The organism is Synechococcus sp. RS9902, from assembly GCF_014279635.1.
In the GTDB taxonomy this organism is placed as follows: Bacteria; Cyanobacteriota; Cyanobacteriia; order PCC-6307; family Cyanobiaceae; genus Parasynechococcus.
Genome location: NZ_CP047949.1, coordinates 1,210,841 through 1,263,525 on the forward strand (window position 1 = coordinate 1,210,841; position 52,685 = coordinate 1,263,525).

The 52,685-nt window shown below is 58.9% G+C and carries 68 protein-coding genes and 1 other RNA gene (2 of these 69 running past the window's edge); 34 read left to right on the forward strand and 35 right to left on the reverse strand.

Annotated features, from left to right (window positions below; all coding sequences use genetic code 11):
* From SynRS9902_RS06625 to SynRS9902_RS06640, 4 genes are all read left to right on the forward strand, one after another.
* Positions 1-588, forward strand: partial view of a methyltransferase domain-containing protein gene (locus SynRS9902_RS06625; RefSeq protein WP_186510428.1) — the 3' portion only. It extends 69 nt beyond the left edge of the window; the window shows 588 of its 657 coding nt (coding positions 70-657); its start codon lies off the left edge, out of view; the stop codon is at positions 586-588.
* 78 nt (positions 589-666) lie between these two features.
* Positions 667-849: a hypothetical protein gene (locus tag SynRS9902_RS06630; protein WP_255446247.1), complete on the forward strand. Its 183-nt coding sequence runs from the start codon at positions 667-669 to the stop codon at positions 847-849.
* The gene (locus SynRS9902_RS06635) at positions 831-1,553 is read left to right on the forward strand and encodes an esterase (protein WP_186510429.1); all 723 of its coding nucleotides are present in this window, start codon (positions 831-833) and stop codon (positions 1,551-1,553) included. The genes SynRS9902_RS06630 and SynRS9902_RS06635 overlap by 19 nt, the downstream gene beginning before the upstream one ends.
* An 18-nt stretch (positions 1,554-1,571) precedes the next feature.
* On the forward strand, positions 1,572-1,916 hold the full coding sequence (locus SynRS9902_RS06640; RefSeq protein WP_186510430.1) for a molecular chaperone DnaJ: 345 nt from the start codon (positions 1,572-1,574) through the stop codon (positions 1,914-1,916).
* A gap of 16 nt (positions 1,917-1,932) precedes the next feature.
* On the opposite strand, the gene SynRS9902_RS06645 is transcribed toward SynRS9902_RS06640, so the two are convergent.
* On the reverse strand, positions 1,933-2,055 hold the full coding sequence (locus SynRS9902_RS06645; protein ID WP_255446248.1) for a hypothetical protein: 123 nt from the start codon (positions 2,053-2,055) through the stop codon (positions 1,933-1,935).
* Entirely contained in the window at positions 2,052-2,246 is a 195-nt protein-coding gene (locus tag SynRS9902_RS06650) for a hypothetical protein (RefSeq protein WP_186510431.1), read from the reverse strand. The genes SynRS9902_RS06645 and SynRS9902_RS06650 overlap by 4 nt, the downstream gene beginning before the upstream one ends.
* A 420-nt stretch (positions 2,247-2,666) precedes the next feature.
* Between SynRS9902_RS06650 and SynRS9902_RS06655 the strand changes: the two genes are divergently transcribed.
* Positions 2,667-2,816 (forward strand): hypothetical protein, encoded by a 150-nt coding sequence (locus SynRS9902_RS06655; protein ID WP_186510432.1) that lies wholly within the window; start codon positions 2,667-2,669, stop codon positions 2,814-2,816.
* Positions 2,817-3,353: 537 nt separating this feature from the next.
* Here the strand turns inward: SynRS9902_RS06655 and SynRS9902_RS06660 are convergent.
* The 7 genes from SynRS9902_RS06660 to SynRS9902_RS06695 all read right to left on the reverse strand — a co-directional run bounded on the left by SynRS9902_RS06660 (position 3,354) and on the right by SynRS9902_RS06695 (position 7,536).
* On the reverse strand, positions 3,354-3,575 hold the full coding sequence (locus SynRS9902_RS06660; protein WP_186510433.1) for a hypothetical protein: 222 nt from the start codon (positions 3,573-3,575) through the stop codon (positions 3,354-3,356).
* A 195-nt stretch (positions 3,576-3,770) separates the two neighbouring features.
* Complete coding sequence (locus SynRS9902_RS06665) at positions 3,771-4,367, reverse strand: hypothetical protein (protein WP_186510434.1); 597 nt, start codon at positions 4,365-4,367, stop codon at positions 3,771-3,773.
* Positions 4,368-4,532: 165 nt separating this feature from the next.
* Positions 4,533-4,850, reverse strand: coding sequence for a hypothetical protein (locus tag SynRS9902_RS06670; protein ID WP_186510435.1), 318 nt, complete (start codon positions 4,848-4,850; stop codon positions 4,533-4,535).
* Between the two features lie 86 nt (positions 4,851-4,936).
* Positions 4,937-5,536, reverse strand: coding sequence for a hypothetical protein (locus SynRS9902_RS06675; RefSeq protein ID WP_186510436.1), 600 nt, complete (start codon positions 5,534-5,536; stop codon positions 4,937-4,939).
* Positions 5,537-5,606: 70 nt separating this feature from the next.
* On the reverse strand, positions 5,607-5,867 hold the full coding sequence (locus SynRS9902_RS06680; RefSeq protein WP_186510437.1) for a DUF3104 domain-containing protein: 261 nt from the start codon (positions 5,865-5,867) through the stop codon (positions 5,607-5,609).
* A 56-nt stretch (positions 5,868-5,923) separates the two neighbouring features.
* A complete protein-coding gene (locus SynRS9902_RS06685) occupies positions 5,924-6,082 on the reverse strand; it encodes a hypothetical protein (protein WP_255446249.1) in 159 nt (52 codons plus the stop codon).
* 1,169 nt (positions 6,083-7,251) lie between these two features.
* Positions 7,252-7,536, reverse strand: a complete 285-nt coding sequence (locus SynRS9902_RS06695) for a DUF1651 domain-containing protein (RefSeq protein ID WP_370586338.1) — start codon at positions 7,534-7,536, stop codon at positions 7,252-7,254.
* A gap of 221 nt (positions 7,537-7,757) precedes the next feature.
* On the opposite strand from SynRS9902_RS06695, the gene SynRS9902_RS06700 reads away from it, so the two are divergent.
* A complete protein-coding gene (locus SynRS9902_RS06700; protein ID WP_186510440.1) occupies positions 7,758-7,907 on the forward strand; it encodes a hypothetical protein in 150 nt (49 codons plus the stop codon).
* 158 nt (positions 7,908-8,065) lie between these two features.
* On the opposite strand, the gene SynRS9902_RS06705 is transcribed toward SynRS9902_RS06700, so the two are convergent.
* Positions 8,066-9,058, reverse strand: a complete 993-nt coding sequence (locus SynRS9902_RS06705; RefSeq protein ID WP_370586339.1) for a cadherin-like domain-containing protein — start codon at positions 9,056-9,058, stop codon at positions 8,066-8,068.
* On the opposite strand from SynRS9902_RS06705, the gene SynRS9902_RS13650 reads away from it, so the two are divergent.
* Positions 9,009-9,233, forward strand: a complete 225-nt coding sequence (locus SynRS9902_RS13650) for a hypothetical protein (protein ID WP_255446250.1) — start codon at positions 9,009-9,011, stop codon at positions 9,231-9,233. The genes SynRS9902_RS06705 and SynRS9902_RS13650 overlap by 50 nt on opposite strands.
* A 600-nt stretch (positions 9,234-9,833) precedes the next feature.
* Here the strand turns inward: SynRS9902_RS13650 and SynRS9902_RS06715 are convergent.
* From SynRS9902_RS06715 to SynRS9902_RS06725, 3 genes are read right to left on the reverse strand one after another with little or no spacing between them, the layout of a single operon-like run.
* Positions 9,834-10,379, reverse strand: a complete 546-nt coding sequence (locus tag SynRS9902_RS06715) for a DUF1543 domain-containing protein (RefSeq protein ID WP_186510442.1) — start codon at positions 10,377-10,379, stop codon at positions 9,834-9,836.
* A complete protein-coding gene (locus SynRS9902_RS06720; RefSeq protein ID WP_255446251.1) occupies positions 10,376-10,759 on the reverse strand; it encodes a hypothetical protein in 384 nt (127 codons plus the stop codon). Before SynRS9902_RS06720 ends, SynRS9902_RS06715 begins: the two co-directional genes overlap by 4 nt.
* Positions 10,760-10,799: 40 nt before the next feature.
* Positions 10,800-11,000, reverse strand: coding sequence for a hypothetical protein (locus SynRS9902_RS06725; protein ID WP_244273128.1), 201 nt, complete (start codon positions 10,998-11,000; stop codon positions 10,800-10,802).
* Positions 11,001-11,158: 158 nt separating this feature from the next.
* On the opposite strand from SynRS9902_RS06725, the gene SynRS9902_RS06730 reads away from it, so the two are divergent.
* Positions 11,159-11,317 carry a hypothetical protein gene (locus SynRS9902_RS06730; RefSeq protein WP_186497711.1) on the forward strand — a complete coding sequence of 53 codons (159 nt, stop codon included), beginning with the start codon at positions 11,159-11,161 and terminating at the stop codon, positions 11,315-11,317.
* A gap of 2 nt (positions 11,318-11,319) precedes the next feature.
* Here SynRS9902_RS06730 and SynRS9902_RS13655 read toward each other — a convergent pair whose 3' ends face one another.
* Positions 11,320-11,763 (reverse strand): hypothetical protein, encoded by a 444-nt coding sequence (locus tag SynRS9902_RS13655; protein ID WP_255446252.1) that lies wholly within the window; start codon positions 11,761-11,763, stop codon positions 11,320-11,322.
* A 558-nt stretch (positions 11,764-12,321) separates the two neighbouring features.
* Between SynRS9902_RS13655 and SynRS9902_RS06740 the strand changes: the two genes are divergently transcribed.
* Together SynRS9902_RS06740 and SynRS9902_RS06745 are read left to right on the forward strand one after the other, a co-directional pair.
* Positions 12,322-13,149: a PfkB family carbohydrate kinase gene (locus SynRS9902_RS06740; protein ID WP_186510444.1), complete on the forward strand. Its 828-nt coding sequence runs from the start codon at positions 12,322-12,324 to the stop codon at positions 13,147-13,149.
* 60 nt (positions 13,150-13,209) lie between these two features.
* A complete protein-coding gene (locus SynRS9902_RS06745) occupies positions 13,210-13,506 on the forward strand; it encodes a hypothetical protein (RefSeq protein ID WP_186510565.1) in 297 nt (98 codons plus the stop codon).
* Positions 13,507-13,583: 77 nt separating this feature from the next.
* On the opposite strand, the gene SynRS9902_RS06750 is transcribed toward SynRS9902_RS06745, so the two are convergent.
* Together SynRS9902_RS06750 and SynRS9902_RS06755 are read right to left on the reverse strand one after the other, a co-directional pair.
* Positions 13,584-16,091, reverse strand: coding sequence for a ligase-associated DNA damage response DEXH box helicase (locus SynRS9902_RS06750; protein WP_186510445.1), 2,508 nt, complete (start codon positions 16,089-16,091; stop codon positions 13,584-13,586).
* A complete protein-coding gene (locus tag SynRS9902_RS06755) occupies positions 16,091-17,746 on the reverse strand; it encodes an ATP-dependent DNA ligase (protein ID WP_186510446.1) in 1,656 nt (551 codons plus the stop codon). Before SynRS9902_RS06755 ends, SynRS9902_RS06750 begins: the two co-directional genes overlap by 1 nt.
* Before the next feature lie 119 nt (positions 17,747-17,865).
* Between SynRS9902_RS06755 and SynRS9902_RS06760 the strand changes: the two genes are divergently transcribed.
* The gene (locus SynRS9902_RS06760; protein WP_186510447.1) at positions 17,866-18,126 is read left to right on the forward strand and encodes a hypothetical protein; all 261 of its coding nucleotides are present in this window, start codon (positions 17,866-17,868) and stop codon (positions 18,124-18,126) included.
* On the opposite strand, the gene SynRS9902_RS06765 is transcribed toward SynRS9902_RS06760, so the two are convergent.
* Positions 18,123-19,109 carry a ligase-associated DNA damage response exonuclease gene (locus SynRS9902_RS06765; RefSeq protein ID WP_186510448.1) on the reverse strand — a complete coding sequence of 329 codons (987 nt, stop codon included), beginning with the start codon at positions 19,107-19,109 and terminating at the stop codon, positions 18,123-18,125. The two genes, SynRS9902_RS06760 and SynRS9902_RS06765, sit on opposite strands and share 4 nt — an antisense overlap.
* Positions 19,110-19,176: 67 nt before the next feature.
* Between SynRS9902_RS06765 and SynRS9902_RS06770 the strand changes: the two genes are divergently transcribed.
* Entirely contained in the window at positions 19,177-19,410 is a 234-nt protein-coding gene (locus SynRS9902_RS06770) for a hypothetical protein (protein WP_186510449.1), read from the forward strand.
* On the opposite strand, the gene SynRS9902_RS06775 is transcribed toward SynRS9902_RS06770, so the two are convergent.
* Both SynRS9902_RS06775 and nadA read right to left on the reverse strand, forming a co-directional pair.
* Positions 19,411-19,842, reverse strand: coding sequence for a hypothetical protein (locus SynRS9902_RS06775; protein ID WP_255446253.1), 432 nt, complete (start codon positions 19,840-19,842; stop codon positions 19,411-19,413). It abuts the gene before it with no gap.
* Between the two features lie 68 nt (positions 19,843-19,910).
* On the reverse strand, positions 19,911-20,843 hold the full coding sequence (gene nadA, locus SynRS9902_RS06780; protein ID WP_186510450.1) for a quinolinate synthase NadA: 933 nt from the start codon (positions 20,841-20,843) through the stop codon (positions 19,911-19,913).
* Positions 20,844-20,896: 53 nt separating this feature from the next.
* Between nadA and SynRS9902_RS06785 the strand changes: the two genes are divergently transcribed.
* From SynRS9902_RS06785 to SynRS9902_RS06795, 3 genes are all read left to right on the forward strand, one after another.
* On the forward strand, positions 20,897-21,745 hold the full coding sequence (locus SynRS9902_RS06785; RefSeq protein ID WP_370586340.1) for a TIGR04168 family protein: 849 nt from the start codon (positions 20,897-20,899) through the stop codon (positions 21,743-21,745).
* Positions 21,739-22,824 (forward strand): hypothetical protein, encoded by a 1,086-nt coding sequence (locus SynRS9902_RS06790; protein WP_186510451.1) that lies wholly within the window; start codon positions 21,739-21,741, stop codon positions 22,822-22,824. The genes SynRS9902_RS06785 and SynRS9902_RS06790 overlap by 7 nt, the downstream gene beginning before the upstream one ends.
* A gap of 208 nt (positions 22,825-23,032) precedes the next feature.
* Positions 23,033-23,752, forward strand: a complete 720-nt coding sequence (locus SynRS9902_RS06795) for a glycoside hydrolase family 104 protein (RefSeq protein WP_186510452.1) — start codon at positions 23,033-23,035, stop codon at positions 23,750-23,752.
* Between the two features lie 25 nt (positions 23,753-23,777).
* Here SynRS9902_RS06795 and SynRS9902_RS06800 read toward each other — a convergent pair whose 3' ends face one another.
* Positions 23,778-24,587, reverse strand: a complete 810-nt coding sequence (locus SynRS9902_RS06800) for a TPM domain-containing protein (RefSeq protein WP_115132697.1) — start codon at positions 24,585-24,587, stop codon at positions 23,778-23,780.
* 40 nt (positions 24,588-24,627) lie between these two features.
* Here SynRS9902_RS06800 and SynRS9902_RS06805 point away from each other — a divergent pair, with 40 nt between their 5' ends.
* The gene (locus SynRS9902_RS06805) at positions 24,628-25,800 is read left to right on the forward strand and encodes a class I SAM-dependent methyltransferase (RefSeq protein ID WP_255446254.1); all 1,173 of its coding nucleotides are present in this window, start codon (positions 24,628-24,630) and stop codon (positions 25,798-25,800) included.
* Here SynRS9902_RS06805 and aroB read toward each other — a convergent pair.
* The gene (gene aroB / locus SynRS9902_RS06810; RefSeq protein WP_186510454.1) at positions 25,772-26,887 is read right to left on the reverse strand and encodes a 3-dehydroquinate synthase; all 1,116 of its coding nucleotides are present in this window, start codon (positions 26,885-26,887) and stop codon (positions 25,772-25,774) included. The two genes, SynRS9902_RS06805 and aroB, sit on opposite strands and share 29 nt — an antisense overlap.
* A 61-nt stretch (positions 26,888-26,948) precedes the next feature.
* Between aroB and SynRS9902_RS06815 the strand changes: the two genes are divergently transcribed.
* The 4 genes from SynRS9902_RS06815 to SynRS9902_RS06830 all read left to right on the forward strand — a co-directional run bounded on the left by SynRS9902_RS06815 (position 26,949) and on the right by SynRS9902_RS06830 (position 29,891).
* The gene (locus tag SynRS9902_RS06815; RefSeq protein WP_186510568.1) at positions 26,949-27,821 is read left to right on the forward strand and encodes a carbohydrate ABC transporter permease; all 873 of its coding nucleotides are present in this window, start codon (positions 26,949-26,951) and stop codon (positions 27,819-27,821) included.
* Positions 27,822-27,873: 52 nt separating this feature from the next.
* Positions 27,874-29,034, forward strand: coding sequence for a 5-(carboxyamino)imidazole ribonucleotide synthase (locus SynRS9902_RS06820; RefSeq protein WP_186510455.1), 1,161 nt, complete (start codon positions 27,874-27,876; stop codon positions 29,032-29,034).
* A 7-nt stretch (positions 29,035-29,041) separates the two neighbouring features.
* Positions 29,042-29,225: non-coding RNA, 6S RNA (gene ssrS / locus SynRS9902_RS06825), on the forward strand.
* Between the two features lie 417 nt (positions 29,226-29,642).
* Positions 29,643-29,891 carry a DUF3104 domain-containing protein gene (locus SynRS9902_RS06830; RefSeq protein WP_186510569.1) on the forward strand — a complete coding sequence of 83 codons (249 nt, stop codon included), beginning with the start codon at positions 29,643-29,645 and terminating at the stop codon, positions 29,889-29,891.
* Between the two features lie 1,120 nt (positions 29,892-31,011).
* Here SynRS9902_RS06830 and SynRS9902_RS06835 read toward each other — a convergent pair.
* Positions 31,012-31,215 carry a hypothetical protein gene (locus SynRS9902_RS06835; protein WP_186508440.1) on the reverse strand — a complete coding sequence of 68 codons (204 nt, stop codon included), beginning with the start codon at positions 31,213-31,215 and terminating at the stop codon, positions 31,012-31,014.
* A 2,753-nt stretch (positions 31,216-33,968) separates the two neighbouring features.
* Here SynRS9902_RS06835 and SynRS9902_RS13660 point away from each other — a divergent pair.
* Positions 33,969-34,100 carry a hypothetical protein gene (locus tag SynRS9902_RS13660; RefSeq protein ID WP_255446059.1) on the forward strand — a complete coding sequence of 44 codons (132 nt, stop codon included), beginning with the start codon at positions 33,969-33,971 and terminating at the stop codon, positions 34,098-34,100.
* Between the two features lie 512 nt (positions 34,101-34,612).
* On the opposite strand, the gene SynRS9902_RS06850 is transcribed toward SynRS9902_RS13660, so the two are convergent.
* Positions 34,613-34,825 (reverse strand): hypothetical protein, encoded by a 213-nt coding sequence (locus SynRS9902_RS06850; RefSeq protein WP_186508444.1) that lies wholly within the window; start codon positions 34,823-34,825, stop codon positions 34,613-34,615.
* A gap of 127 nt (positions 34,826-34,952) precedes the next feature.
* Here SynRS9902_RS06850 and SynRS9902_RS06855 point away from each other — a divergent pair, with 127 nt between their 5' ends.
* A complete protein-coding gene (locus SynRS9902_RS06855) occupies positions 34,953-35,105 on the forward strand; it encodes a hypothetical protein (protein ID WP_170950607.1) in 153 nt (50 codons plus the stop codon).
* Positions 35,106-35,289: 184 nt separating this feature from the next.
* Complete coding sequence (locus SynRS9902_RS06860; protein ID WP_186508446.1) at positions 35,290-35,514, forward strand: hypothetical protein; 225 nt, start codon at positions 35,290-35,292, stop codon at positions 35,512-35,514.
* Here SynRS9902_RS06860 and SynRS9902_RS06865 read toward each other — a convergent pair.
* Positions 35,502-35,777, reverse strand: coding sequence for a DUF2103 domain-containing protein (locus tag SynRS9902_RS06865; RefSeq protein WP_186508448.1), 276 nt, complete (start codon positions 35,775-35,777; stop codon positions 35,502-35,504). The two genes, SynRS9902_RS06860 and SynRS9902_RS06865, sit on opposite strands and share 13 nt — an antisense overlap.
* A gap of 74 nt (positions 35,778-35,851) precedes the next feature.
* Between SynRS9902_RS06865 and SynRS9902_RS06870 the strand changes: the two genes are divergently transcribed.
* Positions 35,852-36,079, forward strand: coding sequence for a hypothetical protein (locus tag SynRS9902_RS06870; RefSeq protein ID WP_114989264.1), 228 nt, complete (start codon positions 35,852-35,854; stop codon positions 36,077-36,079).
* Position 36,080: 1 nt separating this feature from the next.
* Here SynRS9902_RS06870 and clpS read toward each other — a convergent pair whose 3' ends face one another.
* Positions 36,081-36,377, reverse strand: a complete 297-nt coding sequence (gene clpS / locus SynRS9902_RS06875) for an ATP-dependent Clp protease adapter ClpS (RefSeq protein ID WP_114989263.1) — start codon at positions 36,375-36,377, stop codon at positions 36,081-36,083.
* Between the two features lie 72 nt (positions 36,378-36,449).
* On the opposite strand from clpS, the gene petN reads away from it, so the two are divergent.
* Genes petN through SynRS9902_RS06890 form a run of 3 tightly spaced genes read left to right on the forward strand, consistent with a single transcriptional unit; the run spans position 36,450 to position 38,018 of the window.
* On the forward strand, positions 36,450-36,551 hold the full coding sequence (gene petN / locus SynRS9902_RS06880) for a cytochrome b6-f complex subunit PetN (protein ID WP_011364412.1): 102 nt from the start codon (positions 36,450-36,452) through the stop codon (positions 36,549-36,551).
* Between the two features lie 8 nt (positions 36,552-36,559).
* A complete protein-coding gene (locus SynRS9902_RS06885) occupies positions 36,560-36,709 on the forward strand; it encodes a hypothetical protein (RefSeq protein WP_006851420.1) in 150 nt (49 codons plus the stop codon).
* Between the two features lie 58 nt (positions 36,710-36,767).
* Positions 36,768-38,018: a hypothetical protein gene (locus tag SynRS9902_RS06890; RefSeq protein ID WP_186508449.1), complete on the forward strand. Its 1,251-nt coding sequence runs from the start codon at positions 36,768-36,770 to the stop codon at positions 38,016-38,018.
* On the opposite strand, the gene psb29 is transcribed toward SynRS9902_RS06890, so the two are convergent.
* Positions 38,000-38,647 carry a photosystem II biogenesis protein Psp29 gene (gene psb29 / locus SynRS9902_RS06895; RefSeq protein ID WP_186508451.1) on the reverse strand — a complete coding sequence of 216 codons (648 nt, stop codon included), beginning with the start codon at positions 38,645-38,647 and terminating at the stop codon, positions 38,000-38,002. The genes SynRS9902_RS06890 and psb29 overlap by 19 nt on opposite strands.
* A gap of 81 nt (positions 38,648-38,728) precedes the next feature.
* On the opposite strand from psb29, the gene clpP reads away from it, so the two are divergent.
* A complete protein-coding gene (gene clpP, locus SynRS9902_RS06900; protein ID WP_114989260.1) occupies positions 38,729-39,322 on the forward strand; it encodes an ATP-dependent Clp endopeptidase proteolytic subunit ClpP in 594 nt (197 codons plus the stop codon).
* On the forward strand, positions 39,319-39,474 hold the full coding sequence (locus tag SynRS9902_RS06905) for a DUF2256 domain-containing protein (protein WP_186508453.1): 156 nt from the start codon (positions 39,319-39,321) through the stop codon (positions 39,472-39,474). The genes clpP and SynRS9902_RS06905 overlap by 4 nt, the downstream gene beginning before the upstream one ends.
* A gap of 51 nt (positions 39,475-39,525) precedes the next feature.
* On the opposite strand, the gene ftsH is transcribed toward SynRS9902_RS06905, so the two are convergent.
* From ftsH to pyk, 3 genes are read right to left on the reverse strand one after another with little or no spacing between them, the layout of a single operon-like run.
* A complete protein-coding gene (gene ftsH, locus SynRS9902_RS06910; protein WP_186508455.1) occupies positions 39,526-41,445 on the reverse strand; it encodes an ATP-dependent zinc metalloprotease FtsH in 1,920 nt (639 codons plus the stop codon).
* Positions 41,446-41,502: 57 nt separating this feature from the next.
* On the reverse strand, positions 41,503-42,732 hold the full coding sequence (locus SynRS9902_RS06915; protein ID WP_115009117.1) for an ABC transporter permease: 1,230 nt from the start codon (positions 42,730-42,732) through the stop codon (positions 41,503-41,505).
* Positions 42,733-42,746: 14 nt separating this feature from the next.
* Positions 42,747-44,198: a pyruvate kinase gene (gene pyk / locus SynRS9902_RS06920; protein ID WP_186508457.1), complete on the reverse strand. Its 1,452-nt coding sequence runs from the start codon at positions 44,196-44,198 to the stop codon at positions 42,747-42,749.
* A 56-nt stretch (positions 44,199-44,254) separates the two neighbouring features.
* Between pyk and SynRS9902_RS06925 the strand changes: the two genes are divergently transcribed.
* Together SynRS9902_RS06925 and SynRS9902_RS06930 are read left to right on the forward strand one after the other, a co-directional pair.
* A complete protein-coding gene (locus SynRS9902_RS06925; RefSeq protein ID WP_186508459.1) occupies positions 44,255-44,584 on the forward strand; it encodes a nucleoside triphosphate pyrophosphohydrolase family protein in 330 nt (109 codons plus the stop codon).
* 7 nt (positions 44,585-44,591) lie between these two features.
* On the forward strand, positions 44,592-45,065 hold the full coding sequence (locus SynRS9902_RS06930) for a hypothetical protein (RefSeq protein ID WP_186510571.1): 474 nt from the start codon (positions 44,592-44,594) through the stop codon (positions 45,063-45,065).
* On the opposite strand, the gene SynRS9902_RS06935 is transcribed toward SynRS9902_RS06930, so the two are convergent.
* The 3 genes from SynRS9902_RS06935 to ilvA are packed head-to-tail and all read right to left on the reverse strand — an operon-like array spanning position 45,066 to position 47,453.
* On the reverse strand, positions 45,066-45,362 hold the full coding sequence (locus tag SynRS9902_RS06935) for a YggT family protein (protein ID WP_114989255.1): 297 nt from the start codon (positions 45,360-45,362) through the stop codon (positions 45,066-45,068).
* A 24-nt stretch (positions 45,363-45,386) separates the two neighbouring features.
* A complete protein-coding gene (gene scpB, locus SynRS9902_RS06940) occupies positions 45,387-45,884 on the reverse strand; it encodes an SMC-Scp complex subunit ScpB (RefSeq protein ID WP_115009114.1) in 498 nt (165 codons plus the stop codon).
* Positions 45,885-45,923: 39 nt separating this feature from the next.
* Positions 45,924-47,453: a threonine ammonia-lyase, biosynthetic gene (ilvA, locus tag SynRS9902_RS06945; RefSeq protein ID WP_186508461.1), complete on the reverse strand. Its 1,530-nt coding sequence runs from the start codon at positions 47,451-47,453 to the stop codon at positions 45,924-45,926.
* Positions 47,454-47,533: 80 nt separating this feature from the next.
* On the opposite strand from ilvA, the gene dxs reads away from it, so the two are divergent.
* Together dxs and SynRS9902_RS06955 are read left to right on the forward strand one after the other, a co-directional pair.
* The gene (dxs, locus tag SynRS9902_RS06950; RefSeq protein ID WP_115082331.1) at positions 47,534-49,465 is read left to right on the forward strand and encodes a 1-deoxy-D-xylulose-5-phosphate synthase; all 1,932 of its coding nucleotides are present in this window, start codon (positions 47,534-47,536) and stop codon (positions 49,463-49,465) included.
* A 13-nt stretch (positions 49,466-49,478) separates the two neighbouring features.
* Entirely contained in the window at positions 49,479-50,666 is a 1,188-nt protein-coding gene (locus SynRS9902_RS06955) for an NAD(P)/FAD-dependent oxidoreductase (RefSeq protein ID WP_186508463.1), read from the forward strand.
* 51 nt (positions 50,667-50,717) lie between these two features.
* Here SynRS9902_RS06955 and psaK read toward each other — a convergent pair whose 3' ends face one another.
* The 3 genes from psaK to SynRS9902_RS06970 form a co-directional block, all read right to left on the reverse strand.
* Positions 50,718-50,975, reverse strand: a complete 258-nt coding sequence (gene psaK / locus SynRS9902_RS06960; protein WP_041434789.1) for a photosystem I reaction center subunit PsaK — start codon at positions 50,973-50,975, stop codon at positions 50,718-50,720.
* Positions 50,976-51,043: 68 nt separating this feature from the next.
* Positions 51,044-51,331, reverse strand: a complete 288-nt coding sequence (locus SynRS9902_RS06965) for a DUF3593 domain-containing protein (RefSeq protein WP_186508465.1) — start codon at positions 51,329-51,331, stop codon at positions 51,044-51,046.
* On the reverse strand, positions 51,328-51,621 hold the full coding sequence (locus SynRS9902_RS06970) for a DUF2499 domain-containing protein (RefSeq protein ID WP_115082328.1): 294 nt from the start codon (positions 51,619-51,621) through the stop codon (positions 51,328-51,330). Before SynRS9902_RS06970 ends, SynRS9902_RS06965 begins: the two co-directional genes overlap by 4 nt.
* 54 nt (positions 51,622-51,675) lie before the next feature.
* Here SynRS9902_RS06970 and csaB point away from each other — a divergent pair, with 54 nt between their 5' ends.
* Positions 51,676-52,685 carry the 5' portion of a polysaccharide pyruvyl transferase CsaB gene (gene csaB / locus SynRS9902_RS06975; protein ID WP_186508466.1) on the forward strand. 73 nt of this gene lie beyond the right edge of the window, so 1,010 of the gene's 1,083 nt are visible here — the first part of the coding sequence; the start codon lies at positions 51,676-51,678; the stop codon falls past the right edge of the window.

Genomic DNA, 52,685 nt, shown 5'->3' on the forward strand with positions numbered 1-52,685 from the left:
TATAGCGAGCCGCGTTTCGTTCACCACCTGGATGCGGGTTTTCGGGCTCGGCTGACCGCCCTCTACCGCGAGCGCATCCCTCCCTGTGCTCAGGTGCTGGATCTGATGAGCAGTTGGGTGAGCCACCTGCCTGACGACGTCAGTTACGACAACGTCATCGGCCATGGCCTCAATGCTGAGGAGCTGAGTGCCAACCCCCGATTGGACCGGCACTGGGTTCAGAACCTCAACCGCGACCAAACCCTCCCGGTTGAGGATGCCTCGATGGATGCCACCCTGATCGTGGCCGGTTGGCAATACCTGCAACAGCCCGAGCCGATCGCAGCTGAGCTGTGGCGGATCACCCGTCCCCGAGGCCAGGTGATCGTGGCGTTTTCCAATCGAATGTTCTTCACCAAGGCTCCCCAGGTCTGGACCGACGGTGATGACGGTGATCACCTGCGTTATGTCGCTGAGGTGTTGATGGCCCAGGGCTGGCCCCAGCCGGAGATCGTTGCCGAAGACACCCGCGCCGAGGGTGTGATGGGCTTGTTCGGCGGCAAGGGGGATCCTTTCTTCGCCGTTGTGGCCGAGAAACCTCTCCAGTGATTCCTCGGCTTTCCTTTCCCATGAAGGGATGGACGTTGTCCTGAATTGCGGCAGCGTGAGTCGAGAACCAGGATCTCCATGAGCTTCACCCTTCCGGGTCTTCTCCCCTGGCGCTTCAGGATCGTGTTGATCGGACAGCAGGTTGTTTTTGAGGCTTCTTCTGAGGATCAACAGCTGAGTACGGTTCTTGAACCTGGTGGAAGTCGCATTCGGCGTGGTTACGACCTGATCAAGGCTCCGCAATGTGCGTTGATCCGGTGAGCAGCACGTCTCGCCTCACTCAGCCCGTCGTCATCTTCGGTGGTTTTCTGATCACGCAAGAGGCCTACCGGCCCCTGGCTGACTGGATTGATCAGGCCACCGGTGCTGCGGTGCGCATCGTGCCTGCGTCCAAATTGGATTGGCTGGCCACCAGCTGGGGCTTTGGTTGGCGTCGCCTGCTTGATCGCGTTGATGCCGCTGTGCGGGAGCTTCAAAACCAGTCGCCCACCGGTCGCGTCACCTTGATTGGTCACAGTTCCGGCGGGGTGATGTTGCGGCCCTACCTGGCCGATCAGACCTTTCTGGGCCGCCGTTTCAACGGTTCAGCCCGATGCAATCGCCTGATCACGCTCGGCAGTCCCCATCAGGCCCTGCGTGCAACACCGCTGCGGGCTCGCGTGGATCGTGAGTTTCCGGGTTGTCCTGAAGCCGATCGGGTGGACTACGTGGCGGTTGCGGGTCGGCTTGATCCGCTGGGAGCGAATGCATCCAACTTTTCGAGCCGCAGCGCTGCCCGCAGCTATCGCCAGATCATGGGCGACCCGCATCTGCAGGGGGATGGCCTGGTGCCGCTCCCGTCAGCCCTCCTGCGGGATGCCCGTTGGATTGAGCTGGACGATACGGCCCACGGTGGATTGTTCGGTCAAAGCTGGTATGGCTCCACCGATCGCATCGAGCGCTGGTGGTCGCAGCTCGGCGACTGAACCTGGCGATCAGGCATTGTGGCCTGCTTCGGCGATCAGCTTGTGCAGGAATCGAAAGGATTTGGGGGCCAGGCCAGGTCGGCCAAACGCAAAACAAGCAAAAAGCGCAAGCCGGGAACGTCAAACCATCGCCGTGATCAATGCCCGATGGGGCGCGACCCCGGCCTCGAGGCCATTCAGGCCAGGCAGTGCCTTGGCCTGCCGCTCGCTGGACGATTGACCATTGCCCAGGTGAAGCGGGCCCACAAACTTCTGGCTGTTCAACATCACCCCGATAAAGGGGGCGACCCTGAAGTGATGACACGCTTCAACACAGCCCGCGATGTGCTGCTTGAGCCTGAGATGGAGATGCTTGCCGCCTGACGTGCTTTGAAGCGCGTCAGCTGCCGCTGCTGCGACCCAGCACCAGCCAGGTGATCAGGACCAGACCACTCAGGCTGACCACGGTGTAGATCCAATCGGCGTATGGCGTCCAGAACAGTCCCGCAACGGGGGCTGTCATCGGTCCCAGACCAGCAGCAGCACCACAAACAACGCCCCGAAGACGAGGAAGGGCGTGAGCAGCGTCAGCAGAGACTGTGTTTCGATCGTTCCGTTTGCAGCAAGCGGATCATCCGGCGGTCTGTTTTGATCTGTCAAATCTCCGTTATTCACTGAGATTGAGGCCAGAGCTCGCGGCCAATCAACTTTCATCGGGATCGAGCAGTGGGATGAACAACCGTCAGCGTCAAATTCTTGTTGCTTTTTCGGCCTCGATGGGGCTTGGCTTGCTCGGCGGGTTGGCGTTCAACGTCACGTCCCAACTGATCCGGCCCGGCAAGATTGACTTGAGTCCCGCATCGCCGGGAGGGCCTGGCCAATCTCCTGCGTTGCCCGAGCAGAACACAGGCTCATCCGATCCAGGCTGTGTTGTTCCTCCTGGAGGTGGTCCGCCTGTCACGACGAATTTCCAGCCCTGTTGATTGCATCGTGAGGACGGGTTTTATGGCCAGAGTTTCAAAAGAAAAGATAAAAAAGTGCTCTTGCGATACCCAGAATTGTTTCGGCTGTTCGCTCCGATACCGAAATTGAAGGCCAGCTGAGGTGATTGTTTGGTCCTCTTCCAGCCCATGCATGAACAGCGATCAGCGTCTCAGTTATCTGCACTTGATGAACAAAGCTGCTGAATCGGAAGACAGACAGAGCTATTTTTATTACCTCAAGCTTGCTGAACAGACACTCCAACGCCAGGATCCCGAGGTGATCTGGAAGCCTGCAGGTTGATTCAGCGAATCACGTTTCCGGTAGGGCACATCAAGACTGATCTGAGACTCATCTGCTGATCAGGAGTCTGGCCCTTAACATTCAGGTGGGTGCTACCTCGTTGCCTGCATTTAGCACCTACCCAAAACCTGAATTTGACCCGGCAAAACACGGGTTCAACCCCCTGATCACGGCCCTGCCCAGCGTTGTATTGGCCGAATAGCCGCAGATGTTCATAGCGAACACGGCTTTGTTTGATGCCAGCGCTTCTGGCTTAAGCCTGACTTCCCCTCTCCCCCTGGGCTTTGCCCTTATTCCCCTCTGCAACCGCAGAATCTTTGGCTGACAGACGCTATTGCGCCACCGTCAGCTCCAAAATCAAATTGTCTGCACTCAAATTCTTTGTTGAACTATTTGTGTTGTGTCCCAATCACAACTGCGTGCAGGATAATTCTCCATAGCAATCATATAAAAATTCTTCGGAATATTTTTAGATTGCGTTTTTGAATTAGCTCGCTCCCTGACTCATCTTCATTGCAACAAAGGTGGGCGTCCAAATCACCACTGAACCGTGACTCCGCCCTGCTCTTGCTTGGCAATGCTGCTGCGTAACGGTGCAGAAGCCTTGGGCAGGTTCGACCCTGATGCTTCGATCTGCTGCAGACACTTAGCCCGAAATGCCGCGTGCCCATCACAGCTGATGCCGGCGCTGCTCACCAATTGCTGACGAGCCACCAGCCGTTCCCATTGTTGATACTCAAGCTTCGATTCCCTGGTCATCGTTTCAATCTCAATCACTATTTCGATGCTATGGATTAGATGAGTCAAAGTTCATCAGACAATCTTCAGAGAGACTGCACTGTCTGACCTGCTGGAGAATCGAAGAGTTAAAGAGAGTCCCGCTATCGCTGACGTGTTGAGCTTGTATCGAGAAAATTGATCGCCTATGATCTAGTTCATCTGAATTTAATCTTCTTAGAAGACGTCAATTGAGTTGCTGGTCTCTGCAGTTGCTTCGCTGCTTCCAAGGTCAACAATGAACCATAATTTGTTGTCTCTACTTAGAGGACTCTCCCCATTGCCACTGTATTGATCAAAGCTTTGCAGGTCCAGAGCTGAGTATATCTTCTGATTGTCTTCACCAATCTTCTCCTCAAGCCAAGCCAAAGATCGATCATCTGCCTTGCCATTGGATAACTGACTGGCAATCTGTTCGTTTGACGCTAAGAATTGAATTTCGTCTACCAGCTCAAAGTCATAAGACTCTCCTGCTGCTTGTGGCGCCAGTGATCCACCCATAGCGGTCGCGACAGCAGAAGCCCGCACGTAGGACAAGGGCTTGAGAATCATTGAGTAGTTATGGCTTGCAGTTGTGAAGTTATTAATGAGCGAGTCACCAATTTTTCCGACCAGATTCTCATAGCCAATTGCAACGAGAGTCTCGTCGCTTGCACCAACGAGAAGATCATCGGCAGAGATTTTTTTAAGCGCGCGCTTTAGCTTCTTAAATGCTTTAGATTCCTTTGTTTCCTCTATATCAATGGCATTAAGTGTTAATTGATCGGACTTCATCGCCTTTTAGATATTCACTGATGACCAGTCAAAAGCCGAGCTTTCGACTTCCTTAAAGTCCACTTTATCCCACGCAACCTTTTTGTACAGTTTCTTCTTGAAATAGGGGTCCAAACCGTTGATGAAAGACCAATTCAGTGAATCAATATCAAATTCAACATTATCCTATGTTTTTAATTGGGTAAAAATCCTTGCGTAATCGACCTTGGCGGAATCAATATGCTGCTTCTCTTGTTCGCTAAGTGAATGGAAGTCAAATGACTCCCAATCAACTACTTCGTAGGCCTTGGCTTGAAGATGTTCTTTGGCTACTGAAATATCACCCCAGTCGATAAATGAAGTGTCAAAGGAATCATTTGTAGACGCTCCCTTGTAGTTGATTTTGGACCAGTCTAATTTTTCCTTCTCGTCGTCACGCAGTGCTGTTGCCCACCCTTTGCTGACCACCCCAACTTCTTCTGCAATGCGAGTGTCGCGGGGCATTGATCTTTCGCGGGTGCCTTGAGTGTTCCCCGCTCTGTTCAAGCAATAAAAAAACCCGCCTTGCGAGCGGTGTCAGCGCATTCAAATCAGCTACTAGTACCTGCTTGCTGCTGCGACCCACCCATGCCCAGCAGCGTTGCCAGGGCTGCATCATCCAGCTCGATATCGCTGAATGCACCGGCATCGTCCATTTCTTCAAGTGCAATACCGAGTTCTTTTTTATCGAACTTGTAACCCTCTTTCTTGCCTACTTTGATAATGCTCTTCAGTCCTTTTTTGCCATCAATCAATGTTTTGCCATAAAGCTTGGAGACCTTAGTGTCAGACAATTCGTCCTGCAGTGCCGTGATCTGATCCTTGATGTCGTCACCTGTGATGGCATCACCCTTATGAGCTGAAAGCCCCTCAAAGTTCTCAGCATTTAATTCCGGTTTTCCTTTGAAATTGGCGAGCAACCCACTCTTCTTCTTCTTGCCCCAACCCTTCTTCTCACCGTTGGCATTGAAATACAGCTTGCCTTTGCTTTCGTCGTAGACCACATCCGCATCGCTCTTCATGAGCTGCTTCAGTTCCTTCTTGCTGTGAGCAATGGCAAACGTTCCGCCATTGATGTTCTTGACGCTGTAGCTGGCATCAGGGTCAAAGTCTTTGACCTTGGAAACCTTCTTGGCGTTGAACTTAGGCATGGGGTGCAACAGCCGAAAGGTAACTACCGTTTTAGCCCGCTTTTGGCGCCCAGCCCACTTCCTTTTGCGTTCAACAGCGGGGAACGATGTTAGTCACCAGGTCAGCGCAGACCCACCGGACCGCACCCGTGTCGACATCGGCCACCTGAAAGAGGGTTGGCACTTTCGGGTCCCTGGCACCGCCATCGACATAGATCACATCTGCCATCCACCAGTCATCGGAATCGGTGCTGCCGCAGATGACCGTCATCCCTGCCTTGACCGACAGGAACACAGGCGCAAGCTTCCCCTCTTCACGCTGAAGCTGGACAACGGAATGATCGACCGACACACCTTCACCACAAGTACAACTGTACTAGCAGTGGTCTGTCGGGCTTGGTGACGGGCTTAGCGGTCCCAGCGCCGCCGCAGTTGCGGAATCACCACAAAATCCATCACCGCAAAGCTGATCAAGCAAGGCTGGAAGCCCCTCTCCACAACACCGCACACCAGCCGCCGCGGATCCAACACACAGACCCCCAACTGAGCAGCCCAAAAAATTGCCACCTTTACGGCAAACGAAATCAGAGAAAACCGTCTTTCTGCTGCACTGAGGCGAAACACAGCCAGCACTCAGCACGCCGGTCCCACAATCGACCGATTCGCTTCAAAAAGCAATGAGCACGACAGCTGATTGCCGAGTGCTCCACGGCTGCCGAGAGTGTGTGCATCGAGATCGGAGGAGCCCATGACGGCCGACACTCCACCTGAGCAAACAGCAGAAGCAGCCTGACTTTCTGGCCCCTGCTCCAACTTTTCAACCCAAACGTGAGCACTTCGTCTGTGACGACACTGCTGTGCGTCTGATCAGTCGACACTCCTCTGCGCCGTCCGTCTAGGTGCCCTGCAGGAGTCCCGCTTCACATCTGGTCCAAATGGCCCCAGGGTTGCCACAAGCCAGACGCTTCGACCTTTCTCTTTCAGTCCCATTGCCAAGGTGATCCCCAAAGGCAACACGTACTGACTAGGTCGACTGCAATGCATAAACGAGCGAGCTAGGCCGTCTCTCCCATCTGGGAGGGGCGGCCTCCTCTTTTGTTGAAGTGCAGGTGAGCAGTTCCCTAGGACGCTTTGCTGTTGTTGCAGGGGCGTTCACCTCGCTTCAATTTGAGCCACATCGCTTTCTCAAGCGCCGTCAGCTTTGAATCTGTCTCATGCATTGCAGCTTTCGCACGTCGCCTGGCGGCAATGATGAAGCGGTCTGTCTTATCGACTCCGTCGAATCCCATGTCCCTAAAGAGGACGACAGTCGCAACGTAGACATACGAAACGTACGTGCATCGAATGCCAGTGAGCCCTCACTTCAAGTGATGGCCAGAGCTGACTGGGACTCCAATAACTCAACCAAATCTTGGGCGTCGCCAACGATTTCTTTCACGCCGATGCCTGTTCGGTCGTGTCATCGAGCACATCTTGCTGAAGCTGCTGAACCGCGCAGAGTGATTCATGCGCAGGCCTTCCATGAACATCCATCAACTCCTTAACCAGAGCATCAGGGGCCTGAGTGATCGAGGAGCGCATGGCATCGACAACTTTGTCGTCTCTCGCGAGTGCAGACAGCCGTAGAGCCCTAAGTCGTTGCGTGTTCGGCTGTTTCATAACCGCACTCTGGACTACCGCAGGTTTTGCTCCAGTTGCCAACGACTTGTAAGCACTTGGTTGCCCCGTTCACTGCCCTACCGAAGTGGACCGGCGCATCTCCTCCAGCCCATTGACTTGAGTGCATTCCACTTCTCCAGCGCCTCTTGTCGCGTCAGCAGTTGACTCCCCTGAGGGATCGGGTCGTCAGGTGGTCGCCAATGGAAGCTGCGCATGAAGATCGACTCGCCTTGAGAGCCATCCTTGGCGGCGGTGAATTGGTAGTAAAGCTGCTGTGGCTCATTGGCAAGCCATGCGCCAACAGACTTGTAGGAGAGTTTTTCAGTGATGAGTTCGCTCCATATGAGAGAAGCTTGATCGATCGATCAGACGGCTTTTTTCATAGGTGAGCTGGCGGAGCCTTTCGATGTGCTGCTCATGCTCTCCGCTGCTCCAGTGCTGTGGGAAGGCCACTCGGGCTTGAAGTTCCGAGATTTGGTTGTTGAGTTTTCTCGCTGGGTCCTCGGACCAAGGGTCCTGTACACAGTGGACCATCACCGGCCCCTTCTGGTGGGTAAGAAGGGAATCTTCCTCATAACTACTGATGGACCTCTCTGGAGAGTTCGGTTTCCCATCAGGAAGGTGGGCCCATCCCTTTGGTGGCCTTGTGTTGCTGGTGAGTTGGGGGGAACCGGCGTGGCGGGTGGTGCTGTTCTGCGCCGGAGTGGGTGGTTTGACTTTGACCCTGGCCTGAGCCATTCCTCTGCAGAATCACTGCATTGATGGGGAGTGTGGTGGCTGGAGGAGTCAGGCCTAGGCCAGATCAACCCTCTTTAAAGCCAGGAAGACACATATAGCCGCCACGGCAAAAGCCGTGGCGGTCGCCAGCCAAAAAATCGCAAACTTGACGACTTAGGCCAAAAGATCAACACCAGGAAGAAGCAGATCACTGACATTGTCCAAAGGATCGATCAAACGATTTGAACGCCTGGGATCAAACGACAGCGCCTCACGTTGCTGAACGGACAGGGCATCAACGAAATCATCAGCCTTCTTGATCTGCTTATTGCTCAGACCAGCCAATTGGTCGTCGGTCAATGCCTTGACCTGCCGGCGGCTGAAGCCGTCCAAGGTTTTCGGCTTCAGACCAGAGATGGCATCTGCATCGAGGGACTTGATCTTTCCGGGCTTGAAGGCAGAGATTTCAGCGACACTCAACGTTTTCAGCTGTCCACGGGTCAGGCCGGTAACTGCATCCTTGCTGAGCTTGGCCAGCTGAACGGTTTCCAAGCCCTTGAAGGTTTTCTTCGAAAGCTGATTCATCTGCTCAGAGGTGAAGCCCTTCACTGCCTTCGGTGTCAGTTCAGAGACCTGAGACTTCGACAAACCAGCCACAGCATCCGAAGACAACTGCTTGACCTGCTTGGGGTGGAGTGCAGCTACCGCGTCATCGGAGAGTTCAGCAACCTGCTCAGAGGTGAAGCCCTGCATCGCCGAAGGCGACAGATCATTCACCTGATCTGCAGTCAGCTCACTAACAGCGTCGGCGGTGAGGCTAGAAATGTCATCCGCAGCCAAGTCAGAAACATCAGCCGGCAGCTCCGGCTCAATCGTCAGATCAATTTGTTGTCTGGTGGTGCCACCGGCGTCATCGGTCACGGTGACGGTGAAGGCATCGCTGCCGTTGAAATTGGCGGTTGGTGTGTAAGACCAGACGCCGGTTTCAGCATTGATTGATGCGGTTCCGTTAGTTGGAGTATCAGTGGATTCAATGGAGAAGACGGAGCCATCGGTGAGGCCTTCTGGGTCAGTTGCGGAGAGTGTGCCGTTGATTGGATTCCCGTCTTCTTCTCCTGTGCCTGAGGTATTGCCGGTGATCGTGGCTGCGTCATCGACATTGGTGATGGTTCGTGCTGCTGAGCTGAAGGAGGTGGACCCGCCGGCGGCATCAGTCGTGGTGGCGGTGACGCGAACGGCTTGGCCGACCAGGGATTGGGCGGAGGTGTCGAGCTGTTGTTTGGTTTCACCGTTCAGATCAGTCCAGGTAACGCCGTTATCGCTGCTGGACTGCCACTGGTAGGTGGTGGATTGAATGGCGCCATCGGGCTCCTTCTAAAGATTGAACTCAAGTCCGACGTTGACCCGGGTGCCGTGGTGAAAGGGGTGAGCCGGAACCCTCCAGGGAGCTGGGGCTATGACCACACGTCGGCGCACGGGTGCGTACACCGGGACATAAGTGCGGTGATAGGGCCGATACGTGTGCTTGATTGCTTTTCTGAAGCCCTTCCTATAGCCCTTGTTGTAGGCCTTCTGTCGTTTGTGGGAGTGGTGATGGTGGTGATGAGCACTATGGGCTTCCGCGGCAGGACTCAGACCGATGCCAGTGATGACTACCACGAACGCAGCGATGCCAAGACGTTGAACAAGCGACATGGGGCGTAGATGTACTGAGGAAAACGTATTTCGGCTCTGCCTGGTGAACGTGACAGCATCTCGGCCAGATGTGACTGGATGCGTCTTGAGGGCGTGATTCCCTACTCGGTGTATGTGCGTTGTTCGAGCACGAAACGCAGGGCCCACAGTCCGGCGTAGGAGCCCGTCAGCACGAGGAGGATCAAGATCAGCACGACACATCCTCAACGTGGTGGTTTGTTGTAGCTGAGCCGTGTTGGTTTTGTGGTCAGATCTTCCAGTAGCCGTACCAATCAGGATGGGCTGGGTTGTCGTCAACTTGGCCATCCGCGGTCAGTTTCAAGTGCCACTGGCCATTGCCGTGAATCGGCAGCAGATCATCGAGTGCGCTGTCCATTTCGACAGGGTGAAGATCGTCCTTGTGCACTTGCTCCTGTCCCTTCAGCCAACGCTGCCGTGCCCGCGCCTTGGCGGAGGCTGAAGAACGGGCCACGATCACCCCGAAGGCATGCTGTTCTGCCATCGAGGTGGGGTCATAGGCGCCAAGGTTGACGAACCACAGCTGCGGACCGTCATTACTGGATGGATCCTGCGCTCGCTCAACAACCTCAACGCGATAGCCATCGACATGGTCGATGCAGCGGTAGCTGTCGATGTGCAAGCCACGGCGGAGGCCGATCCATTCCTGCCGCAGCGCCGGCAGCGTTGCGTCGATGGTCTCGCCCACGACCCAGCGAACATCGTGCTGCTCCACATGGCACCCCTTGCAACGGCCCCCCAGCACCACCAGGAACAGCTTCCTGGCGCTGCTCATCGCTGGGCCTGTGATGACGTGTCGGCATGGGCGACGACGGCACGGCAGTGGGCGATGAACTCCTCGCCGTTCCTCTCCCCTTTGGCTTCCTTGGTCTGCAGGCTGAGAATCTCAAAGGTTGCGGTCGTGCTGCTGCTCACCGGGGAGACGGTCGGACTGCGGCTTCCATCATGAAGGCGATTGTCCAGCGGCAGTCCGTCGTAGGGATCGGTGCCGTCACAACGCTGAAAGGCTGCATGGATGGCATCGATGGCCTCCCTCACCTGATATGTCGCCCCTCGCTTCCTGGCGCGCTTGGTGATCGTCACCGCCGTGCGGTTCAGCAGCCGCTTGTAGCCGTCGGCGTCGATGTCCAGCCAGCTGGGGGGCGTGACCGACAACGGATTGCGTTCCATGCACCCCTTTGGTGGCTCCAGGTGTTCAGACTTTTTCGAGCCAGGCCAAGAACAACCGGCGGATTTCCTCTTCGTTGGTCACCCGTTCGCTCAGAGATGCCGTGACTGCGCCGGGGTGCTCGCGCTGCACGATTTGCTCAGCCTCGTAGGCATCCGCCGCTTCGACAGGCTTGAAGCCAGCGTCAACGGCCGCTGGAGCGCAATAGAAGACGGGGTAACGGCTCATCGGGTTGCTGCAACCTCCAACCGATAGCAATGATTCTGCGATCGAGGGAATGGCTGTGGGGAGCTTGCACCCACATCTGTTGAGTTCAGGCATCTTTCTTAAGTCCTGAGCCTCAACAGGTGCTGATCCATACCTTTGGTGGTTCTTGCTGAGGAACCGTGGCTTTTGATTCTGGAGATAAAACAGATCGCTTCATTGCCGCAGCCAAAACACGGGCGGAAGCTGCATTGAACGAGCCGGCACCAAAACTGACGGCCTTGGAAAAGGGAATGTTGGAGTCGCTGCGACGGGGTGGAAGGCCCGTGCGTCATGGCTGAGCTCAGCGCATGAGCAGCCAAACGGCCAAAGCACCGCAACCAAACCCCTTGATGAACTGGGCCCAGGTGAGGCCGTAGGTATCGAGGGAAAGCATTCTCATCATCAGATTCAGAACCTCTTTGTGTTTCCGAATCAAGGGTGAGCTGTTGGCCGTGTTCAGTTGCGGAATCTGTTTGAGTTTGATCTCCCCGAGCTTGGCCAACGTTGCTGGTCGCGTGTGCTGCTGGAGCTTAAGGCGCGCCTGTTGGTCCGAAACGAACAAACCTTTCTTGGGTTGCTGTTCATCGGGTGACACGTTGCTAGGCAGTGGAAGCCCCTCCACTTGATTCATCTTGAAAAGAGTCGTCAGTCTGTCGACGGGATTCCTGGTGAGTGCACTGCTGGTGTCCCCCGCTTTTGCCCAAAAGGTTTCGAAAGAAAATGTCCGTGCGCTGAACACCGCCAAGATGCAAGCTGAGTCCATCAACGGTGGAATCAACAACTACCGAGCTTCGAAATGCATGTACGTCACCGGTAAGGGAGGTGGCAACTGCTTGAAGAATGCAAGTGATGGCTAACTGTTCGTGTTTGATGGTGGTTCTCCAGGCTGACAAGAGGCTGGTGGTCAACCCACTGTTGAAACTGAAATTCTTGTCTCTCGATATGGAGCTTCGGTTGTTGATGTTGTCTACAATGGTTCACCGCGTTAATTGAAGGATTCTTCCAAGAATGTGTTTTGAATGGCCCCGCTGCTCAGGCGGGGCTTTTTTGTGGCTTGATTGAGCTCCATATCATTCGGGCATTCGAAGAACTGCAATCGCTCTAAATAATGAATTGACTGGAAGATGTGAATCTCGGCAGTGCGCAAGATGCTGTGAATACCGGGGTTCAACTCACTAAACTCGGAAGAAAAAATTCATGCAAACAATAAATATCGGATCTGAGTGCCTCGTTCTCCATCTGCTCCCAGCTGTTGTTGAGCCGTTCCTGCAGAGAGGATGGGGCCCAGCAGCTTCAACGGCCCTTGTCTTCCTGCTTAGCCCTGCCGCCCCTGCGCTTGGCCGTTGTGGGTCATGTCGAATGGGTGGAATTTCTGGCGGTGAATCAGTTGCCCCGCCCCGGGGCCATTGGTCATGCCTTGCAGACTCTGCAGGAACCTGCTGGTGGTGGAGCCGTCGTTGCGGTGCAGATGGCACGGTTGCAGCAGCAACCCGTCCAGTTCTTTACGGCTTTAGGTCGCGATTCGGTCGGTGAAGCCTGCGTCAAGCGACTCGAGGAACTGGGCCTTGAGGTTCATGTCGCTTGGAGGGAGGTGCCAACCCGTCGTGGCGTGAGCATGGTTGATGGTGAGGGGGATCGGGCGATCACGGTGATCGGCGAGCGGCTGACCCCATCACTGGATGACGACCTTCCCTGGAACACCCTTGGCGAATGCGACGGCCTGTTCGTCACGGCAGCTGATGCTCCTCTGTTGAAAGCCTGCCGTTCTGCTGCAGTTTTGGCGGCGACCCCGCGTGTTCGTTTGCCCGTGCTTCAGCAGGCCGGGGTGCCCCTCGATGCCTTGATCGGCAGTGGCCTTGATCCGGGTGAACGGGTGGAGTCGGCTCAGTTGAACCCACCTCCCCACACAATCATTCGCACGGAAGGTGCCGCAGGCGGTGTTAGTCATCCAGGCGGCCGCTATGACCCATCACCCCTTCCGGGGCCCTTGGTCGAGAGCTATGGCTGCGGTGACAGCTTTGCGGCAGGCGTGGTCACGGGTCTTGCGGCGCGCTGGCCCCTGGCGGAGGCCATCGCTTTGGGTGCCCAGTGTGGTGCTGCCTGTGCGACGCGTTTTGGGCCTTATGGATGAGTGCTCGCCACGCGCGATGGCTCTCAAGATCGACAAAAATGCACCGAAACACCAGTTGTTATGGCGCCCACCAAAAGAGAGATCCTTGCTGCATCGGCAGGCTGGGTTGCCGTCACGTTGAACGTGGTTCCGGGCTTGGGTGCCGGCTACCTCTACCAGCGCCGCTGGAAGGCGTACTGGATCACGTCTGCTTTGGCGACGAGCTGGTTCGTATTGGGTGGAGTGCTGGGACAGGGGGCTGAGGCTGCCGAAGAAATCCAAAACCAATGGATTGGCTTGCTTGGGCTCGTTGCTCTCGCAGCTGGAACAGCAGTAGAGGCTGGGCTCGCAGTGAAGAAATCGCGTGAACAGAACTGATCCGGGTTGAGGCCAGAACACTCAGCGCCCGGGTTTTGTATGGCCCTAGCGACACCCGCTCTTGGGGGCTTTGATCGCTACCCCTCGCGCCTGATCGCCTCGTCCTTCATCCGTTGAACCCGCTCCAAAACGGATTCATTGCTCATCCTGTTGTTCAGCCGTTCCACCAACAGTGGAAAGGCCAATGGGCTGGGCCGCGGAGTTTCAACGTGCAGCCATTCCTGGCTGGCAGCGCGCTCCAATGCCGCCTCCAGGCGTGAGATCTCCAACTGATCATCGAGCACCTCCTGCTGCGCCTGCAGCAGCAAGCGGCTGTTCGGCTCATGGCGGCTGAACACATCGAACAGCAGCGATGCACTGATCTGAAGCTGACCGGTGCTTTTGCTCGATCCAGGGAATCCCCGGTTCATCAGGCCTGCGATCTGGGCGATGGCGCGGAAGCGTCGCCGTTGCAGCTCGGAAAGATTCAGTGCGTTCTTCAGATCCCGCTCCAGCTTTTGGCGATCGAGCAGCAGATCGATGTGGTCTTCCAGCAACTCTGCCATGGGGTAGCTCTTCGGCGCCAACAGCTCAAAGCCGTAGTCGTTCACCGACACCGTGATCGTGCCCCGCTCCAGACGGGTGAGCCGCGACGCCCAGAGGAAGCCGATGCCCTCATGCACGAACCGCCCTTCAAAGGGATAGGCATACAGATGTGTGCCTTCCCGGGTGCGACAGGTCTCAATCAGCAGCTGTCCCACCGTCGGCAACACCGAGATGTCCTGTTGCCGATCAAACAGGGGCTTCAGAGCCTGAAGTTCAGCGTTGTCGAGATCACCACGGCTGGCGCGGTCCACCTCCAGACGCAGGTGATGGGTCAGCAGATCGGAGAGGGCCATCTGCCCCCCAGCCCAGGCAGGCACCGTGCGCGTTTTCTTGGTGCTCACCTTCACGTAGGCGGTCATGTCGCGCAGCCGCACGAATTCCAGCTGGCGGCCGGAGAAGAAGAACACATCCTTCGGCTTCAGTTGGCTGATGAAGGTCTCCTCCACATGGCCGAGCACGGCACCACGCACAAAGCGCACGGTGATCGCTGGTGCGGCCGTGATCGTTCCAACGTTGAGACGGTGCAGCCGGGCGATGGCCTTTTCGCGAACCCGGTAGCGCTGGCTTGTCTCCTCCCACTTGAGCTTGCAGTAGCGGGGGTAAGCCCCGAGGCACTCTCCGCCCTGCTCCAGAAACAGCATGCACCAGTCCCAATCCTCCTGGCTCAGCTCGGCGTAGGCCGCACAGCTGCGCACGGCCTGCAAGGTCTGCTCCGGATGGAAGCCAGGGCCGCAGGCCAACCCCGTGAGGTGCTGCAGCAGCACATCCAGAGGGGCTTTCGGCGGCTTGCGTTGTTCCACCAGCCCCTCCGCCAGTCCCCGACGCACAGCACTGAGTTCGAGTAGCTCGAGCGCATTGGTGGGCATGAACAGCACCTGGGATGTTCCGCCGGGCAAGTGCGCTGACCGCCCCGCCCGCTGCAGCAGTCGCGCCAGATTCTTCGGACTTCCGATCTGCACCACCTGTTCCACGGGTTGGAAGTCCACCCCGAGGTCCAGGGAGCTGGTGCAGACCACCCAACGAATGCCGCCGGCCTTCACGGAGGCTTCGATCGCTTCCCGCTCGCTGCGATCAATGGCGCTGTGGTGGAGGGCCAACCCCTCCTCCATTTCCGGGCAGGCGAAGCGCAGGCACTGGTGCCACCGCTCCGACTGATTGCGGGTGTTGGTGAACAGCAAGGTGCTGATGCCGGGATTGAGGCGTGCCACCAGCTCCTCGTACATCCGCAACCCGAGGTGTCCGGCCCAGGGGAAGCCATCGATCGTCTCCGGAAGGATGCTCTGAATCTCCGTGCTGCGGGCAGGAGCGCCCCCGATCAGCTGTGGCTCACTTGCCGTTCCCAGGGCATGGCGCGCTGCCTGCTCGAGGTTGCCGATGGTGGCACTGATGGCCCAGGTCTGGAGCTGGGGGCGCAGCTGGCGCAACCAGCTCAGGCACAGCTCCGTCTGGCTGCCCCGTTTGCTGCCCATCAACTCGTGCCATTCATCGAGGATCACCGTCTCGAGTTGGCCAAACAGCGCTTCGGCCTTGGCATTGCTCAGAAGCAGGGCGAGGGACTCCGGAGTCGTCACCAGAATCTGTGGTGGTGCCTTGAGCTGTTTGGTGCGTTCGCTGCTGCTGCTGTCTCCATTGCGGATGCCCACCCGAATCGGCCAGCCCATCGCCTCGATCGGTTCGCGGATCGCCAGCGACAAGTCGCGGCTGAGGGCCCGCAAGGGCGTGATGTAGAGCAGTCGTATTCCCTTCAACGGCTGCTCCTCCGCCAACATCCGCGCGATCGGTCCCATCACGGCGGCGAAGGTTTTGCCGGACCCTGTGGGCACTTGGATCAAGCCATTCCGCCCCGCCAGATAGGCGCTCCAGGTCTGCTGCTGAAACGGCAGAGGTGTCCAGTTCCTTTGCGCGAACCAGTCATGAATCGGGTTCAAGCGAGGGTCGTCGGTTGATGGTTTGGCCTTGGCCTTGGCCTTCGCTTTTGCCTTCTTTTCTGAAGCTGCCATCAGCGGTTCTCGATCAGTGCCATCGCGGTCTGGAGTGAATCCGCTTCATCGGCGGGTTTGTCGCGTCGCCAGCGCAGGATGCGCGGGAAACGCACGGCGATGCCGGATTTATGGCGTTTTGAGGGGTGGATGCCCTCAAAGCCGATTTCAAACACCAGCTCGGTTTTCAGGGACCGTGCCGGCCCGAAGCGCTGAAGGGTGTTGCGTCGGATCCAGCGGTCCAGCTCGAGGATTTCGGCATCGTTGAGGCCGGAATAGGCCTTGGCGAAGGTCACCAACTGCGGCTCTTCAGCGTTGGTCCAGAGGCCGAAGGTGTAGTCGGTGAAGAGGTTGGCGCGACGCCCACTGCCGGCCTGGGCATAGAGGAGCACCGCATCGAGGGTCATCGGCTCCAGTTTGTGTTTCCACCAGTTGCCCCGTTTGCGGCCGCTCAGGTAGGGCGATTCCGCCTGTTTGAGCATCAGCCCTTCGGCGTTGTGCTGACGGGCCTGGTTGCGCTGTGTCTCCAGGTCCTCCCAGGAGTCGATCGACCAGGACGGGCTCTGCTTCAGCCGCCACGACTCGGGATGCTCGATGCTGCCCAGCAGCGCAGCCAGCTGCTGCTGGCGCTGCCGTAATCCCTGCTGGCGGATGTCGACGCCTTGATGTTCCAGCAGGTCGTAGGCGATGAACCGCATCGGGCAATCCCGTTTCAACGTTGCTCCAACGCTTTTGCGGCCCAGCCGTCGTTGCAGCTGATCAAAGCCAAGCGGTTCGGCGGCGTCCTGTTGCCAGCAGATCAGCTCGCCGTCCAGAACGCTGCCGGATGGCAAGGCCTTGGCCACCTCCACAAGCTCAGGGAAGCTCTCGTTGACCAGCTCTTCTCCACGACTCCAGAGGTAGACGCCGGTGCCGCGATGAATCAGCTGACCGCGGATTCCATCCCATTTCCACTCCAGTTGCCAATCCCTCGCCGATGTCTCCAGCAGTCGGTCGGGTTCCAGGGGACTGGCGAGATAGAAGGGGTAGGGGGTGCCGCTGGAACGGTGTTCATCCGCCGTTGCGCAGGCGGTGAGTTGCCTGAAGCGCTCGGCGGAGGGCTCAAAGCCGCCCATCAGCCGTTGCACCACAAGGCTTTCTTCGAGATCAAACGCTTCGGCGATGGCCCGGCTGATCAGGCCCGTCGACACGCCGACGCGGAATCCCCCTGTGAGCAACTTATTAACGATGAAGTGCTGGTCGAGCGGGGTTCGGTGCCAGAGCCAGATCACGGCATTGGCCTGATCGTCGTCGCTTCTGGTGCTGATGGCCGGCAGCAGGGTGTCCATCCACCAGCTCAGGGGCATGTCTCCATCACCGCTGGGCAGATCCGGATCGCTTGCTTCGACGCGCTCTTGCACGGCGGGCCAGAGCAGGCTGATGGTTTCAGCTGAGTCGCCCACCTGGCCGTAGCAGTCGTCGATCAGCCAATCCGGAAGACCACCGCGGTCCCGCAGGATGTCGCGGAGTCGGCGACCGGTGATCAGGCGCCTGCGGCGCTTGCCCAGCAGCAGCGTCAACGCCCAGGCCGCCTCCCCTGGTTCGACCCCCTGAAAGTGATCCACCAGCGCTTGCACCTTGGCCTTGGTGCCCGTGACCTGATCCAACTGATTGAACAGGTTCTGAAAGGCACGCATGCGCGCTGGAACGGGATGGATGGAAAGCCCCGCCATCCTGACAAGACATTTTGTGAGCAGTGCTGGAAATCCGGCGGAGACCTGTGTTGATCTGAGCCACAGATTCCTGAATCAGCCGGATGGCACTCCTCTGGGACAACCTCGCGCAACAACTCAGCAGCGTGCGCGCTACCGCCTCAGCCACGGCCGTCGTCACCCCCGTGTCTGGCTCCGGCACATCGGATGATCCATCCGACCGTCGTCGTCGTCTTCAGAAGGCTCTTGAGGCCGTGCAAGACAGCGGCAACGCCATGATGATCGAATCGCTCACAGCCGCGATCGAAGGTCGCGAAGCAAACCTCAACCTCCCCGAGCTGCCGGACGGCATCGCCAAGTTCTAGTCCGACTCTCCTTCAAACAGGGTGTCCAGCGGTTCCGCATCCACACCATCCACCTCCCGCAGGTAACGGGCCAGAACGTCACTCTGTCCATGGGTGACGTACACCTTGCGGGCGCCGCTGTCGCGAACGGTCTGGATCAGTCCAGGCCAGTCGGCGTGATCACTGAGCACGAACCCCCGCTCGTAGCCCCGCCGTCGACGGGCTCCGCGCACCGCCATCCAGCCGGAGGCAAAGGCGGTTTGGGGTGACTTGAAGCGGCGCATCCAGCTGGAGCGATGGGCCGACGGTGGCGCCAGGATCAATCGCCCTTCGAGCGGATCCTTGCGGGGCAGTTCGCTGACGGGACGACTGGCGGTCATCGGAACCCCTGCCTCGCGGTAGTGGCGGGTCACGGTTTCAACGGCGCCGTGCAGCAGCACCTCCTCCTCCACGCCGATGGCCTTCAGTTCAGCCAGCAAGCGTTGGGCTTTGCCGAAGGCGTAGCAGAACAGCAGAGATGGCCTGCTGCGATCACGGCTCCACCAGGCATGGATCTCCTTGGCCACCAGCTCACCGCTTTGCCAGCGATAGATCGGCATTCCGAAGGTGGCTTCGGTGATCAACACATCGCAGCGCACTGGTTCGAAGGGGTCACAGCTGGGGTCGTCATCCCGTTTGTAATCCCCACTGACCACCCACACCTCTCCCTCCGACTCCAGGCGGATCTGCGCCGAACCGAGCACGTGTCCGGCGCTGTGAAACGACACCTTGCATTGCCCCAGCCAGTGTTCTTCGCCGTAGGCCACTGGGTGAAGGGTGATGTCCTTTCCGAGCCTCTGGCGCAGCACCCCTTCACTGGAGGCCACGGCCCAGTACTCCCCGCATCCGGGGCGGGCGTGGTCGGCATGGGCGTGGGTGATCAGGGCCCTGGGAACCGGACGCCATGGGTCGACCCAGGCCTTCGCGGCACGGCAATACAACCCCTCCGGTGTGCGTTCGATCAAGCTCCGCCACCGATCGCTGCAGACAGTCTGAAAGGCCCATACCTTGAGCGCGTTCGACCCGCTTGCCATGAAGCTGCTCGCTGCCGCTCTGTTTGTTTCAGCCCTGGCTGTGCCCAGTTCCGCTTTGGCTCAGAAAAAGATTCCCAAGGCCCAAGGCCACAATCAATGCCCCCTGGGTTATGTCAACACCCTGGGCACCACCTGTGTGTCTCCGATCTATTACGAGATGAAGCCCACCAACGGTGAAGCCTGCCCCTCCGGTTGGATGAATGTTGGCGCTGGCTATTGCCGTAAGAAGTAATCAATTCAGTGGCTGAGGCCTCAGGCCACTCCAGCGCTCCAGGGTGTTGATCGATTGAACACCCTGGAGTCGCGTTGATCCCGGCCGTGTCCAGGTGGGGATGGACCGAATGTTTTCATCCCTGCACTGCCTGAGCTGGTCGGGGTACTTGTCGGGCAGACCGCATTCCACGTAGTTCAGGTTGGCTCCGGCCTGTTTGCCGAAGAGCTTCATCTGTTCTTTGCAGGCGGGGCACCAATGGGCTCCAAAAAATCTGGCGCCCACCGTGTTGAGTTGCTCGGCCAGCTTGATCGTTTGTGCTGTGGACTCCGTTGCGGGCTCAGGAATCGGTTGGTCCCACGGTTGTGTAGCCGCTGCGGTGCACAACGTCCCCGCCATCGCTGCCATCAAGGTCAGAACCCTGATGCCTTTGGTCTTGCTTATGGGTGACATGCATCGCGCAGGTTGAGATTTCGAAAATTTATTCGTTTTGTGCTTTGTTTGATTCACCCTTTGGCGAGTCACCGGCTCATCTCGAGCATGCGCTGCATGGGTTTCATGGCCTTCAGACGCATCGATTCATTCATCTCTATTGCAGGCGTGAGGGTCTCCAGGCATGCCTTCAGTTTTTCAAGGGTGTTGAGCCGCATGTAGGGGCAGGCATTGCAGCTGCATCCATCGATCCCTGGAACGTCGAGCAGGGTTTTTTCAGGAACCCGCTGCTGCATCTGATGCAGGATCCCCGGTTCCGTCAGAACGATGAAGCTGTTGCAGGAGCTTTGTTCGGCGTAATTCAACAGCTTGCTGGTGGATCCAATGAAATCCGCCAGGTCCAGCAGATTCTGCTGGCACTCGGGGTGGGCGATCACTTCAGCCCCGGGATGTTCGTGCTTGAGGGCCAGCACAGCTTCTTCGCTGAAAGTCTCGTGAACGATGCAGCGTCCCGGCCAGAGGGTCAGCTCGCGACCGCTCTGTTGCTGAACCCAGCGCCCCAGGTTCTGATCGGGGGCGAACAGAACGGGCTGGTCGGCAGGCAGTTGGTTCACCAGATCAACGGCATTGCTGCTGGTGCAGATCAGATCGCTTTGCGCCTTCACTGCGGCCGTGCAGTTGATGTAGCTCACCACGAAGTGGTCGGGGTGCTCTGCCCGAAAGCGGGCGAACTCATCAGCGGGACAGTCGTCCGCCAGGGAGCACCCGGCTTCTAGATCCGGCAGCACCACCGTCTTTTCCGGACTGAGAATCTTGGCGGTCTCCGCCATGAAGTGCACGCCGCAGAACACGATCACGTCTGCATCGGTGCTGGCGGCCTTGCGCGACAGCTCCAGGGAGTCACCAACGAAATCGGCGATGTCCTGAATCTCCGGCTCCTGGTAGTAGTGCGCCAGGATCACGGCATTGCGGTCCTGGCGAAGCCGGTTGATCGCCGCAACAAGGGCGGTGTCAGCGCTCATCAGGACCGGTTCGGGGCAGGATGGCCACAGCCTAGGCATTCGCTCTGAAGCACCTGCGACTTGCCATTGCCGGTGATCTCCACGGCGCCTGGGGCGACGCGGATGAGCAGCTGCTGCAGCTGCTCAAGCCCGACGCTGTCCTTTTTGTTGGTGATCTTGCTGATGGGGATCTGCGTCTGACGCGCCGGATCACGCGGCTTCCCTTCCCCGTGGCCGTGATCCTGGGGAACCACGACTGCGGGCGTGATCGCAGTGGCGGCATCCTCGAGCAACAACGCGCTGTCCTCGGCGATCTCCATTGCGCTTGGCGCTCAATTCAATGGCCGGAGCTTCCGTTGACGGTTGTGGGTGCGCGTCCATGCAGTGCTGGTGGAGGTTTTCACCTATCGAAAGCGGTGGAGGCGGTGTACGGCCCGGTGTCGCTTGAGGCTTCAGCCGAGCGGATTGTGCAGGCCGCAGCTGATGTACCCGCTGTTCAGCCCCTGATCGTCATGGCCCACTGCGGTCCCTCAGGCTTGGGATCCGAGGCCGCCAGTCCCTGCGGACGCGACTGGAAGACGCCGGCAGTGGACTGGGGGGATCAGGATCTGGCCCTTGCCCTGGACCGCATGGCCAAAGACCGACCTGCCGATCTGGTGATCTTTGGGCACATGCACCATGCCCTCAAGCGCGGCTCTGGTTTCCGCCAGACCTTGTTGCGTCATCGCCATGGAACCGCGCTGATCAATGCCGCCTGTGTGCCCCGTTCAGGTGTGGATGGGCAAGGTCGAACGCTGCTGCATCTCTCCTGGGCTGAATTCCAGGGGGCCCGCCTCACGCAGCTCGCCCATCGCTGGTACACCCCCGATGCTGAGTTGATCCATCAGGAGCAGTTGCCGATCGATGCTCCGTTGCCGTGCTGATCTATTTCTGCAGCAGCAGCCATGGCTTCGGCCATGCGGCTCGCGATGCTGCGGTGCTCCAGCAACTTCGTCGCTTGCGTCCTGCATGGACCTTGGTGATGAGCTCGGGTCTGCCCTCCCCCGTACTCAACCTGCTGTTGGGGGATGCAGCGATTGAGCAGCGGTCTTGTCAATGGGATGTGGGCATGGTGCAGGCCGACGCGCTCGGTGTGGATTGCGTTACCACCCTCAGGGCCCTGGATGAGCTGGAGCAACGGCTGCCGGCCCTGATCGAGGCTGAGGCTCTCTGGATTGCGTCGCAGGGGCAGCCGGTGTTGATCATCGGGGACATTCCCCCGGCCGCAGCCGCCCTGGCCCAGCGCCTCGATGCACCTCTGGTGTGGATGAGCAATTTCGGGTGGGATGACATCTATCGCCCCATGGGCTCTGCCTTCCAACGCTGGGCCGATACTGCTGCTGAGGCTTACCGCTGCGGTGATCTGTTGCTGCGCTGCCCGTTTGACCTCGCCATGCACTGGGGGTTGCCTGAACAGAGGCTCGGTTTGGTTTGCGCCAGCCCGCGGCCCATTCCGGCGGATCTTGAGGCTTGCCTTGATGCCCAGGATGCTCCCCTGGTGTTGGTGGGGTTTGGAGGGCTGGGCTTGTCCCTTTCGCGGGATCTGTTTCAGCTCTGGCCCAACCACCATTTCCTGCTTCCGGCTTCAGCAGATGCCTCGCAAGCGCCTGAGTTGGCGGCGCTCCCCAACCTCACGTTTCTGTCGGATGGACTGCGCCCCGTCGATGTGCTCGGCCGTTGCTCCCGTTTTTTGGGCAAGCCGGGTTTCAGCAGCTTCTGCGAGGCGATGGCCCAAGGGGTTGGTATGCACGTCGTGGAGCGCACCGGATTTGCCGAAGCTTCGGTGCTGATGGATGGTTTGCGTCGCCACGGCCAGCACCGCTGCCTCAGCCGTCAGGAGCTGGACACCGGCGCATGGCAGCTGGACCAGCCGTTGCTGGCGCCAAGCGAAGCCCCTCTTTCTGCCTCAGGGGCTGAAGAAGCCGCTCTGGCACTGGTGGGTTGGGTTGCAAGTCGTTTTTAATTTTTGGTCTTTTTCATCACCTTTTTGAGCTGATTTGCCTGCCTGTTAGTGGTCTGGCCGATTACTTTACTGTCATATATACCTATTGATTTGAGCCAATAATTCGAGAGGGTCAATGCGTGTGGAAATTTTTTTCTGCTCGAGCATTTCATCCGCTTCTGATCTGCTCATCGTCCTCTTTCGAGGGCATGCTCCTTGAACGCTCTTTATGGCTATCTCTGCATTCATCGGTCGTCAGACGCTTCATGCGGCCGTGATCGTCGGAGTTCTGCCTGCCCTCAGTTCCCTTCTTCCTGCCCAGGCGAGCCTGCTCCCCCCCGCCTCTCGGGCGCAGCTGATCCATACCTCTGACTTCCAGCCAAGCCGGGCCATTCCCTACGTGATTACGCCCGAACGTCGGGCGATGCTCAACACGATCCGTTTTGCGGAAGGCACCTGGAAAGGTGGTCTGGATGTGGGCTATCGGGTGATGTTCGGCGGTGGCTTGATGCCTTCGCTCGACCGGCATCCCAACCGGGTGATTTACAGCTCCCGCTACGCCAGTGCAGCTGCGGGGGCTTACCAGTTCATGCCCTTCACCTGGAATCTGGTTCAGCGCAGCATCGGCGTGCGCGGTTTCGGCCCTGAAGCTCAGGACCAGGGCGCGGTGTTTCTGATTCAGCGGCGCAAAGCCCTGGGTCTGACCGACACCGGCGTTCTCAGCCCGCTGCTCGCCGCCATGCTGGCTCCGGAATGGGCGTCGTTTCCAACCCTCGCCGGTCGCAGCTACTACGGCCAACCCGTCAAGAAATACTCACGACTGCGTTCTTTCTATGACGTGAACCTCGCGGAGTTGCGGCGTCTGCGTGACGTCAAGCGCCAAGCGCTCGTCACTCCCCCTCCGGCTCTCTGCACCGGGTCGCGCATTGAATGCGCCACCCGGCTCTGACGGCATTCACGTTTCTCGACGTTCCTCAGCCTTCGGCGTCGTTCTGAAGCTTTCGACCAACCGTGGCCTGGGCGATCAGATACGCGGCGATGCCTCCCGCCAGGAAGCCGACTCCATTGCGCAGCAGGGGCATCACTTCAGACGTGCGTGTGATCACAGGGGCAACGCCGAAGACGCCGAACAGCATCACCCACAGCGGGGAGAGCAACAGCAACCATGCCCAGGCGATGGTTTCGCCCTCCTTGCGGGGATAAGCCGCAAAGCCAGCAATCAAACCGCCAAAGATTGAGGTGGTCAGCGTCCAAAGCCATTGTTCCTGGGGAAGGCCAGGCACCACCTGACAGCCACCACGGTCCAGACAGATTTCCACCGCATTGAGGGCATCCAGCACGGCTCCGTCTTCGCCGTGATCCTTCACGTAGTACTGGTTGCCGTAGCGGGTCTGCAGTTCCACCCAGTAAGTGCGCGGCATCATCGCGAAGTAGGCATCGCCAACGTTGAAGTTCAGCAGGTTCCCGCCGCGGGGGTCGGCCACCAGCAGCAGGCTGCTTTCATCCAGCCCCCAGAACTCGCGAATGGCCAGACCTGGTGTGCGTTCGTACTGGGTCAACACCCGCATCTTCCAGCCGGTGCGTTCCTCCACATCCGCCAGGGATGCTTCCAGCTGGGCCCGCTGAGTGTCACTGAACACCTTGGCGAGGTCGATCACCGGGGTGGGGTGATCCGGCAGCAGCTCCGGGTTGTCGTAGGCCTCAGCCGGGGTCACCAGAACACCCAGGCTGACCAGAGCCACCACGACGAGGCTCCACAGATGTCGGATGTGATGTGTTCCCATGGAACTGCTGCAGCGACCGGCATTCTCTCCAATGGAACCGATGGCTGCGTCCTGTCCCGACTGGTTGGCAACGCATCTGCATCAGGCGGGGGGTGCCGTTCCGTTTTCCCGGTTCATGGATCTGGCTCTGAATGAGCCGGAGCACGGGTATTACGGCTCAGGCCGTGCACGCATCGGAGCCCAGGGTGATTTCGTCACCTCCCCCTCGCTGGGCAGTGATTTCGCAGCCCTTCTGGCTCCTCAGATCCTGGCCTGGCTGAGGTCGATGTCCCGAAGCGATCCGGATCAACGCCTGTCGATCGTGGAAATCGGCCCTGGCGAAGGCCATCTGGCCCGGGATCTCGTTGCTGTGTTGCGTGGTGCTGATCCAGAGCTGTTGGCTCGGATCGAATTGGTGTTGGTGGAGGCCAATCCCGGCATGCGACGGCGGCAACAAGCTCTGCTTGAGGAGGCAGACGATCTGCCGCTGCGCTGGTGTTCCCTGGACGCGTTGGGCAGCGCTCCGGTTCATGGGGTGGTGATCGCCCATGAGTTGCTGGATGCCCTCCCGGTGGAGCGCTTGAGCTGGCGGCAGGGATCTCTCCAGCAACAGTGGGTGGAGCTCAACCCAAACGGTGAGCTGCAAACGATGCATCGGCCTCTCCCCGATGGTTTGCACCAGGAGATCAGGCGTGTGTGCAGCCAAGGCGGCATTCAGTTGCCGCCCCCCGATGCCGAAGAGGGGTGGACCACGGAGTGGAACAGTGCATTGCCCGACTGGTTCGCTGCGGCGGCGGCTGCCGTGGATGCCGGCGTGCTGCTGGTGATTGATTACGCCCTGGAGGCCCAGCGTTATTTCACAGCCCGTCGCTCCGATGGCACCTTGATGGCTGTCTGCGCTCAGCAGGCGGGGCTGTCGCCCTTGGATCAGCCCGGCGAGCAGGACCTCACGGCCCACCTCTGCATCGAGCTTGTGGATGAAGCGGCTCAGCGCAACGGTTGGATGGTGGGTGATCAGGCGAAGCAGGGAGAGGCCCTGCTGGCCTTGGGGCTTGCAGAGCGTCTGCATGGACTGCAGCAGCTACCGGGCCAACAGTTGGCGGAAGCCCTGCAACGACGTGAAGCCCTGCTTCGCCTGGTGGACCCCGCGGGGCTCGGTGCGTTCCGCTGGCTCACCTACCGGCGCGGGTTGCCGGAAGACGGCTTCAGCCTTTCAGGCGCTCAAGGCAGCTGAGGATCTCGTCCCGACTGACGTCATCGCGAATCTCAACGGTTCCGATGCTGGTGGGCATCACGAAGCGCAGGCGACCGTCGCGCACCTTTTTGTCCCCCTGCAAGCTGTCCAGAACCGCATCGGCGGCGAGATCGGGCCAGGCGGTGGGCAGTCCAGCGCTGTCGATCAGTCGGCGTTGGCGCTCAGCATCCTCGCGACTCCAGCTGCCCCGCAGCACGCCAAGTTCACCCACGGCCACCATGCCAATGGCAACCGCCTCGCCATGCAGCCAGGTGCCATAGCCGCAGAGGGTCTCCACCACATGGCCGAAGGTATGGCCGTAGTTGAGGATCGCTCGCAAGCCACCCTCCTTTTCATCGGCGGCCACCACCCGGGCCTTGGCCGCGGCTGATCGCTGCAGGATCGAGCTGAGGCGCTCGGCTCCAAGCCCTGCGGGCGTGCTCGGGTCGGGGCAGGCCTCCAGTTCCTCGAACAGTGCCGTGTCGCCAAGGATTCCGTATTTGATCACCTCAGCCATGCCGGCTCGGAACTCGCGTTCGGGCAGGGTGTTCAGGGTGGAGGGATCGATCAACACCAGCCGCGGCTGGTGAAAGGCGCCGATTAGGTTTTTGCCGCGGGGATGGTTGACCCCGGTCTTGCCACCGATCGACGCGTCCACCATGGCCAGCAGGGTTGTGGGCACCTGCACCACCTGGATGCCCCGCAGCCACGTGGCTGCCGCAAAGCCGGTCATGTCTCCCACAACGCCGCCGCCGAGGGCCACCATCAAGGAGCTGCGTTCGAGCTTGGCGTTGTAAGCCGCATCGTGGATCCTCGCCACCGTGGCGGGTGTCTTCTGGGTTTCGCCGGCGTCAATCACCAACAACTCCACGCTGAAACCTGCCGCTCTGAGGCTGTTCAGGCAGGCGTCGCCATAGGGGCTGGCCACATCCGGATTGCTGACCACCAGCACACGCCGACCCGCCTGCACTCCAGCGTCCAGCATCTGCTGACCAAGCCTGGCCAGGCCGCCTTCTCCAATCACCACGTCGTAGGGGTTGCGCTCCAGCGCAACGCGGATGTGATGCAACGGGGTGATTGTGGTCATGAAACCGTTGGAACCCACCTACTCTCGCAACAGTGTCGCTGGTCCTGTGCGCGAAAGATCAGTGCGCAACTTCCTTTCGGCCTGGGCGTTCCTGTTGCCGGCGGTGGTGCTGATCAGTTTGTCGGTGCTGGTGCCGGCCCTGATGGCTCTGGTGATGAGTTTCACCGCCACCGGGCTGGATGTCAGTGAACCCCTGCGTTTTGTTGGTTTGGCCAACCTGGAGCGCCTGCTGTCGGATCCGATGGCGCGGCAGGTGCTGGTCACCACCTTCCTTTATCTGGTTGGTGTGGTGCCTCCCATCGTTCTGGGGGCGCTGGCGCTGGCGGTGCTGGTCAACCAGGGGCTGCCCGGTCGATCTTTTCTGCGGGGCGCCTTTTACACCCCGGTGCTGGTGTCGATCGTTGTTGCAGCCATCGCCTTTCGCTGGCTGTATGCCGAGAACGGATTGATCAATGGATGGTTGAGTGCCCTGCTCGGTGATGCTTTCAGTCCGATTGGTTTTCTCACCACGCCGCAGCTGGCCCTGCCCGCCGTGATGTTGGTGACCCTCTGGAAGGGGCTTGGCTACTACATGGTGATTTTTTTGGCGGGTCTGCAGGGCATTCCCCAGGAGCTCTATGAGGCTGCGGAGCTGGATGGCAGCGAGGGCTGGAGAAAGCATCTCGACATCACCCTGCCCTTGATGAGTCCCTACGTGACCCTGGTCGCTGTGGTGTCGTCGATCGCGGCCACGAAGGTGTTCGAGGAAGTGTTCCTGATGACCCAGGGAGGTCCTACGGATTCCACCCGAACCATCGTTTATTACGTGTACGACCAGGCCTTTGCCGAATTGGAGATCAGCTACGCCTGCACCCTTGGCCTGGCGCTGTTCCTGTTGGTGTTGCTGTTCACCATGATCCGGTTGGCCTTTGCCGGCGATCGCCCCCTGATCTGACGCTGTCAGCGACCCTGCAAACTGGCAAGCTGCGGACATCAGCTCGGACACGATGATCGGCGTTGTTGGAGGTGGTCAGCTGGCACGGATGCTTGTGCAGGCCGCCGCGCAACGCGATGTTCCCATCGCTGTTCAAACGTCCGATGCAGCTGATCCTGCGGCTGGTTTGGCCTCGCGCCTCGTGGCAGCGGATCCCCGGGATGTGGCAGGAACCCGGGAGCTGGTGGTGGGTTGTGACGGCATCACCTTCGAGAACGAGTGGGTCAATATCGATGCCCTTCTGCCGCTGGAGCAGCAGGGGGTTCGTTTCCAGCCCTCGCTGGCGGCGCTTTCGCCCCTGGTCGACAAGTTGTCGCAGCGCCAGCTACTCGACGATCTGGCGATCCCGAGCCCGCCCTGGTGTCCGCTCAGTTTGATTTCACCGGCCCAGCCCGCGCTTCCTCAGGGCTGGACCTTTCCGGTGATGGCCAAGGCGTCCCGTGGTGGTTACGACGGCAAGGGCACGGTGGTGTTGCGCGACATCGATGGCCTGGCGCAGTTGTTGCGGGCGGTCCCTGCCGACGACTGGTTGTTGGAATCCTGGGTGGACTACGAGCTGGAGTTGGCTCTCGTGGTCAGCCGCGATCAGCGCGGCCGGATCCGTCATTTTCCGCTGGTGCAAACCCACCAACATCAACAAGTCTGCGACTGGGTTCTGGCCCCTGCTCCCGTGGATCCTTCGGTGGCTGCCCTGGCTTACAACGTGGCGGCCTCTCTGATGACGAAGCTCGGTTATGTGGGGGTGTTGGCTCTGGAGTTTTTCTATGGGCCCGCTGGCCTGCAGGTGAATGAAATTGCTCCACGCACCCACAATTCAGGGCATTACTCGATCGAGGCCTGCACCAGCAGTCAGTTCGATCAGCAGCTCTGCATCGCGGCTGGTCTTCCCGTGCCTGATCCCGAGCTCAAAAGCCGTGGTGCCTTGATGGTCAACCTGCTCGGCCTCGACCCCGAGCGTCACCCTCCTTTGGATCAGCGGCTTGAGGCCCTGGAGGCCATGCCGGGGCTTCACCTGCACTGGTACGGCAAGTCACCGGAAACACCGGGCCGCAAGTTGGGGCACGTGACGCTGCTGCTTGAGGGTGACACGCTCCTCAAGCGGCGCGATGAGGCTGAGTCAGCACTTGCCGCCATTCGCCGGATCTGGCCCCTCGAGAGCGAGAGTCAGGACTAGGGTTGGTAGCGAACTGCTGTGTTGGTGACGGCCTTTTTCTAGTGCTCTGATCTGACTCTCTTTCGACTTGGGGAGACTGTCGTGACGGTGACGTAGACCGGCCATGCAGCCGGAAACGAAACCCCACTTTGTCGCCCCTTCTGGTTCTTCCAGGTCGACCACTGGGGCTCGCACGGCATGGCGGTTCACCCCCTTCATACGAATGGGTCTCGGGCTTCGTTGACCTGAGAAACCCCCACAAAACCCCCACAACGTTGATCAGTGGGGCTTATGGAGTCGTGTAAGCGGACCGGCTCCTTGTCGCCTCAGAACTTAGAGGGGTATGGGGGCATTTCAGTCTCATGCCTATACGCATAGGGACCACAGAAATTTCTGCTGATTTTTGAAAGGCGTGGGGAAGAGGCCTGATGGACCTCGACTCCCCATTGGTGTGGGAGGAGGCCAAGTGGTCCTCGACTCCCAGCGGCAAGCAGATCCCTCATGTCTGCAGATTAAAGATGCGCCTGTCGTTCGAACGGTCTGCCGAAGCCTTCTGTTTTCTTCAGGCTGTTCCCGTTGCCCAACCCTCCCTTCCTGTAGTAGTACATATGTACTACTACAGGAAGGGTATGTCGCTTGACCATGCAAGCGCCATTGCAGCTCCCAACTCGGATCCTGTTTTCCTGCACGTCAAAGCAGGGATGACCGTGATCATCACTGACACCGAAGGGGCCTGGCGCATGGCTGATGTGATCTGGGTGGATGGCGGTGCCAGAAACCCAAAGGTTCAAACGTTGTTCCAGGTAGCTGACGTCGATACAGGCGTCATCAACTGGGTCAACGCTGACCTAGTGACGCACATCGTTCCGCGCTGCTGAGTTAGGGAGACGCGGGCGAGGGAACCCGCGAACATTCCGTCTCCCAAGGCGCTGCAGTGGTGCTGGCGCACTCCAAATCATCAGACAAAGCAAGACGGTTCTTACTGAGTTGTTATGCCTATTTGGCTACAGCGCTTATCCAGTGGAAAGCCACAGAAGGGCCCTCTATCGCGCATGATGGTTCTGAAGGCAGTGGTGCCTTCAATGCGTCGTTTGGGGTGGGCTGAGGGGCCTGCCTCTTTTTTTATGAGCTATTGGATCAACGCCGATCTGGTGACTCACATCTGCCCACGGGTCTGAGACCTCAGCCCTTTGCAGGCCGAGACAGCTTGTAGAGGTTCAGAGCGACGAGAGCCGTGCCAAAGCTGGCGAAGAAGACGATCAGGTCTTGAGTAGAGATCGACGCGAGGGCTCAGCAGCGAGTTCATTGCGGAATGTAACGAAATATAGTTACCGTGGCGTAACTCGAGGCCTGACCATGTCAATTGATGCCCGATGCCAAGAACAGCGATCAGCCGCTGACCGCATGTTCATGGACTTCAAATACACCCGTCCTGGCTCGAAAGAGCAGGTTCAGGCATTAGCGACTCTGAGCTTCTTAATAGGGATGTGGGCCGATTTCCTCACTGCCGAGGAAAAGAGAATGGATCAAGTGATGGCCCTAGAGGCAGGTAACTCGTAGGGGCTAAAGGTCAATCACATTGGGCGTTCCACCGATCGCTGCCATCGTTGGCGCATAAAAAAGGTCTCAACTCTTTGAGACAGGCGGCAAAGCGTCCTTTATCCACAGGATGCAGGATTCCAAACTGCGCCTTTGGGTCGCACCAAACACTCAAAGCACCACCCCTAGTGCATCAGGGCATAAAAAAACCCGGTGTGACGTGCACAACGGGCCGGGTGATGGGGGAATTCAAATATGGCGCAGCTTTTTTGGGCTGACCAGCCCCCAGATGTGGTGTCAATGAGCCCGGTTTAGGCCCTCATCACACAATCGTTAAATCCAGGTAGTGGCAGAAATGTATCTAGTAGGGCTATTTTTGTCGCATCCTGCCGGGTGATGGGGATCAGACGAAAGGATTTAAGACCCCGGAGACCTTTCCGGGGTTTCTTTTTGGATGATTCAAATGTCGATACAGGGCAAAGGCTCGTCGAACTCCTCAAGGAGTGCGGCTGCTTCGGGCTCTTTGCCGCTCTCAATCAGGAGCACGATCCTCCCCCATACATACCGAGTCAAAACCTCTGCCTCCTTCCCCTCGAGCCCTAGCTCGAATTTCAGAGGCGGAATTCCCGCTTCCTCTTCGTCAAAGCTTGAGACCTGGGACACAAGATGAGACCCATTGACCCCTGTCGTAGCTCTTATTTGGATAAGCGTTGGGGTATCAAGAGACCGCGAAAGAAATCTTTGCGCGCGACGTCGATCACGTTGGGCGTCCCACCGATCGCTGCCATCTTTGTGGGCAGGATTTCAAGCCGTTCGCTTGGAACGTCCCAAAGGCAGCCCGAACAAGAGAGCTACCAACTGGACAGGCATGTCGTTTGGTGAGTGGACCATCGTTGAGTTTCTGGGACGTTCCAGGCTGATCTGAGTTCGCAGCTCCAACGTGGCAGAAGGAAATCGGCTGGGCTCCTGAGGAAAGTTGAGACTTTTTCTACGACCGAAGAAATCTCATAGGCTGCCGACATGGGTATCCATCCAGCCGATCAACCGCTTCTTGAGCAGCAAGAGGAGGACAGCTTTGAGGCTTGGCAGAAGCGCAGAGCAAAAGAAACTGAAGAGCCTTGGGCCTTCCCCGACGATGGAGCTGGATCTATTGAGGCTGCCTGAGGTTGCCCCCAAGGGAAATTTCAAGCCTGACGTCGCCAACGCTGGCGGTTGCTCTTAAAGCAAGTCCAAATCAGCTGAAGCAACCACTTAAGATGTCAAAGAGACGGAGACGGTCGACAAAACGGCTGAGGTGGAAGCCCGAACGATTACTGGACAGAGTTCCTTACAAATTCAAGACCTGGAAAAGATAGGAACCTCATTTAGGACGAACGAAGCCACCGTCTGCACGTAGGTGACCCCGCTGCCCTGGCCGATGCAAATAACCATAGGCACCTCCGTCGTAACTCTATCGAGGAAGCTGACGACGCATTACTTGATACCCATCCCTCGATGCGTGTCCTGGAATGATCAAAAGGAGACACACAACCGCAGCACGTGTCTAATTTTGGCTTCAAAGCAAGAATCAAGCTCGGCATGTATTTCGTCGAACGCCGAGGGGTAGGCCGTGAATGGATTCTGGAACAGAACTATAAAAATGAGCTCAAGGCCTGGATAGGCGCTCGTCGCAAGGCAATTGCAACCTTGGATACATACCGTGTAGTCCATGAACTCGCCCCAGATGAAGTGGTCTACTGCGTTAAGGGATCTGAACTGGTCAAGTACTAGTCAATAGGGAGTGTGGTGTTGCCTACTCCTGACTTGTCGCTCGTCTTTCAGCACTGCTGGCTTTGATGGACAAGCCAGTGCACGAAAAGGCTTGTGTCGTCCATTAAGGATGAGTTCGCCGAGTGATTGAGCGTGGTGAAGATGAATCTCCATCAGATCTCCTACCAATATCCTTGATGTAACTAGACACTGACGATGATCAAGTGATAACTGATGCATTTTCGCCATTACTTCGGATCTCCTCTGATCGAAGGTGGGCGATATGTCCTTCAACGGCCCATTTCGCTCAAATCGATTTCCCTCAAGCCCTCATAGGCGACGAGGTTGGCAGCGCGTGGAGGTTTATGCGGGAAAATCAGCAACCTGTGGCCTTCGTTACACCCCGACTTCCATCACCGAGGCCATAACCAAGATATGTTCTCAAAAACAAAGTGGCATTAGCAGTGCTGATTACTCAAACTCCACGTGGCTCATCCATACAAAGAGTCGAAAGCGGCAAGTTTTTGGTTTGCGATAGCGAGCAATCGTGCTTCGTCGCTCGCAGTCTCTACCTGGCTGAAGAGCAGCTTGAGGAAATGGAGCATGGATACAGCTTTCCTCACTCAACAAGCTTTCGTGTAGCCCGGACAGACTGAAAGTCTTGTGCGGCTGGGCAACAGAGCCATATTGACCCGCATAAAAACCAATTGATTTTGTAGCCGTTGCTACTAAAATATGAGCAGATGTCGAGGTCAACTATGGCGACACTGCAGTCAGTCAGAAGGAAAATCCTGACTTACATTTCAACGAGTGCGAAGGAGCAATCTGCTTATTTTAAAATAACGAGGGATATTTCCGAAGCGCAATTCTATCTTGGAAATAGATTTCAGGAAATTTATTTATGGCAAGAGGTCGCAGATCGCGACATGGATGTCTCTCGAATAGAGAATCTCTTGTATAGATGCTCTTTTCATGATGACGAAGTATCCATGACAGAAGCAGATGATGACTTTATGGGCAAAAAGTAAAATCATTCGGACAAGCGTCGCCAGGATCTCTGCCCCTTATTTCAGCCGTATCTCAAAGTTGGGAATGTTTAGTGCTTAAGCAAATATGCCGCCTAGCAGAAGGTGAAGGAATATGCAGAAGATTGCACCGATTGAAAGTGCAGGAATAGTGAGTCCCATTGGTTTTATTGTAACTTTCATATGTTAATGCATATTTCACGAATCTTTGTTGTAATATATACACCAAAATCGCTATGAGTTTTTATGCGCACGCTTAGGTGTTCGCAGTAATAAATACTCAGTACCTAGATTTGGTGACACTTGGCACATAATTTTTACGCATGTCAACGTCATGATATGTATAACGAAAATTTAATTGTTTATGGACGCCCAAAAGAACGAATGTCAACAGCTGAACAAACAGCTTTCTGTGTATCGCGCATTTAAAAATCAGAGTGCAATAGCAGTAATCATGAGGCAGATGGCTGTTTCACATTGCGCCATCGCTTCACCTAAAGCTGACTAAGACGAAATCCGACATGACCGGTTCCAGTAGACCTTACAAATGCATACCATCACAACGGCGGAACAGCTGAGCAAACCTTCATGGAGGCTCCTCATAAAGGTAACAAGAAGGCTGAAGTTAAAGACTGATCGGCAATGGGGCTGATTGGCTTTCTGCTGTCCGTCCTGGCAATTGCATTTGTCATCGCAAAGGTGATCTTCAGCAGTAAGGCGAAGACACCTGCATTCACCCAGCTGCCGGAAGACAAGAGCAACGACGACGGCTGATTCATCGACGTGCCAACCGCAGGAGGCACTCCATTGCGCCTTCCTTAAGGCATCGGTCCCCCACAACGACCCCCACAGTCTCATGTCACATCCATGTATTAAGGCTGTGATTAGGTTTTCTGCCCCTTCTGGTTCTTCCAGGTCGACCACTGGGGCTCGCACGGCATGGCGGTTCACCCTCTTTGCTTGTTGAATTTGGAAGATGTCTTGGAAATCTTCCAAACAATCATCAAATCAATATCTTCAAATTTGTGCGCCAATATCCTGAAAGTTGTTTCCTGGCTTGATTCACTGGGTGGGATTTTCTTACCTTCTCTCTTGATCCTGCTTTAAAAGGTTCCAACTTTGCTCAGTGGGGTAGGCCCCTCATCAACCAAGACTCGACCACAAAAAATAGAAGGAAGAATGAGCCGATGCCGATCACCAGTAGTTTGCCATTCATGCTGAAATTTTTCCCTCTTATTGCACTCTAGATACGTTCGTCTGGGTTGGAGTGGAGATTTTTGGTGGAGCTAGTTTTCGGAGTGGTTGAACTCCTGGAGCGCGTACTGGGCGAGGCATTTGTTTTGATCGGTGTCGGTCAGCGAGATGGTGGTCACGCTCTGATGCCAGTTTCGACGGTTGATCAATTCGTTGAATTCGGTCAAAGCGTCTTCGAGGTCGTCGAAACTGCCCATGCTCTCCATCGTTTGTTGCCCTTGTTTGACGGCAATTTCGAGGGGCATGGATCGATCGCTGCAGCCTTCAAGGCTACCCCTGTGCAGTTGTGTAGTCGATGATGCTTACGGCTGTGTGAACAAAGCTTGTCAGCCCTTTGCCTGTTCTTAGCGTTTGTTTGGTTGCAGTGCTGAGATGCGTGATCCACGCCTGGACGAACTGATCCAAATGGAAACCTGGGATTGGTGGAAAGCTCAGGTCTTTTATTTGCGCGAAAAGAAAGATTATGCTGATGCGGAAGCGCTGTTCATGGAATTCAAGATTCCTGCATCTGACTCTAATGATTGATGCCGCTGGTTGATGTCACTTTTTGATCCCACTTCTTGATGCAACTTTGCATGGATTGAGGGAACCCATTTCGTTCTCCCATTGAGTTGGTTGGCTGTCGGTGTTGTTGAGAATCACTTTCCCGCATCGCCTCACTGTTCATCCTTCTGTGCTGGTTTCTTTCTTTTCATCTGTTTTCGGCCTGGTGGCAAGCGCACTGCTTGTGGGTTGTTTCGGCAGCCCCGCGGCTGACGCTGTCACCTTTTTGCCGGATGACGCTGAAGTCGCATGCCGGGCCATCCTTCCCCAATGTTTCCGCCGATCCGATTGGGCTGAACTCTGTGCCCGAGATCCCAGCGTTGCCGATGGTTATCCTCAGGCCTGTCGTGCTGCTGGGTTTGAGTCAGGCAATCGCCTTCAGGGTCGGTGATGCAGGACGGCCTGTTCCAGGTCTGGCCGACTCATCGACGTCACCACAAAGACTTCCTGAGCGGATGTCCCCTTGCGGGCCACCAGCTTGTATCCCCCTGTGATCGGGGTGGACACCCTCAGCTGCAGTTCAGGACTGCGGCCACGCACCCGCCTGATGACGGCAGGGGTGATCGTCTGGATCTCCGTCTCGTGGGACAGGGCCTTCAGCCATGGGATCAAGCCGTCCACATAGGTGCTGTGGGTGATGACGACCCGGCCCAAAGCTGAACGAAAACCCTAGAACTGGTGAAAGTTAGCCACTTTGGCTATGCCAGAGAGAGCGCTCCGGGGCTGTGATGCTGAAATCAGTAGACGCTCTCCGCCACGTGATCAGCGGACCGCTGCAAGATGCCTGCGGCCCCCAGGCCCGCATGCTCACCGCTGAGGTGCACGGAACGGAGGTTCGGGGCCTGGCCTTGTGCCCTGGCCGGGTGGTGCGTTTCGTGATGGACGAGCAGCTGCAGCGTTTGCAGGTGGCTGATCTGCTGCGCCTCACCAAAGCCAGCCGTAAGCCGGCGGCCTGACTCAGCAGCGTTCCAGAGGGGCCATCGTTAAGCCCTCGGCCTGAAGCTGCTGGTGGTACAGCTCGGCCTGCTCCAGGGGGCCGCACCAAACTTCAGCCGCACCCTGCCCATCAATCTTGTTGGCGAGGTTCCATGCCTTGTCCTCACTCATGCCGGGAATGATCTTGCGCAGGCAATCCACCACGTGCTGGAAGGTGTTCACATCGTCGTCCAGAACGATCACGCGAGCCTGGGGGTAGCGCTGTGTTGTTCCCTGACGCTCCAGCACTGCTGATGAACCTGGGCTGGAGCTGGTCATGACAGATGCCTTCGGGCGGACGAAAAGGTGTTCAACCCTAGGTAGGATCCCTACAGTCAAGTGGTCAAGCGCATGTTGTTCACTCTGGGTTGGGCGTCCTTGGCCGCCATGTTCAGTTTCTCCATCGCCATGGTTGTCTGGGGACGCAATGGTGACGGCACCTTGAACTTCTGATCGAATCTGTGCTTCAAGACGCACCCCTTCTCAGCCAGACCCTGGCGGTCACGGCAGCTGTGCTTCTTGTCTTCGTCAGCGTTGCCGTGATCTATCTCTCAACGATCGAATGGAGGGACCGTCGACGCCGTCAAGGTTCAACCAAGTCATCCTCCTGATTGCGTCCGTCCGACGTCAAATTGGACTTCAGCCCTGCACAGCCCTTCTCCTGGGGTTGTGCTTTTTTTGTCCGCCCTGCTACTGGGCACCTCCAGCCTGAAGACGCCTTCCTTGAATCGCCGTGGAACAGCAGAGCTGTTTGAGATCAGTCGGCGGGCACGGTTGGTTCTGAGTTTTGAGGCGGACCCCACCGCACCGGTGCCGAAGCTCTGGCAGCAGCGGCTTGGTTTTTCGGAAGCTCCTGCTCGCTGGGGCCGTCATGGTCACGGCACCTGGTGGCTGATCTGGCTGGACGACGGTCAACCTCTTATGGCTCTTCCGTCCGCATCGCATTCGTCTGCCCTGGAGCTGCTGTTTGCTGATGAACTGCACCGCAGTAGTTTTGAACAACTTCCGTCGCTGAAGCGACGGGAGCCTTCGGCCCTGGAACAGCGCTGCTTACGGCTGTTGACCAGCGGATCAGCCGTCCAGTGGCAACCCTCAGGCTTGGCTTCGATCAGCGGTTCGCTTTTTCCCGCTTTGGCGAGCGTGTCGCATGGCTGTCTGCGTGTTGCGCTGCGGGGCGATCGTCTGATGGCTGAAGGGCCTGTGGCCTCCAGACCTTTCGAGTCCCTGCAGGCTCACCACCCGGAACACCACGCCGATGTCGTTCGCTTCGATCCGCCTTCGGCTTACCTGGAGCTCAACAGCGTTTCCCTGCAGCCGCTGCTGGGATCCTTGTTCAACAATTCACTGTTCGCCCAACAACTCGACAACCGCTATGGCCTGCCGAAGCAGTTGCGCGACGTTCTGCTCAAGGCACCTGTCCTTGTGCGGGTGGATGTGCTGGAGGGTGGTCGTTTCCAGGCTGCGATTCAAGCCAGGTTGATGCTGGCTGCTGGTGAGATCGACATGACCAAGCGAAGTCTTGATGCCGTTGCCACCGCCTTGTTGAAGCGCGGGTTTCAACGGGTTGAACGTCCCCTGTTGTCTCCCGATGGTCGGCCCTCAAACCATGAGGCCGTTGTTTGGTTGGATCCCCAGGGTCATCCGCAAGGTGGTTGGTCACTGGGTCCTGCACTCCGAGGTCAGGTGGAGTTGCTGCTGGCCCTGGGGGATGCCCCGAACCTCCGCAGCAATCCGCTGAAACGCATGGGCCAACAGCAGCTTCGCTTTCGCGCACGACCGGATCAATTGGCTCGGTTGGGGTGGCTCGGACCGGGCTGGCCGCGGGTGGTTGGCAAGGCACCTCAACTGGAGCTTGAGATGACGGCACTGCCGAAGCAGCACCAGCCCGGATGGCTTCGGCTTCAGCTGGACTTGCGTTGAGCCTGCTCTTCCAAGCGACGTTCCTTCTTGCGCTTCTCGGCAGCGATGGTCTCTTCCACCAGTTCAACGGCCTGATCCATCCGTTCACTGTTGGAGCCAAACAGCGTTAGATCCTTCTCAACGCGATCGGTGGGTAAACCGAGTCCCTCAGCAAGTTCCTTGCTCTGTTTGACGATGGCCTCGGTGTCCGTAACGGTGGCATCCGCTGCAGCCGCCTTGAGCAGGCTCATCAGTCCAACGGCCATCAAACGCGAGTAGTGGCTGCCCTCGTTGAGGCTGTGGGATGACAGCAAGCTTTTGAGGCTTTCGAGATCCTTCCCTTTGGCCTGATCCACCAGAGAGGCGTTGGTTTTGCGCAGCTTTGCTGCGTCAAAGCCATTGCTGCTGCACAGGGCACTGAACAGTGTCTCGGTCTGCGCTTCAGGCCGATAGCCCTTGGTGAAGGTGTCGAACACTGTGCAGAGCCCAACGCTGAACAGCCCGTTGGCTTCAAACCGACTTTGATGGCTCAGCAGATGCAGCTCCACCAGCAGCTCATCAGCAAGGCGGCGGTACAGCGGCGCAATGACGTGGGGAAAGGCCTGATGAAACGCTCGTTTGCTGTCGGCGATGGTCTGACTTGCGGCCAACGTGCAGTCCAGGAATGAATGGCCGGAACCCTAGCGCCGCAGACATCGCCGTTAGGATTACCCGACCCTGCTGATGCCCAGATGATCCCCATTGTGATTGAGGAGTCCGGCCGGGGAGAAAGGGCCTTTGACATTTATTCCCGGCTTCTGCGCGAGCGAATCATCTTCCTCGGTGAGGCTGTTACCAGTGACTCCGCCAACCGGATCGTGGCCCAGATGTTGTTCCTCGAAGCTGAGGATCCCGAGAAAGATATCTACCTCTACATCAACTCTCCCGGCGGTTCGGTTTACGACGGCCTCGGCATCTTCGACACGATGCAGCACATCAAACCGGATGTGCACACGGTGTGTGTGGGCCTCGCCGCAAGCATGGGAGCTTTCCTGCTCTGTGCCGGCACCAAGGGCAAGCGCAGCAGCCTGCAGCACTCCCGGATCATGATTCACCAGCCCTTGGGTGGTGCCCAAGGCCAAGCAAGCGACATCCGCATTCAGGCAGACGAAATCCTTTTCCTCAAGGATCGCCTCAACAAGGAACTGTCCGATCGCACCGGCCAACCCCTTGATCGGATTCAGCAGGACACCGACCGTGACTTTTTCATGTCACCCACCGAAGCAGTGAACTACGGCTTGATTGATTCGGTGATCGACAAGCGTCCTGTTCAGGCCGTTGCTTGAAGAAGGGAAACTCTAAAACCAACCGTCCCAGCAAGATCTGTCCGGTCTGCGAGCGCCCCTTTGAGTGGCGCAAAGCCTGGAGAAATTGCTGGGATGAGGTTGTGTACTGCTCCGAGCGTTGTCGACGACGCAAGAACAAATCCAATCCATAAAAAAAGCCCTCGTCTGAACAAGACGGAGGCTTTTTATTGCTGAACCCAGAATCAGTCGAGGGTGACGACAGTGCGGTCTTTCTCAGGAACAGCGGTGAATTCAGTCAGAACAGCCTTGAACTCATCACCATCCATGGTTTCCTTTTCGATCAGCAGTTCCACCAGGCGATCCATGGCTTCGCGGTTGGCAGCCACGATCTCCACGGTCTCGTCATAACAGCGCTTCACCATGTTGCGCACTTGAACATCGATCTGTTGGGAGATCGATTCCGACACGTCACTGCGTGACATCAGGTCGCGCCCCAGGAACACTTCCTGGCTGCCGCCCTCTAGGGCAACAGGGCCGAGATCACTCATGCCGAGTCGGGTCACCATGTTGCGGGCCATCGACGCCACCTGTTGGATGTCGCCACCGGCTCCGGTGGTGACTTCCTGGTGTCCGAACACCACGTCCTCTGCGGCACGGCCACCCAGGGCTCCCATGATGCGTGCCTTGAGCTGGGCACGGGTGACAAGGGTTTGCTCCTCATCCGGGGAGAACCAGGTCAGGCCCTGGGCCTGACCTCGGGGAATCAAGGTGACCTTCTGAACAGGGTCGTGGTCCTTGACCATGGTGCCGATCAGGGCATGACCAACTTCGTGATAAGCGATCAGACGCTTGCTGCGACCGTCGGTGAGGGGACGACCCTCCATGCCGGCGATGATCCGATCGACAGCGTCGTCGATCTCGCTCAAGCCGATGGCTTCCTTGCGGCGGCGGGCGGTGAGGATGGCCGCCTCATTCATCAGGTTGGCCAGATCAGCACCGGTGAAACCAGGGGTCCGGCGGGCAATGCTTTCGAGGGACAGCTCCTCTTCGAGCTTCTTGTTGCGGCAGTGCACATCGAGGATGGCCAGGCGGCCCTTGATGTCGGGGGCGTCCACGGTGACCTGACGGTCAAAACGGCCGGGACGCATCAGAGCTGAGTCCAGAACGTCGGGGCGGTTGGTGGCGGCAATGATGATGATGCCGCTGTTGCCTTCGAAGCCATCCATCTCCGTAAGGAGCTGGTTGAGCGTCTGTTCGCGTTCGTCGTTGCCTCCACCGATGCCGGCACCGCGCTGGCGGCCCACGGCATCAATTTCGTCGATGAAGATCAAGCAAGGGCTGTTTTCCTTGGCCTTCTTGAACAGATCGCGGACGCGGCTGGCACCCACGCCAACGAACATCTCAACGAACTCAGAACCAGAAAGGGAGAAGAAGGGAACGCCAGCTTCACCGGCAATGGCCTTGGCCAGAAGGGTTTTGCCGGTGCCGGGAGGGCCGACCAGCAGAAGGCCGCGGGGAATCTGAGCACCCACTGAAGTGAATCGCTCGGGCTGCTTCAGGAAGGTGACCACTTCCTGGAGTTCCTGCTTTGCTTCGGTGACGCCGGCCACGTCGTCGAACATGACGCCGGTCTCCGCTTCCATCATGAAGCGGGCTTTGCTTTTGCCGAACTGCATGGCCTGGCCAGGGCCGCCAGGCATGTTGCTGTTCCGGCGGGCCAGGAAAATCAGGGCACCGATCAGCAGCAGCGGGAAGGCCAGATTGCCCAGCACGCCGAGGGCCGGAGGTGCTGTGCGGGGCGGATGAATATCAAAGCTGATGCCTTCGGTCTTCAGCGTGTTGATCAGCTCAGGGGCCAGACCAGGAAGGTCAACGCGCAGGCGTTGAACGCGGTTGTCGAGGTCGGGATCGACGGCTTCGATCACGGCGTTGCGGCCACCGTCGTAGATGTCGACGGCTGTGACGCGACCGGCCTCGACGTAATCGAGGAAGCGGCCGTAGCTCATCCGTGCCACCGCGGCATTGCGGGGAGCGACGGTGGTGCCATTGCTGTCCTGGCTGAGGCCGTTGATGCCTCCGTTGCTCACCACCTGCCAGCCGATCAGCAACACGACGCCGATTGGCAACAGCCAGAGGGCAAGAAGGCGCCAGCGCTGATTCATGAGCCGAAAAAATTCGTTAACGAGTGTAAAGGAGTTGGACTGATTTCTGAGGCCTGATCAAAGGCTTCTCAGGGCAACAATCGGGTCGAGCTTTGCAGCGCGTCGGGCTGGAACAACTCCGAAGAACAGCCCGATGGATCCTGAGAGTCCAACGGTGACCACCACCATCGTTGCGCCGATCGTTGCTGGCAGGGGCGTGACCGCCGCCACGAGGCTCACGGTTCCAAGACCCGCCAGCGTGCCGATGGCGCCGCCCAGGCTGGCAAGCACCAGGGATTCCACCAGAAACTGCTGCAGAACATCACCGCTGCGGGCGCCCAGGGCTTTGCGCAGACCGATCTCCTCGGTGCGTTCGCTGACGGACACCAACATGATGTTCATGATCCCGATGCCTCCCACCAGCAGGGAGATCCCACCAATGGCCCCGAGCATCAGGGTGAGTCCTCCGGTGATGGTGCCCACGATGGTGAGAGCGTCCTTCTGGGATCGCACCACGAAATCGTCGTCCCGAAGAATCCGGTGCCGCTGCCTCAGCAGGTTGTTGATCTGAAAGCTGGCTGCGTTGATGCTGTTTTCATCCCTGGCTTCAACACTGATGGAGTTGAGGCTGACGCCATAAATCGGATCCCGACCGGTGATCCGGTTCACCATCGTGGTGATTGGGATGTAGGTGTTTTCGTCCTGGTTGCTGCCGAACACGGCCCCTTTGGGGGCCATCACGCCGACCACCTCAAAGCTTTGATTACCGATGCGCACCTGCTGGCCAATCGCTGAGCCAGTGGGAAACAACTTGGTGCGTAGATCCGAGCCGAGCACGGCGATGGCTTTCGCACCGGCCACGTCCTTGGCGTTGATGAAACGGCCCTTGGCCACGTCGAATCCGCGCACAGGGGGGAACTCCGATGTCGCGCCGAAGACCGCACCCGTGGAGCTGCGGGCTCCGGCCTGCACCACCTGATTGGTGTTGATCACGGGCGCCACGCGCTTGACGCTGGGAACCTGGGTGGCGATGGCTTCGGCATCTTCCAGCACGAGCGTTTTCGGTCGCGTAACCCCTTGGCGTCTGGCGTTCGTGTTGCCCGGAACCACAAACAACACATTGGCGCCGAGGTTGTTCAACTGGCCTTCAGCCAGCAATTGCGCTCCCCGTCCAACCCCAACAAGGGTGATCACCGAGGCGTTGCCGATCACGATGCCCACCATCGTGAGCAGGCTGCGCAGCCTGTTGCTGCGCAGGGTGGACAGGGCCATCCGCACCGTTTCCGTAGCGGGCATGCGCCGGTTCATGGTGTGGGCGTCGCTCAGATCAGTGTCGCTTCAGCTTCGTTTCCAACGATGCTCACCTTGACCAGATCTGTGGATCCGGAAACGCCGGTATGCGTGCCTGCGGATTGCACCACGAGATCACCCTCCTTCAGCAGATCGAGCTCCTTGGCTTTGACCATCGCCGCCTGGAAGGTCTGCGTGGTGCGTTCGCCCTGGGGAATCACCAGCGGTGTCACGCCCCACACCAGCTGCAGACGACAGGCAACCGTGCGATCAGGAGTGATGGCAAGGACTGGTGCTGCAGGCCGGAACTTGCTCACGTTGCGAGCTGTGGCCCCACTTCGGGTGAGGGGGAGAATCGCGGAAGCATTGAGCTGGCTGGCGATGGTGCTGACCGCACCGCTCAAGGCGTTGGGAATGGTGCTGGGCAGGTGGCTGTCGATCGAGCGTTGGGGGTAGTCCTTCTCGATCCTGCGAGCAATGGTGGCCATGGTTTGAACGGCCTCCACGGGGAAATCCCCCACCGCGGTCTCGTTGGAGAGCATCACAGCGTCGGTTCCATCCAGGATGGCGTTGGCCACGTCGCTGACTTCGGCTCGGGTGGGCCGGGGGCTGGAGGCCATGGAATCCAGCATCTGGGTGGCCGTGATGATCGGGATGCCCAGGCTGTTGGCCTTGCGGATCAGTTCCTTCTGCAGCAACGGCACTTCCTCGGCCGGCATCTCCACGCCAAGGTCACCGCGGGCCACCATCACGCCGTCACAGAGCGGCAGGATCGAATCGATCTGATCGATGGCCTCGAACTTTTCGATTTTCGCCACCACAGGGGTCTCGTGGCCCTGTTCGCGGATCAGTCCGCGAATCTCCTCCATGTCGGAGGGATTGCGCACGAAGCTGAGGGCCACCCAGTCCACGCCCTGGCTGAGGCCAAAGGCCAAGTCGGTCTTGTCCTTGTCCGTGAGGGCGCGAACGGACAACTGAACGTCCGGGAAGTTGACGCCCTTGTTGTTGGAGAGAACACCGCCCACGGTGACGGTGCAATGCAAGGTCTGCTGCGCTTTGTCGACGGTGTCGACCTTCATCTCGACGCGGCCGTCGTCGAGCAGGATCCGGCTTCCTGCGGTGACTTCGTCTGCCAGCTTGTCGTAGGTGACCGTTGCGATCGTCTTGTCGCAGCTCACCGGCCGTGAGGTGAGTGTGAACGGATCACCGTTGGCCAGGGTGATCGGACCCTCAGCGAACCGCCCGAGCCGGATCTTCGGGCCCTGAAGGTCCTGGAGGATGCCGATGGTCTGCCCCAATTCCTCAGACACCTGACGAATCGTGGCGATGCGAGCGGCGTGTTCGCTGTGGTCCCCGTGGGAAAAGTTCAGCCTGAAGGTGGTGGCACCAGCCTTCACCAGCTCCTTGATCCGCTCCGGGCTCTCGGTGGCAGGGCCGATGGTGGCCACGATCTTGGTCCGTCGGTTCAGGTCGAACTGGCCCATATCGCGGCTGAAAATCCTTGCGGAAACTACCATCCGGGCGTTTCCCAACCGGCCCCATGGAGATGAATTCCTATCAGGACGCCGCCCGAAAGACGGCTGCCTACCCGGATGTGGGCCGTAATCCCATCTATCCGACTCTCGGTTTGACCGGTGAAGCCGGCGAGGTGGCCGACAAGGTGAAAAAGGTGATTCGCGACCGTGGCGGTGTGTTTGACGCCGACACCTGCGAAGCGATCAAGTTGGAGCTGGGAGATGTGCTCTGGTACGTGGCTCAGCTGGCCAGCGAACTGGGTTATGACCTGAATGAGGTGGCTGACGCCAACCTGCAGAAACTGTCGAGCCGGGCTGCCCGTGGGCGCATCGGAGGCAGTGGTGACCAACGTTGATCTCCTGATGCTCCGTCGATTTGCTTCCGTGTTGTTCTGCCTGCCCCTTCTGGTGGGGCTGGCGCTCCCCTGTGACGCCGCTGAACTGCAGCTCAGTGAGGTTCGCCTGGATCCCTGCGGAGAGCTGGATGCCGGCAATCAACCTGAATTAAGCCGCCCGGTTGGTGCCAGCTGTTATGTGCTGACGGGAGACGTTGAGAACCGCAGCAAGAACAGCGTCATCGACACCGATGTGTATGCACGGATCCTGGATGCCAGTGGTGAACCGGTTCTTCCCAACAGAACCCGGGTGGGATCGATCGGGGATGTGAACCCTGGTCACTCCCCGTTCGCCCTGCGAATCTCAGTGCCGGCCGGAACCCCAGGGCCGTTTGTGATCAAAAATCCCCGTGCCCGTGGATTCAATGCTCCGGTTCGAAGCCGCGTTGATGTTGACGAGGATGACCTGCTTCCGTTGGAACGGGACATCAACCAGCAGTGATCACCAGCTGGAGCCCGACATGTAGAAGGCGCTGATCGACTGCCCCACCAGGCTCTGCAACAGGTTCAGGGCCAGGAAGGCCAGGATGGCGGAGAGGTCAATGCCCCCCAGCGGTGGGATCAAACCCCTAAAGGCGTTCAGGTAAGGGTCGGTGATCGCACTCACGCTGCTGAGCACCGGATTGCCCCAGTCCAGATTCGGGAACCAGCTCAGCAGAACCCGCACGATCAGCACCAAGGAATAGATCTGCAGGGTCTGGGACAGCACCTGAAGCAAGGTGACGGGTAGAGATTCCATGACGGAGGCTGATCTGCTCTGACTTTATGCAGCTTCCGTCAGATCGGTTGCCCCAAGATCAGGAAGCACGGAGAAGGTGCGGTGAAATTTTTCGGTGAGGGTAAGCCAATAGGACCGCCCCTCGCTCTGACGACGCCGTTCGATGAAGTCCTGCGCCAGCAGTTCCTTGATGTGGTCGTAGGCCCCCGAGCCCCGCAGATCCACAAGATCCGATTGAAGAATGCGTTTCTTCAGGGCAATGGTGGCGAGGGTTCGAAGGGTTGCTGTGGAGAGGTTCACCGGCAGCAGGTCTTTGACCAGATCGCCCATGCCCGGGCGCAGCTGCAGCCCGTAGCGACCGCTCTGTTCAACGACCTCCAGGGCACTGTCCCGCTGGGCGTAGGAGGCCGTCAGGGCGACGAGGGCTTCTTCAACGCTTCGTCGGTCGGCGTCGGCCAGCTCGGCCAGTTCACCGATGCTGACGGGCCGACCCTTGAGATAAAGAATCGCCTCGAGCCGGGTGGGCAGGGATGGAGACGTCATCACAACCCCTCGAGAGCACTCAAGTTACCGCCCTGAAACTCAGAGGAACAGGCCATAGGCCGGGTTGTTGGTTTCATCCCAGTGGCGATAGCCCAGGGCATTGAGGAATTCGGTCCAGCCCTGCATGTCCTGTTCCGGCACCAGCACGCCAACAACGATGCGCCCCACGTCAGCGCCATGGTTTCTGTAGTGGAAGATGCTGATGCTCCAGCCGGGGTGGAGAGCATCCACGAAGCTCATCAAGGCACCCGGGCGTTCGGGAAATTCGAAGCGATACAGCAGCTCTTTGCATTCGCCGGCACAGGCCGTGCGGGCTGAAGCCGGCAGACGGCCGCCCACCATGTGGCGCAGGTGAACCTTGGCAAATTCGTTGTCGCTGAGATCGAGGCAGGGGAAGCCGCCACGCTCCAGCTGGCCCAGCAGGGAGGCACGGTCGTTGTCATCGCTCACCTGCACACCGATGAAGATCTGCGCCGAGGCGCCATCAGTCATTCGGTAGCTGAATTCCGTGAGGCTTCGCTCCCGCAGCAGTTCGCAAAGCCGCCTCAGGCTGCCGGGTGATTCAGGAATCTCCACGGCCAGCATTGCTTCGCGCTCTTCCCCGAGCTCAGCCCGTTCGGCGATGAAGCGCAGCCTGTCGAAATTCATGTTGGCCCCGCAGGCCACCGCCACCAGATTGCGCCCCGCCAGCTGGCGCTCGGCCACGTCCTGTTTGAGTCCTGCCACCGCCAGAGCACCGGCGGGCTCAAGGATCGAACGGGTGTCTTCAAAAACGTCCTTGATCGCGGCACAGATTGCATCGGTGTCGACCCGCACCATGCGATCGACGAACTGCTGGGCCAGCGCAAAGGTGTGTTCCCCCACCTTTCTCACGGCGACACCATCGGCAAACAGCCCCACCTGTTCCAGTTCCACCCGCTGCTCTCGCTCGAGGGAGCGACTCAGGGCATCGGCATCCACCGGCTCCACACCGATCACCTCCGTTTCCGGCCACAGCCGTTTGACGTAGGCGGCGATGCCCGCGATCAGGCCACCGCCACCCACGGCCACATAGATCGCGTTGGGTGGCTGCTCGGCCTGGCGCATGATCTCCATGCCGATCGTTCCCTGGCCTGCGATCACTTCCGGATCGTCGAAGGGGTGAATGAAGGTGAGCCCCTCGGCCTTGCAGCGTCGATGCGCCTCCGCGGAGCACTCGTCGTAGGTCTCGCCATGGAGAACCACGTCACCACCCAGGGCCCGCACGGCGCGCACTTTCACCTCGGGTGTGGTGCTTGGCATCACGATCACTGCCCGACAGCCAAGCCGCTGGGCACTCAGGGCGACGCCCTGGGCATGGTTCCCGGCACTGGAGGCAATCACACCGCGCTCAAGCTCGTCTTTGCTGAGCTGAGCCATGCGGTTGTAGGCGCCGCGCAGCTTGAACGAGAACACCGGCTGGAGATCCTCACGCTTCAGCCAGACCGTGTTGTTCAGCCGGCGGCTCAGATTGGGTGCAGGATCCAAAGGGGTTTCCCGCGCCACGTCGTAGACGCGGGCACGCAGGATCCGCTGCAGGTAGTCGGTCATCTCACCATTCTTCCAAGGGTTCGATCCAGACAGGATCCGGGTTGGTTCCCGTAGATTGCACGTATTGGAGTTGGCAGTGCATGCATCTCGGAGATCTGAAGCATCCGAATGAGCTGCACGGACTCAGCCCGGCCCAGCTTGAGGACGTGGCTCGGCAGATTCGTGAGCGGCATCTGCAGGTGGTGTCCACCAGCGGTGGCCACCTGGGGCCTGGCCTGGGGGTTGTGGAGCTGACCCTGGCGCTGTACCAGACGCTGGATCTCGACCATGACCGTGTGATCTGGGATGTGGGCCATCAGGCCTACCCCCACAAATTGATCACCGGCCGGTTCAACGATTTCGACTCCCTGCGCCAGCAGCACGGGGTGGCGGGTTACCTCAAACGCACAGAGAGCGATTTCGACCACTTCGGAGCGGGTCATGCCAGCACCTCCATCTCAGCGGCGCTGGGCATGGCCATGGCGCGGGACAACCGGGGTGAGTCGTTCAAATGCGTTGCCGTCATCGGTGATGGAGCCCTGACAGGCGGCATGGCTCTGGAGGCCATCAACCACGCCGGACACCTTCCCAACACGCCGCTCCTGGTGGTGCTGAACGACAACGACATGTCGATCTCTCCGCCGGTTGGTGCGCTCTCGAACGTGCTGAACCGTGCGCGGCTCAGCCCACCGATGCAGTTCCTCTCAGGGAGTGTTGAGGAAAGCGTTCGGCATCTGCCCTTCATGGGTGGTGAGATTCCAGCGGAACTCAACCGCCTCAAGGGCAGCATGCGTCGCCTCGCGGTTCCCAAGGTGGGTGCCGTGTTCGAGGAACTGGGCTTCACCTACATGGGGCCGATCGACGGCCACGACATCGGTGAAATGGTGCGCACCTTCCAGGCGGCTCACCGCGAGGGTGGCCCTGTGCTGGTGCACGTGGTCACCAAAAAGGGCAAGGGCTATCCCTACGCCGAGGCCGATCAGGTGGGCTACCACGCCCAATCGGCTTTTGATCTCGGCACCGGCAAGGCGATTCCGTCGTCCAAACCCAAGCCCCCCAGCTACAGCAAGGTGTTTGGGCAGACCCTGGTCAAGCTCTGTGAGCAGAACAGTCGGGTGATCGGCATCACCGCGGCCATGGCCACCGGTACCGGTCTCGATCTGCTTCAGAAGGCCGTTCCGGACCAGTACGTGGATGTGGGCATCGCTGAGCAACATGCCGTCACCCTGGCGGCAGGCATGGCCTGCGAGGGGTTGCGTCCTGTCGTTGCCATCTACAGCACCTTCCTTCAGCGCGCCTACGACCAGTTGATCCACGACGTGGGCATCCAGAAGCTGCCGGTCACCTTCGTGCTCGATCGTGCCGGCATTGTTGGTGCCGACGGGCCGACCCACCAGGGTCAGTACGACATCAGCTACATGCGGGCCATTCCCAACTTCACGGTGATGGCACCGAAGGATGAGGCTGAGCTGCAGCGCATGCTGGTGACCTGCCTGCAGCACGACGGGCCCACGGCGCTGCGGATTCCGCGGGGCTCCGGGGAAGGCGTGCCCTTGATGGAAGAGGGTTGGGAATCGCTGCCGATCGGCCGCGGTGAACTGCTGCGGGAAGGCGACGATCTGATGATCGTGGCCTACGGCTCGATGGTGGCTCCGGCCCTCGCCACAGCAACGCTTCTGGAGGAAGCCGGTCTCTCCACCACCGTGATCAACGCGCGCTTCCTGAGGCCCCTGGATCAGGCGCTGATCCATCCTTTGGCACGTCGCATCCCCCGCGTGGTCACCATGGAAGAGGGAGCCCTGCCCGGTGGTTTTGGCGCAGCGGTTTTGGAGTCGTTGATCGATCAGGACATCAATGTGTCGATGTTGCGCATCGGCATCCCCGACCAGCTGGTTGATCACGCCACGCCGCAGCAGAGCAAGGAAGCTCTTGGCCTTACTCCTGCGCAGATGGCTGAACGCATCCTTGAGCGCTTCAGCAACACCTCTGGTGATCTGCCAGCCACCGCTTCGATCAAGGCCCTCCAGGCCTGAAGTTGAGGGCTCGGTGTCCGTTCTGATCGTTGGCGCGGGACCGTCCGGTGCCCGTCTGGCGATTCAACTGGCCCGGGCGGGTGCTGAGGTGACCCTGGTGGATCGCCTGGCTGATCCCCATCGCCATGCCTATTCCAGTGGCGCCCTGCCTCTGGAGGCTGTTCGTCGCTTGGGTCTGCCGGATGACGCCATTGCCGCCACCTGGCAGGGCTGGCAGCTGTACGATCCTTCGGGTCTGGTTCATCAGTGGTGGTCGTCCGGCGATCTGGGGGTGGTCCTCGACTTCGGCCGGCTTCGGTCCTGGCTCTGGGAGGAAGCGCGCCGCCATGGGGTCGAGTTGATCCAGGGCTGCCGGGCCGCGCTGAGCACGCTCAAGGCCGATCAAGCCAGCGTGCAGTTGCAAACACGTGATGGGCGGTCGTCATTGCGCTCAGCGCGCTGGCTGATTGATGCCACCGGTGCACGCCGAGATCTGCTGCAGCAGGCCGGCCTCACTTCCAATCCCGAGGATCCTCTGCTGCAGGGCATCGGCGTTGAGTGGCTGCTGCAGGCCGATGACCGTCAGGCGGCTGCCTGGCGGGATCGGATCAGTTTCTTTCTGGGCACCGCCTGGATCCCCCATGGATACGGCTGGATCTTTCCCATGCAGGAGCAACGGCTGAAGGTGGGGGTCTGTCACCTCCCACCGGAGGATCGTCCGAGTCCCGGCAGCCTGGCTGGACCCCTTCAGAGCTTGATTCAACGCTGCGGCTTGAGCGCCTGCCCGGTGTTGGATCGCCATGGCGGGCCGGTGTCCAGCAGCATCGCCCGCTCCGAACCTTTGGTGGCTGATGCCCTGCTGGCGGTGGGGGATGCGGCCAGTTCCGCCAATCTGCTTGGGGGAGAAGGGATCCGCCATGCGATGGATAGCGCGGATCAACTGGCCGAACTGCTGATCGCTGAAGGGATGTCTGGGGACTCCTCGGCTACGGCCCTTCGCTACCAAGAGCTGATCAAGGCCAAGCGGAGTTGGCGTTGGTTGGTGTCGGGCCGGCTGGCGCGGCGCACCTGGTGGGGCCTCGACAATTCAAGGGCGGACCGACGCCTGGAACGTTTGATCCATGGGCTTTCTGCGACCGCAGAAGCCCCCGCTCTCTCAGAGCTGTTGTTCAACTACAACTTCGAGCGTTACGGCCTGCGTCTGCTGCCGTATCTGCTCTGAGCCAAGGGGTGTTTCAGGGAGGAGACTGGCTCCTCCCTCAAGAGATGTGCTTCAGAGCACGCCGCGGGCGGCCAGACCCTGGATGGCGCCAATGCCAATGATGTGGCCGAGGCTGGTGGTGCCGAGCAGGGCTGCATGACCCATGCCGCCGAAGAAGGAAGCGTTGGGGAGTGCGGCGCCAACGTTGGGGTGCTTGATCGTGGCCTTGCCGACCATGATGGCAACCACATTGCAGAGGATCATCACCAGGGCGACCTTGGGAGACCAGGACACGGAGGCGGGAGCGATCGCGAAAAGGTGGGTCAGCATTCGAGCCAATGAGCGACACCTCATCTTCCGGCGCTAGCGACGCCTTGCCTGCCTCTCTTAAGAGTTGTTCACCCTTTTTTGGGGGTTGGTAACAACAAACCGATCACCAAGACCGTGTTGCTGAGGGTGAGAAAGGCTTCTGCCCCACCGTGCAACCAGTCAATCTCCACCAGTTCCGCTGAGCAGCAGCGCAGGGCGGCAATGGCAGCACCAATCGTGACGGCCACAAACAGCAGGGTGAGCTGAAAGCCCCGCTCCGCCATCAACGGAAGCGCCTCACTTTTCCGCAGCCAGTGCAGAAACAGGAGATAGGGGATCAGCGAGGCGGCGAACAGCGGTGCGGGATCGAAGTTCATGGAGCACTGACTCCATCCACCTGCCGGCGACGTTGAAGCTGCCAGGCCGCCAAGGCCAGGGTGCAGTTGCCGATCACGGTGAACAGGGCCTGAAGGGTGACCAACCCCCGCAGCGCTTCGCTGTTGTCAAACAGATGCCAGGTGCAGGCAGCCATGGCACTGACGAGGGCCGGAAGCATGGCCCAGGCCAGGCCCTGCAGACCACGCCGATGCATCAACACGATCGCCACGCACCACTCCACCACGGAGGCGACATGGATCCACCAGGTTCCGAGCGACAACGCGTGCATGCCCTGAATCCTAGGAATCGGTTGATAATGCCCGGAGTGAACAGGCTGCCGCTCGTGGTCCGCCCCACTGCGCCTGTATTGCTGCTTTGCGGCTACTACGGAGAGCACAACCTCGGCGACGATGCCCTGCTTCAGGTGCTGGTGTCGTCTCTTTCCGAGCCGCATCAGCTGTTGATCACAGCCCGCGATCCAGCTCCCGTTCTGGCCTTGGCTCCGTCGGCGCAGACGGTGAACCGCCGTTCCCTACGGCTCTGTCTTCGTGCGGCCCTGAGAGCTGATGTTCTGGTGCTTGGTGGAGGGAGCCTGCTGCAGGACAGCACCAGCTTCAGCAGCCTCATCTACTACCTGCTTCTGATGACGGTTGCCCGCCTCGGTGGCGCCGAGGTGGTTCTCTGGGGACAGGGCCTTGGACCCCTGAAGCGTCGGATCAGTCGTTTGCTGGTTCGCACGGTGTTGCCCCTCTGCAAGGCAGCAAGTTGGAGGGATCAGCGCTCCTTTGATTGGGCCCAGCGTTGGGCCCCCAAGCTGCCGATGGTGCTGGCCGCCGATCCGGTCTGGCAGATGCCGGCGCGCCCTTGGCTTGGTGGCGACGCCATCGTGCTCAGCTGGCGTCCCACACCTTTGCTGGATTCCGCGGGCTGGCGTTGCTTGACGGAGGCTTTGGATCGGCTCAGTGCCGACTTGGATGCGCCGGTGATCTGGCTGGCCTTCCACCACCATCAAGACGCACCCCTGTTGCAGCACCTGAGTGATCAAGGACTGCTACCGGCGCGATTGAAGGCGCGCAGCTCAACCCTGGTGCCCGAGACCCTGGAGGCAGTATCCGATCTGGTGCAGCGGGCGCGCTTGGTGCTGCCGATGCGGTTGCATGCCCTGATCCTGGCTCGACTGGCCAACAGCCCCATGGCTGCCCTCAGCTACGACCCAAAGGTGGAGGCTGCAGCGGCCATGGCCACGGTGCCCTGCATCCCCTTGCGCTCGCTTCCATCTGTGGATGATCTGCTGAGCCTTTGGCAGGCCGAAGTGGCCCGTCCAGCCGATCCTGATCAGACCGAAGCCCTGCG

Coding starts and splice junctions, on each gene's coding strand:
- SynRS9902_RS06855 (WP_170950607.1), top strand. CDS start 34,953: ATGCGTGATCCACGCCTGGACGAACTGATCCAAATGGAAACCTGGGAT.
- SynRS9902_RS06795 (WP_186510452.1), top strand. CDS start 23,033: ATGGCTATCTCTGCATTCATCGGTCGTCAGACGCTTCATGCGGCCGTG.
- SynRS9902_RS06775 (WP_255446253.1), bottom strand. CDS start 19,842: ATGTCACCCATAAGCAAGACCAAAGGCATCAGGGTTCTGACCTTGATG.
- SynRS9902_RS06675 (WP_186510436.1), bottom strand. CDS start 5,536: ATGCCTAAGTTCAACGCCAAGAAGGTTTCCAAGGTCAAAGACTTTGAC.
- clpS (WP_114989263.1), bottom strand. CDS start 36,377: ATGACCAGCTCCAGCCCAGGTTCATCAGCAGTGCTGGAGCGTCAGGGA.
- SynRS9902_RS06715 (WP_186510442.1), bottom strand. CDS start 10,379: ATGAGCAGCGCCAGGAAGCTGTTCCTGGTGGTGCTGGGGGGCCGTTGC.
- SynRS9902_RS06725 (WP_244273128.1), bottom strand. CDS start 11,000: ATGAGCCGTTACCCCGTCTTCTATTGCGCTCCAGCGGCCGTTGACGCT.
- SynRS9902_RS06755 (WP_186510446.1), bottom strand. CDS start 17,746: ATGCGTGCCTTTCAGAACCTGTTCAATCAGTTGGATCAGGTCACGGGC.
- SynRS9902_RS06645 (WP_255446248.1), bottom strand. CDS start 2,055: ATGACAGCCCCCGTTGCGGGACTGTTCTGGACGCCATACGCCGATTGG.
- SynRS9902_RS06850 (WP_186508444.1), bottom strand. CDS start 34,825: ATGCCCCTCGAAATTGCCGTCAAACAAGGGCAACAAACGATGGAGAGC.
- SynRS9902_RS06805 (WP_255446254.1), top strand. CDS start 24,628: ATGGCTGCGTCCTGTCCCGACTGGTTGGCAACGCATCTGCATCAGGCG.
- scpB (WP_115009114.1), bottom strand. CDS start 45,884: ATGACGTCTCCATCCCTGCCCACCCGGCTCGAGGCGATTCTTTATCTC.
- pyk (WP_186508457.1), bottom strand. CDS start 44,198: ATGGGCCAGTTCGACCTGAACCGACGGACCAAGATCGTGGCCACCATC.
- SynRS9902_RS06925 (WP_186508459.1), top strand. CDS start 44,255: ATGGAGATGAATTCCTATCAGGACGCCGCCCGAAAGACGGCTGCCTAC.
- ilvA (WP_186508461.1), bottom strand. CDS start 47,453: ATGACCGACTACCTGCAGCGGATCCTGCGTGCCCGCGTCTACGACGTG.
- SynRS9902_RS06650 (WP_186510431.1), bottom strand. CDS start 2,246: ATGAAAGTTGATTGGCCGCGAGCTCTGGCCTCAATCTCAGTGAATAAC.
- SynRS9902_RS06630 (WP_255446247.1), top strand. CDS start 667: ATGAGCTTCACCCTTCCGGGTCTTCTCCCCTGGCGCTTCAGGATCGTG.
- SynRS9902_RS06670 (WP_186510435.1), bottom strand. CDS start 4,850: ATGCCCCGCGACACTCGCATTGCAGAAGAAGTTGGGGTGGTCAGCAAA.
- SynRS9902_RS06665 (WP_186510434.1), bottom strand. CDS start 4,367: ATGAAGTCCGATCAATTAACACTTAATGCCATTGATATAGAGGAAACA.
- dxs (WP_115082331.1), top strand. CDS start 47,534: ATGCATCTCGGAGATCTGAAGCATCCGAATGAGCTGCACGGACTCAGC.
- SynRS9902_RS06930 (WP_186510571.1), top strand. CDS start 44,592: ATGCTCCGTCGATTTGCTTCCGTGTTGTTCTGCCTGCCCCTTCTGGTG.
- nadA (WP_186510450.1), bottom strand. CDS start 20,843: ATGAGCGCTGACACCGCCCTTGTTGCGGCGATCAACCGGCTTCGCCAG.
- SynRS9902_RS06970 (WP_115082328.1), bottom strand. CDS start 51,621: ATGCACGCGTTGTCGCTCGGAACCTGGTGGATCCATGTCGCCTCCGTG.
- SynRS9902_RS06800 (WP_115132697.1), bottom strand. CDS start 24,587: ATGGGAACACATCACATCCGACATCTGTGGAGCCTCGTCGTGGTGGCT.
- SynRS9902_RS06965 (WP_186508465.1), bottom strand. CDS start 51,331: ATGAACTTCGATCCCGCACCGCTGTTCGCCGCCTCGCTGATCCCCTAT.
- SynRS9902_RS06915 (WP_115009117.1), bottom strand. CDS start 42,732: ATGAACCGGCGCATGCCCGCTACGGAAACGGTGCGGATGGCCCTGTCC.
- SynRS9902_RS06655 (WP_186510432.1), top strand. CDS start 2,667: ATGAACAGCGATCAGCGTCTCAGTTATCTGCACTTGATGAACAAAGCT.
- SynRS9902_RS06870 (WP_114989264.1), top strand. CDS start 35,852: ATGCTGAAATCAGTAGACGCTCTCCGCCACGTGATCAGCGGACCGCTG.
- psaK (WP_041434789.1), bottom strand. CDS start 50,975: ATGCTGACCCACCTTTTCGCGATCGCTCCCGCCTCCGTGTCCTGGTCT.
- SynRS9902_RS06935 (WP_114989255.1), bottom strand. CDS start 45,362: ATGGAATCTCTACCCGTCACCTTGCTTCAGGTGCTGTCCCAGACCCTG.
- SynRS9902_RS13660 (WP_255446059.1), top strand. CDS start 33,969: ATGGGGCTGATTGGCTTTCTGCTGTCCGTCCTGGCAATTGCATTTGTC.
- SynRS9902_RS06770 (WP_186510449.1), top strand. CDS start 19,177: ATGAAGCTGCTCGCTGCCGCTCTGTTTGTTTCAGCCCTGGCTGTGCCC.
- SynRS9902_RS06700 (WP_186510440.1), top strand. CDS start 7,758: ATGGACCTCTCTGGAGAGTTCGGTTTCCCATCAGGAAGGTGGGCCCAT.
- SynRS9902_RS06750 (WP_186510445.1), bottom strand. CDS start 16,091: ATGGCAGCTTCAGAAAAGAAGGCAAAAGCGAAGGCCAAGGCCAAGGCC.
- SynRS9902_RS06760 (WP_186510447.1), top strand. CDS start 17,866: ATGGCACTCCTCTGGGACAACCTCGCGCAACAACTCAGCAGCGTGCGC.
- ftsH (WP_186508455.1), bottom strand. CDS start 41,445: ATGAATCAGCGCTGGCGCCTTCTTGCCCTCTGGCTGTTGCCAATCGGC.
- SynRS9902_RS06635 (WP_186510429.1), top strand. CDS start 831: ATGTGCGTTGATCCGGTGAGCAGCACGTCTCGCCTCACTCAGCCCGTC.
- SynRS9902_RS06820 (WP_186510455.1), top strand. CDS start 27,874: ATGATCGGCGTTGTTGGAGGTGGTCAGCTGGCACGGATGCTTGTGCAG.
- aroB (WP_186510454.1), bottom strand. CDS start 26,887: ATGACCACAATCACCCCGTTGCATCACATCCGCGTTGCGCTGGAGCGC.
- SynRS9902_RS06745 (WP_186510565.1), top strand. CDS start 13,210: ATGGCGCCCACCAAAAGAGAGATCCTTGCTGCATCGGCAGGCTGGGTT.
- SynRS9902_RS06660 (WP_186510433.1), bottom strand. CDS start 3,575: ATGACCAGGGAATCGAAGCTTGAGTATCAACAATGGGAACGGCTGGTG.
- clpP (WP_114989260.1), top strand. CDS start 38,729: ATGATCCCCATTGTGATTGAGGAGTCCGGCCGGGGAGAAAGGGCCTTT.
- petN (WP_011364412.1), top strand. CDS start 36,450: ATGTTGTTCACTCTGGGTTGGGCGTCCTTGGCCGCCATGTTCAGTTTC.
- SynRS9902_RS06830 (WP_186510569.1), top strand. CDS start 29,643: ATGTCGCTTGACCATGCAAGCGCCATTGCAGCTCCCAACTCGGATCCT.